The 54,934-nt window shown below is 66.8% G+C and carries 54 protein-coding genes and 1 tRNA gene (1 of these 55 running past the window's edge); 36 read left to right on the forward strand and 19 right to left on the reverse strand.

Annotated features, from left to right (window positions below):
- The 5 genes from pstS to HTS88_RS11225 form a co-directional block, all read left to right on the forward strand.
- Positions 1–943 carry the 3' portion of a phosphate ABC transporter substrate-binding protein PstS gene (pstS, locus tag HTS88_RS11205; protein ID WP_174178339.1) on the forward strand. 179 nt of this gene lie to the left of the window's left edge, so only the last 943 of its 1,122 coding nucleotides appear in the window; its start codon lies off the left edge, out of view; the stop codon is at positions 941–943.
- Between the two features lie 105 nt (positions 944–1,048).
- Positions 1,049–1,978, forward strand: coding sequence for a phosphate ABC transporter permease subunit PstC (gene pstC / locus HTS88_RS11210; RefSeq protein ID WP_174178341.1), 930 nt, complete (start codon positions 1,049–1,051; stop codon positions 1,976–1,978).
- Positions 1,979–3,091 (forward strand): phosphate ABC transporter permease PstA, encoded by a 1,113-nt coding sequence (gene pstA, locus HTS88_RS11215; RefSeq protein WP_174178343.1) that lies wholly within the window; start codon positions 1,979–1,981, stop codon positions 3,089–3,091.
- An 81-nt stretch (positions 3,092–3,172) separates the two neighbouring features.
- Positions 3,173–3,952 (forward strand): phosphate ABC transporter ATP-binding protein PstB, encoded by a 780-nt coding sequence (gene pstB, locus HTS88_RS11220; RefSeq protein ID WP_066273199.1) that lies wholly within the window; start codon positions 3,173–3,175, stop codon positions 3,950–3,952.
- A gap of 171 nt (positions 3,953–4,123) precedes the next feature.
- The gene (locus tag HTS88_RS11225; RefSeq protein WP_246256220.1) at positions 4,124–4,540 is read left to right on the forward strand and encodes a hypothetical protein; all 417 of its coding nucleotides are present in this window, start codon (positions 4,124–4,126) and stop codon (positions 4,538–4,540) included.
- A 19-nt stretch (positions 4,541–4,559) separates the two neighbouring features.
- Here the strand turns inward: HTS88_RS11225 and HTS88_RS11230 are convergent, their stop codons facing one another.
- From HTS88_RS11230 to HTS88_RS11245, 4 genes are all read right to left on the reverse strand, one after another.
- Positions 4,560–4,967 (reverse strand): hypothetical protein, encoded by a 408-nt coding sequence (locus HTS88_RS11230; protein ID WP_174178347.1) that lies wholly within the window; start codon positions 4,965–4,967, stop codon positions 4,560–4,562.
- Positions 4,968–5,208: 241 nt separating this feature from the next.
- Complete coding sequence (locus tag HTS88_RS11235; protein WP_174178349.1) at positions 5,209–6,222, reverse strand: inorganic phosphate transporter; 1,014 nt, start codon at positions 6,220–6,222, stop codon at positions 5,209–5,211.
- Position 6,223: 1 nt separating this feature from the next.
- Positions 6,224–6,841 carry a DUF47 domain-containing protein gene (locus HTS88_RS11240; RefSeq protein WP_174178351.1) on the reverse strand — a complete coding sequence of 206 codons (618 nt, stop codon included), beginning with the start codon at positions 6,839–6,841 and terminating at the stop codon, positions 6,224–6,226.
- A gap of 355 nt (positions 6,842–7,196) precedes the next feature.
- Positions 7,197–7,856 (reverse strand): hypothetical protein, encoded by a 660-nt coding sequence (locus HTS88_RS11245; RefSeq protein ID WP_174178353.1) that lies wholly within the window; start codon positions 7,854–7,856, stop codon positions 7,197–7,199.
- Positions 7,857–8,042: 186 nt separating this feature from the next.
- Between HTS88_RS11245 and HTS88_RS11250 the strand changes: the two genes are divergently transcribed.
- From HTS88_RS11250 to araA, 9 genes are all read left to right on the forward strand, one after another.
- Positions 8,043–8,115, forward strand: a tRNA-Lys gene (locus HTS88_RS11250).
- A 152-nt stretch (positions 8,116–8,267) separates the two neighbouring features.
- Positions 8,268–9,293 (forward strand): LacI family DNA-binding transcriptional regulator, encoded by a 1,026-nt coding sequence (locus HTS88_RS11255; RefSeq protein ID WP_174178355.1) that lies wholly within the window; start codon positions 8,268–8,270, stop codon positions 9,291–9,293.
- A 156-nt stretch (positions 9,294–9,449) separates the two neighbouring features.
- Positions 9,450–10,283 carry a DUF4397 domain-containing protein gene (locus HTS88_RS11260; protein ID WP_174178357.1) on the forward strand — a complete coding sequence of 278 codons (834 nt, stop codon included), beginning with the start codon at positions 9,450–9,452 and terminating at the stop codon, positions 10,281–10,283.
- 114 nt (positions 10,284–10,397) lie between these two features.
- Positions 10,398–11,147: a class F sortase gene (locus HTS88_RS11265; RefSeq protein ID WP_174178359.1), complete on the forward strand. Its 750-nt coding sequence runs from the start codon at positions 10,398–10,400 to the stop codon at positions 11,145–11,147.
- Between the two features lie 50 nt (positions 11,148–11,197).
- On the forward strand, positions 11,198–11,776 hold the full coding sequence (locus HTS88_RS11270; RefSeq protein ID WP_174178360.1) for an RNA polymerase sigma factor: 579 nt from the start codon (positions 11,198–11,200) through the stop codon (positions 11,774–11,776).
- Positions 11,763–12,632 (forward strand): anti-sigma factor, encoded by an 870-nt coding sequence (locus tag HTS88_RS11275; RefSeq protein ID WP_174178362.1) that lies wholly within the window; start codon positions 11,763–11,765, stop codon positions 12,630–12,632. The genes HTS88_RS11270 and HTS88_RS11275 overlap by 14 nt, the downstream gene beginning before the upstream one ends.
- A gap of 282 nt (positions 12,633–12,914) precedes the next feature.
- Positions 12,915–14,672 (forward strand): ribulokinase, encoded by a 1,758-nt coding sequence (araB, locus tag HTS88_RS11280; protein WP_174178364.1) that lies wholly within the window; start codon positions 12,915–12,917, stop codon positions 14,670–14,672.
- Entirely contained in the window at positions 14,669–15,370 is a 702-nt protein-coding gene (locus HTS88_RS11285) for an L-ribulose-5-phosphate 4-epimerase (protein WP_174178366.1), read from the forward strand. The genes araB and HTS88_RS11285 overlap by 4 nt, the downstream gene beginning before the upstream one ends.
- 30 nt (positions 15,371–15,400) lie before the next feature.
- Positions 15,401–16,921, forward strand: a complete 1,521-nt coding sequence (araA, locus tag HTS88_RS11290; protein ID WP_174178367.1) for an L-arabinose isomerase — start codon at positions 15,401–15,403, stop codon at positions 16,919–16,921.
- Between the two features lie 40 nt (positions 16,922–16,961).
- Here araA and HTS88_RS11295 read toward each other — a convergent pair whose 3' ends face one another.
- On the reverse strand, positions 16,962–17,915 hold the full coding sequence (locus HTS88_RS11295) for an ANTAR domain-containing protein (RefSeq protein WP_174178369.1): 954 nt from the start codon (positions 17,913–17,915) through the stop codon (positions 16,962–16,964).
- 285 nt (positions 17,916–18,200) lie between these two features.
- Between HTS88_RS11295 and arfA the strand changes: the two genes are divergently transcribed.
- The 12 genes from arfA to HTS88_RS11355 all read left to right on the forward strand — a co-directional run bounded on the left by arfA (position 18,201) and on the right by HTS88_RS11355 (position 28,464).
- Positions 18,201–19,748, forward strand: coding sequence for an arabinosylfuranosidase ArfA (arfA, locus tag HTS88_RS11300; RefSeq protein WP_174178371.1), 1,548 nt, complete (start codon positions 18,201–18,203; stop codon positions 19,746–19,748).
- Positions 19,749–19,809: 61 nt separating this feature from the next.
- The gene (locus tag HTS88_RS11305; protein ID WP_174178447.1) at positions 19,810–20,385 is read left to right on the forward strand and encodes an HhH-GPD-type base excision DNA repair protein; all 576 of its coding nucleotides are present in this window, start codon (positions 19,810–19,812) and stop codon (positions 20,383–20,385) included.
- A 117-nt stretch (positions 20,386–20,502) separates the two neighbouring features.
- A complete protein-coding gene (locus tag HTS88_RS11310; RefSeq protein ID WP_174178373.1) occupies positions 20,503–21,507 on the forward strand; it encodes a LacI family DNA-binding transcriptional regulator in 1,005 nt (334 codons plus the stop codon).
- Between the two features lie 60 nt (positions 21,508–21,567).
- Positions 21,568–22,119 (forward strand): cysteine hydrolase family protein, encoded by a 552-nt coding sequence (locus HTS88_RS11315; RefSeq protein WP_174178375.1) that lies wholly within the window; start codon positions 21,568–21,570, stop codon positions 22,117–22,119.
- A 137-nt stretch (positions 22,120–22,256) separates the two neighbouring features.
- Positions 22,257–22,559 carry an urease subunit gamma gene (locus HTS88_RS11320; protein ID WP_104185865.1) on the forward strand — a complete coding sequence of 101 codons (303 nt, stop codon included), beginning with the start codon at positions 22,257–22,259 and terminating at the stop codon, positions 22,557–22,559.
- A gap of 11 nt (positions 22,560–22,570) precedes the next feature.
- Entirely contained in the window at positions 22,571–22,909 is a 339-nt protein-coding gene (locus HTS88_RS11325) for an urease subunit beta (RefSeq protein WP_174178385.1), read from the forward strand.
- Positions 22,906–24,699 (forward strand): urease subunit alpha, encoded by a 1,794-nt coding sequence (gene ureC / locus HTS88_RS11330; RefSeq protein WP_174178387.1) that lies wholly within the window; start codon positions 22,906–22,908, stop codon positions 24,697–24,699. The genes HTS88_RS11325 and ureC overlap by 4 nt, the downstream gene beginning before the upstream one ends.
- A gap of 26 nt (positions 24,700–24,725) precedes the next feature.
- Positions 24,726–25,205, forward strand: a complete 480-nt coding sequence (gene ureE / locus HTS88_RS11335; RefSeq protein WP_174178389.1) for an urease accessory protein UreE — start codon at positions 24,726–24,728, stop codon at positions 25,203–25,205.
- On the forward strand, positions 25,186–25,893 hold the full coding sequence (locus HTS88_RS11340; protein WP_174178391.1) for an urease accessory protein UreF: 708 nt from the start codon (positions 25,186–25,188) through the stop codon (positions 25,891–25,893). The genes ureE and HTS88_RS11340 overlap by 20 nt, the downstream gene beginning before the upstream one ends.
- A gap of 11 nt (positions 25,894–25,904) precedes the next feature.
- Positions 25,905–26,522 carry an urease accessory protein UreG gene (gene ureG / locus HTS88_RS11345; RefSeq protein ID WP_174178393.1) on the forward strand — a complete coding sequence of 206 codons (618 nt, stop codon included), beginning with the start codon at positions 25,905–25,907 and terminating at the stop codon, positions 26,520–26,522.
- 101 nt (positions 26,523–26,623) lie between these two features.
- A complete protein-coding gene (locus HTS88_RS11350) occupies positions 26,624–27,409 on the forward strand; it encodes an urease accessory protein UreD (RefSeq protein WP_425515558.1) in 786 nt (261 codons plus the stop codon).
- Entirely contained in the window at positions 27,409–28,464 is a 1,056-nt protein-coding gene (locus HTS88_RS11355) for a HoxN/HupN/NixA family nickel/cobalt transporter (protein WP_174178395.1), read from the forward strand. Before HTS88_RS11350 ends, HTS88_RS11355 begins: the two co-directional genes overlap by 1 nt.
- Positions 28,465–28,525: 61 nt before the next feature.
- Here the strand turns inward: HTS88_RS11355 and HTS88_RS11360 are convergent, their stop codons facing one another.
- The 6 genes from HTS88_RS11360 to HTS88_RS11385 all read right to left on the reverse strand — a co-directional run bounded on the left by HTS88_RS11360 (position 28,526) and on the right by HTS88_RS11385 (position 35,583).
- The gene (locus tag HTS88_RS11360) at positions 28,526–28,978 is read right to left on the reverse strand and encodes a transferase (protein WP_174178397.1); all 453 of its coding nucleotides are present in this window, start codon (positions 28,976–28,978) and stop codon (positions 28,526–28,528) included.
- A 96-nt stretch (positions 28,979–29,074) separates the two neighbouring features.
- Positions 29,075–31,384, reverse strand: a complete 2,310-nt coding sequence (gene treS / locus HTS88_RS11365) for a maltose alpha-D-glucosyltransferase (RefSeq protein WP_174178400.1) — start codon at positions 31,382–31,384, stop codon at positions 29,075–29,077.
- Between the two features lie 125 nt (positions 31,385–31,509).
- Entirely contained in the window at positions 31,510–32,169 is a 660-nt protein-coding gene (locus HTS88_RS11370; protein WP_174178402.1) for a GntR family transcriptional regulator, read from the reverse strand.
- A gap of 131 nt (positions 32,170–32,300) precedes the next feature.
- On the reverse strand, positions 32,301–33,347 hold the full coding sequence (locus HTS88_RS11375) for a transketolase family protein (protein WP_217432513.1): 1,047 nt from the start codon (positions 33,345–33,347) through the stop codon (positions 32,301–32,303).
- Positions 33,344–34,246: a transketolase gene (locus tag HTS88_RS11380; RefSeq protein WP_174178404.1), complete on the reverse strand. Its 903-nt coding sequence runs from the start codon at positions 34,244–34,246 to the stop codon at positions 33,344–33,346. The genes HTS88_RS11375 and HTS88_RS11380 overlap by 4 nt, the downstream gene beginning before the upstream one ends.
- On the reverse strand, positions 34,243–35,583 hold the full coding sequence (locus HTS88_RS11385) for an MFS transporter (RefSeq protein WP_174178405.1): 1,341 nt from the start codon (positions 35,581–35,583) through the stop codon (positions 34,243–34,245). The genes HTS88_RS11380 and HTS88_RS11385 overlap by 4 nt, the downstream gene beginning before the upstream one ends.
- A gap of 200 nt (positions 35,584–35,783) precedes the next feature.
- Between HTS88_RS11385 and HTS88_RS11390 the strand changes: the two genes are divergently transcribed.
- The 6 genes from HTS88_RS11390 (at position 35,784) to HTS88_RS11415 (ending at position 40,573) form a co-directional block, all read left to right on the forward strand.
- Positions 35,784–36,608 carry a sugar phosphate isomerase/epimerase family protein gene (locus HTS88_RS11390; protein WP_174178408.1) on the forward strand — a complete coding sequence of 275 codons (825 nt, stop codon included), beginning with the start codon at positions 35,784–35,786 and terminating at the stop codon, positions 36,606–36,608.
- A 90-nt stretch (positions 36,609–36,698) separates the two neighbouring features.
- Positions 36,699–37,472 carry an SDR family NAD(P)-dependent oxidoreductase gene (locus HTS88_RS11395; RefSeq protein ID WP_174178409.1) on the forward strand — a complete coding sequence of 258 codons (774 nt, stop codon included), beginning with the start codon at positions 36,699–36,701 and terminating at the stop codon, positions 37,470–37,472.
- A gap of 45 nt (positions 37,473–37,517) precedes the next feature.
- Complete coding sequence (locus HTS88_RS11400) at positions 37,518–39,266, forward strand: dihydroxyacetone kinase family protein (RefSeq protein ID WP_174178410.1); 1,749 nt, start codon at positions 37,518–37,520, stop codon at positions 39,264–39,266.
- Complete coding sequence (locus HTS88_RS11405) at positions 39,263–39,754, forward strand: RpiB/LacA/LacB family sugar-phosphate isomerase (RefSeq protein WP_281359048.1); 492 nt, start codon at positions 39,263–39,265, stop codon at positions 39,752–39,754. Before HTS88_RS11400 ends, HTS88_RS11405 begins: the two co-directional genes overlap by 4 nt.
- 46 nt (positions 39,755–39,800) lie before the next feature.
- Entirely contained in the window at positions 39,801–40,079 is a 279-nt protein-coding gene (locus tag HTS88_RS11410; RefSeq protein ID WP_174178414.1) for a hypothetical protein, read from the forward strand.
- 53 nt (positions 40,080–40,132) lie between these two features.
- Positions 40,133–40,573, forward strand: coding sequence for an SRPBCC family protein (locus HTS88_RS11415; protein WP_174178416.1), 441 nt, complete (start codon positions 40,133–40,135; stop codon positions 40,571–40,573).
- A gap of 182 nt (positions 40,574–40,755) precedes the next feature.
- Here the strand turns inward: HTS88_RS11415 and HTS88_RS11420 are convergent, their stop codons facing one another.
- Together HTS88_RS11420 and HTS88_RS11425 are read right to left on the reverse strand one after the other, a co-directional pair.
- On the reverse strand, positions 40,756–41,046 hold the full coding sequence (locus HTS88_RS11420) for a hypothetical protein (protein WP_174178419.1): 291 nt from the start codon (positions 41,044–41,046) through the stop codon (positions 40,756–40,758).
- Between the two features lie 287 nt (positions 41,047–41,333).
- On the reverse strand, positions 41,334–41,633 hold the full coding sequence (locus HTS88_RS11425) for a DUF4193 domain-containing protein (RefSeq protein ID WP_174178421.1): 300 nt from the start codon (positions 41,631–41,633) through the stop codon (positions 41,334–41,336).
- A gap of 130 nt (positions 41,634–41,763) precedes the next feature.
- On the opposite strand from HTS88_RS11425, the gene HTS88_RS11430 reads away from it, so the two are divergent.
- Positions 41,764–42,372: a TetR/AcrR family transcriptional regulator gene (locus HTS88_RS11430; RefSeq protein ID WP_174178422.1), complete on the forward strand. Its 609-nt coding sequence runs from the start codon at positions 41,764–41,766 to the stop codon at positions 42,370–42,372.
- Positions 42,369–43,355, forward strand: a complete 987-nt coding sequence (locus tag HTS88_RS11435; RefSeq protein ID WP_343044941.1) for a DMT family transporter — start codon at positions 42,369–42,371, stop codon at positions 43,353–43,355. Before HTS88_RS11430 ends, HTS88_RS11435 begins: the two co-directional genes overlap by 4 nt.
- Here HTS88_RS11435 and HTS88_RS11440 read toward each other — a convergent pair.
- Both HTS88_RS11440 and HTS88_RS11445 read right to left on the reverse strand, forming a co-directional pair.
- Positions 43,272–43,571, reverse strand: coding sequence for a DUF3040 domain-containing protein (locus HTS88_RS11440; RefSeq protein ID WP_246256204.1), 300 nt, complete (start codon positions 43,569–43,571; stop codon positions 43,272–43,274). The two genes, HTS88_RS11435 and HTS88_RS11440, sit on opposite strands and share 84 nt — an antisense overlap.
- A gap of 157 nt (positions 43,572–43,728) precedes the next feature.
- Positions 43,729–44,775, reverse strand: coding sequence for an aldo/keto reductase (locus HTS88_RS11445; RefSeq protein ID WP_174178425.1), 1,047 nt, complete (start codon positions 44,773–44,775; stop codon positions 43,729–43,731).
- A gap of 364 nt (positions 44,776–45,139) precedes the next feature.
- Here HTS88_RS11445 and malQ point away from each other — a divergent pair, with 364 nt between their 5' ends.
- Positions 45,140–47,338, forward strand: a complete 2,199-nt coding sequence (gene malQ / locus HTS88_RS11450) for a 4-alpha-glucanotransferase (protein WP_246256208.1) — start codon at positions 45,140–45,142, stop codon at positions 47,336–47,338.
- Positions 47,339–47,460: 122 nt separating this feature from the next.
- Here malQ and HTS88_RS11455 read toward each other — a convergent pair whose 3' ends face one another.
- Entirely contained in the window at positions 47,461–50,631 is a 3,171-nt protein-coding gene (locus tag HTS88_RS11455) for an alpha-amylase family glycosyl hydrolase (RefSeq protein WP_174178429.1), read from the reverse strand.
- A gap of 448 nt (positions 50,632–51,079) precedes the next feature.
- Positions 51,080–52,126 carry a lactonase family protein gene (locus HTS88_RS11460; protein WP_174178431.1) on the reverse strand — a complete coding sequence of 349 codons (1,047 nt, stop codon included), beginning with the start codon at positions 52,124–52,126 and terminating at the stop codon, positions 51,080–51,082.
- 102 nt (positions 52,127–52,228) lie between these two features.
- Between HTS88_RS11460 and HTS88_RS11465 the strand changes: the two genes are divergently transcribed.
- The gene (locus HTS88_RS11465; RefSeq protein ID WP_174178433.1) at positions 52,229–53,092 is read left to right on the forward strand and encodes a putative protein N(5)-glutamine methyltransferase; all 864 of its coding nucleotides are present in this window, start codon (positions 52,229–52,231) and stop codon (positions 53,090–53,092) included.
- Between the two features lie 42 nt (positions 53,093–53,134).
- On the opposite strand, the gene HTS88_RS11470 is transcribed toward HTS88_RS11465, so the two are convergent.
- Positions 53,135–53,737 carry a maleylpyruvate isomerase family mycothiol-dependent enzyme gene (locus HTS88_RS11470; RefSeq protein ID WP_174178435.1) on the reverse strand — a complete coding sequence of 201 codons (603 nt, stop codon included), beginning with the start codon at positions 53,735–53,737 and terminating at the stop codon, positions 53,135–53,137.
- Between the two features lie 558 nt (positions 53,738–54,295).
- Entirely contained in the window at positions 54,296–54,712 is a 417-nt protein-coding gene (locus tag HTS88_RS11475; RefSeq protein WP_425515559.1) for an HNH endonuclease signature motif containing protein, read from the reverse strand.
- Between the last annotated feature and the right edge of the window lie 222 nt (positions 54,713–54,934).

Consider the following 54,934-nt stretch of genomic DNA (forward strand, 5'->3'; position numbering starts at 1 on the left):
AGCCATGGATGCGTGGAAGGCAGGCTTTGCCGCCGCAAACCAGGGCGCCACCGTGCAGTACTCCCCGGACGGCTCCGGCGCGGGCCGCAAGGCCATCATCGACGGTTCGGCGCAGTTCGCCGGTTCGGACGCCTACCTCAAGGACGAGGAGTTCGAGAGCTCCAAGGCCGTCTGCGGGCCCGATGGCGCCATCAACATCCCCGTCTATATCTCCCCGATCGCCGTGGCCTTCAACATTCCCGGCGTCACCGAGCTGAAGCTGGACGCCGCCACCGTGGCCAAGATCTTCCGCGGCGAGATCAGCAACTGGAATGACCCCGCCATCGCGGCAATGAACGAGGGCGTCAGCCTCCCGGACCTCAAGGTCACCCCGGTGAACCGCTCTGACGACTCCGGCACCACCACCAACTTCACCGACTACCTGGCATCCGCGGCACCCGAGGTGTGGACGGACAAGTCCTCCGGCGTCTGGCCCGCGAGCCTCCAGGGTGAGAACGCCAAGGGAACCTCCGGTGTGGTCAAGACCGTCACCGACACCCCGGGCGCCGTCACCTACGCGGACGACTCCGCAGTAGGCGGCAAGCTGGGAACCGCCTCGATCAAGGTGGGCGAGGAGTTCGTCAAGATCTCCGCCGAGGCTGCCGCCAAGGCCGTTGAAGCCGGTGAGCCCGTCGAAGGCCGCGCCGAGACCGACGTCGCCATCAAGCTGGACCGCAAGACCACCGCTTCCGGCGCCTACCCCGTGGTGCTGGTCTCCTACCACGTCGTCTGCAGCGCCTACGATTCCCAGGAAACGGTTGACCTGGTCAAAGCCTTCGAGAGCTACGTAGTTTCCGAGGAGGGACAGCAGGCCGCCGCGGATTCCGCGAAGTCCGCCCCGCTGTCCTCCGCTCTTGCGGAGAAGGCAACCACGGCGATCGAGTCCATCAAGGTCAAGTCCTAACCACCGCTCCACTGCCGGGTTCCCCGCCTGCCGAAAGGCAGTGCGGGGAACTTGGCTTTGGATAATGCTTCCTCCCCTCCCAGCAACCAACCGAAGGGCCGTCGAATGACCGCCACCCCCGTGACAAGTACCGGCGCCGGGCGCGCCGGGGACAAAATCTTCTCGGGCGCCGCGCTGGCCGCCGGCTGCCTCATTCTCGCCGTCCTCTTCGGCGTCGCACTCTTCCTGGTGGTCCAGGCCATCCCGGCGCTCACCGCGCCGGCCGCCGAGATCCAGGGCGGCGAAGGTTTCTTCGCCTACATCTGGCCCATCGTCATCGGCACGCTCATCGCCGCGGTCATCGCGCTGGTGATCGCCACGCCCATCGCCATCGGCGTGGCGCTGTTCATCTCGCACTTCGCCCCGCGCGGGCTGGCCGCCGGACTCGGCTACATGGTGGACCTCCTCGCCGCCATCCCGTCCGTGGTCTACGGCGCCTGGGGAGCTGCTTTCCTGGCCAAGGAAATCTCGCCGGCCTACAACTGGCTCGCCGCGAACATGGGCTGGCTGCCCATCTTCCAGGGACCTGCCTCGGCCACGGGCAAGACCATCCTCACCGCAGGCATCGTGCTCTCCGTCATGGTGCTTCCGATCATCACCTCACTGTCCCGGGAAATCTTCCTGCAGACCCCAAAACTGCACGAGGAAGCGGCGCTCGCACTGGGTGCCACCCGCTGGGAAATGATCAAGATGTCCGTCCTGCCCTTCGCACGCCCCGGCATCATCAGCGCCGTCATGCTGGGCCTGGGCCGGGCCCTCGGCGAGACCATGGCCGTGGCCCTGGTGCTCTCCTCCGGCGCCCTCACCGCCAGCCTGATCCAGTCCGGCAACCAGACCATCGCCGCCGAGATCGCGCTCAACTTCCCGGAGGCCAGCGGGCTCAAGGTCAGCACCCTGATCGCCGCAGGCCTGGTCCTGTTCGTCATCACCCTGGCCGTGAACATGATCGCGCGCTGGATCATCACCCGGCACAAAGAATTCTCGGGAGCCAACTAAATGACCTCCACGCTTACCCCCGTGCGCAGCAAGCGCTCGGCACTCACCAAGGGCCAGCTGCCCAAGTACGCCCCCTACGTGGTCCTGGCCGCAGCGCTGGTCGCCGGCGCCGCGATCCTGGCGCTGGTGGGCTTCAATGCATTCGGCTGGGGAATCGTCTCGGCAATCCTCTTCGCCGTCGGACTGGTGTCCTGGAGCGCTGCCGTTGAAGGCTCCCGCAAAGCCAAGGACAAGCTGGCCACCTGCCTGGTGGTGGGCTCCTTCCTGATCGCCCTGCTCCCGCTCATCTCGGTGATCTGGACTGTCCTGGTCAACGGCATCCCGGGCCTCCTGAACCCCGGCTTCCTCACCACGTCGATGAACGGTGTCACCGGCGTCTATGACAACCGGGCAGTGGAGGAAGGTGCGCCGGTGATCGGTGGCATCTACCACGCACTCTTGGGAACCATCCAGATCACCCTGCTGGCCACCGTGATCTCCGTGCCTGTGGGACTGCTGACCGCGATCTACCTGGTGGAATACGGCAACGACGGCCGGCTGGCCCGCGCCATCACGTTCTTCGTGGACGTCATGACCGGCATCCCCTCCATCGTGGCGGGCCTCTTCGCAGCAGCCTTCTTCTTCGCCGTGGTGGGTCCCGGGACCAAAACCGGTGCCGTGGCCGCCGTCGCGCTTTCCGTGCTGATGATCCCCGTGGTGGTGCGTTCCAGCGAGGAAATGCTGAAGATCGTCCCCAACGAACTGCGTGAAGCTGCGTACGCGCTGGGCGTGCGCAAGTGGCGCACCATCCTCAAGGTGGTGATTCCGACGGCGATCTCCGGCATCGCGTCGGGCGTCACCCTGGCGATCGCCCGCGTTATCGGTGAGACCGCGCCCATCCTGGTCACCGCAGGGTTCGCCACCAGCATCAACTCCAACGTGTTCAGTGGCTGGATGGCGTCGCTGCCCACCTTCATCTACACCCAGATCCTGAACCCCACCTCGCCGGCGAACCCCGACCCGTCGTCGCAGCGCGCCTGGGGTGCCGCCCTGGTGCTGATCATCCTGGTGATGGTCCTCAACCTCGCGGCACGGCTGATTGCCAGGATCTTCGCCCCCAAGACCGGCCGCTGACGGCCGGGCCGCCCCAACCCCTTCCGGTCCTGCGGGCCGGATGCCAGACTTCAATTCATACCCAGTCAGTGAAGGAACAACATGTCTAAGCGCATCGACGTCAAGGACCTGAATGTCTACTACGGCGATTTCCTTGCCGTGGAGGACGTCACCATCAACATCGAGGCCAAGTCCGTAACGGCATTCATCGGCCCCTCAGGCTGCGGCAAGTCCACGTTCCTGCGGACACTGAACCGCATGCATGAGGTCCTTCCCGGTGCCCGCGTGGAAGGCGAGGTCCTGCTGGACGGGGACAACCTCTACGGCCCCGGGGTGGACCCCGTCACCGTCCGCTCGCAGATCGGCATGGTGTTCCAGCGCCCCAATCCGTTCCCCACCATGTCCATCCGCGACAACGTGCTGGCGGGCGTGAAGCTGAACAACAAGAAGATCTCCAAGGGCGAGGCCGATGTCCTGGTGGAACGCTCCCTGAAGGGCGCCAACCTGTGGAACGAGGTCAAGGACCGCCTGGAGAAGCCGGGCTCCGGCCTCTCCGGCGGACAGCAGCAGCGGCTCTGCATTGCCCGGGCCATCGCCGTGGAACCGCAGGTGATCCTCATGGACGAGCCGTGCTCCGCGCTGGACCCCATCTCCACGCTGGCCATTGAGGACCTCATCAATGAGCTCAAGGACCAGTACACCGTGGTGATCGTGACCCACAACATGCAGCAGGCAGCCCGCGTGTCGGACCGCACAGCCTTCTTCAACATTGCAGGCACCGGCAAGCCCGGCAAGCTCATTGAGGTGGGGGACACCCAGACCATCTTCAGCAACCCCGTCCAGAAGGCCACTGAGGACTACGTCTCCGGCCGGTTCGGGTAAAGCCGCCACAGCATGGAGGCGGCCCGCGGGGAGGGGCGCGGAACACTGCGGGGCAGAGCCAAGTTAGAAGTCCGAAAAAGCTGCTGGCCAGAATCGGAAGCATTTAGTACGCTGAACTAGATACTTTGGAAACTAGTAAATAGCATGCTTAGGAGTTTTCCCTTGACGCAGATGGCAACCGGCCGCAGAGGCCACCAGCTTAAAGTTTCCAGGCCCGGAACCGCGAGTGCCGTCCAGCAGAACGATCCCCTTGACCATCTGTACACCGGCGCCCCTGTGTCCTTTGAGGATGCGGGCGCTCCGGTTTCTTTCGCCGACTCCGGCACGGCTGCAGCCCCTGTGCCTGCCGCCGCAACCGGCGCTGCGGACGGGGAGGACTACGTTTCCGCGGTATGGCGCACCAGTTCGTACCTGGAAACTGTCCAGTGGGAGCTGGATGTTGCCCACGAGTCGCTCAGGCAGGCCATCAAGCAGGCGGCGAGCCAAGGGGTGGACCAGGGTGCGCTGCTCCAGGCGGCGAATATGACGCCGGAGGAGCTGGCAGCAGCACTGTTGGACAGCCCTCCTGCATTTCCCGCAGCCACGTAGCTGCTGTAGCAATGTGCTGCTACTCCGGGATTTCCAGCTGGAAGCCGCACCGGCAGCGCAGGACACGGGTGGGCAGGCAGACCATGTTAAGGCTGCCGCCGTTGTTGCTGCTCCGGTAGCAAAGCCTTTCGATTTCCAGCCCCGCATCTTCCAGGGGGAATCCGCAGTGGATGTAGTCATCGCCGAACATGATGACCTTGGCCATCCAGCGGACCTGGTGGAGGGCCGCGGCAACATCCCCCGCGTAGGCGAGGTGCTCGCTGAACAATCCGCAGTCGTTGCAGGTGTAGGAGACGGTGACCAGGTCCCCGTTGGCTGCCCCCATTGCCCTGACGGCATGGATGGTCAGCTGGTGCTCCGTACCGCAGGTTTCGCAGCGCAGCTGGCGTGGCTGGGGTGGGGATTGCCGGGGATTTGAAGTAGACACGATGCCTGCTCTTTTCCACAGTGTGCATCCTGGCCGCCGATATGCTGCAGCGGCGTTGTCCGCGGCCGTGCACCCGGCGGCGGATGGTGGTCCCTTACTGCTGTGTGCCGTTTACTGCTGTGTGGCTATGAATTGCTTGGGACCCACTTTCGAATCTACGTCACCGGAATGCGGCTGTACAGGGAAGGGCGGGCAACCGTAGTGAACCCGTAACCGTAACCAACGTCCCGACCCGGTTCACCTAGCGTGCGAACGGGGTCATCGCCAGCGCCAGCACAAACGCCAGTGCAGCCGTGGCCAGCGGGGTCAGCAGCCAGAGCCCCACGATCCGGATCACCAGTTTCCGGTTCGTGACGGAGAAATGCTGGTTCTCGCCCGCGCCCAGGACTGCCGCCGTCACCGTGTGCGTGGTGGACAGCGGCCAGTGCAGCCCGATGGCGCCCACGAAGAGCATCACCGCGCTGAAGATCTGGGCCACAGAACCCCGCAGGGGATCGATCCGGGTGATCTTGTACGCGATGGTGTGCGAGATCCGCCAGCCCCCGAACAGCGTCCCGGCAGCCATCATGACGGCGGACAGCAGAACCACCCACAAGGGTATGGTGCCGGGATCGGAATATCCTGCCGCCAGCAGGGCCAGGAGCAGCACCGCGCTCACCCGCTGCCCGTCCTGCAGGCCATGCCCAAAAGCCACCGCCCCGGCAGCGATGGCCTGGCTCCTGCGGAAGCGGTGGTTGACCACGTTGGGCTGCGTGTAGCGTGCCGCCCACGTGGCCGGATACACCAGCATGAAGGCGCCGCTGTAGGCAACGAGCGGGGACAGAACCAGCGGCAGCACCACCTGGAACAGCAGGGACTGGTCCACCCCTCCCACGCCGGAACCGCCCACCGCCAGGCTGGCCAGGCCCGCGCCGGCCAGGCCGCCCACCAGGGCGTGCGTGGAGGAAGCCGGAATGCCCCGCCACCACAACAGGATTCCCCAGGCGCAGGCGCTCGCCAGGCCGGCCACCAGGATGCTCAGGCCACCGTTGCCCGGTGGAAGACTGATCCAGGCCTGGCTGACGGCCACGGCCAGGCCGGCGCTCAGCAGGGCGCCCACAAAGTTGAAGAAGGCCGCCAGCAGCACCGCCACGCTGGGGGTGAGTGCCCGGGTCCGCACCGCAAGCGCCACGGACGTGGAGGCATCACGGAAGCCGTTAAGGAAGGTAAACGCCGCGGCCAGCAGGACCACGAAACCGAAGATGACCGGGGTCACCTCAGGATTCCTTGACGATGATGCTGCCCACCTGGGTGGCGATCCGCCGCATGTCCTTGGTGACTTCCACCAGCTGGTTGGCGATGTCCCGGTTGCGGGAATACTGCGCCCATTTCATGTCCGCAATCATGTCCGCCACCCACACCCGGTGCGTCCTCTCGGCGCGCTGGGCAAGGCGGAGGATTTCGATCCAGTAGTCCTCGAGGTCGTCCAAGTTGTTGAGCCGGCGCATGGCGTCCACTGTCAGCTCGGCCTGCCGGCTGATGATCTCCAGCTGGTCGGCCGCACGTTTGGGCAGCCGCTCCAGTTTGTACAGGGCCACCAGCTCGGCGGCCGCGTCCATTTTTTCCATCGCCTCGTTGAGGTAGCGGGAGAGCGCATACATGTCCTCGCGGGGGAGGGGGTTCACGAAGCTTGTGCGCATGTGCGTCAGGAGGGCGAAGTGCAGTTCAGCCGACTTCGCCTCGTGGTTGTGCATGTCCTCCACGAGCTTGCCGTGCTCGGCGGCGGGGACGCCCAGGATTTCCGCAAGGGTGGCACTGGCCAGCACGATCTGCTGGGCCAGCTGCGAAAGGAGGTTCAGCCCGGCGGGCTCCTGGGGAAAAAGGCGCAGCTTCACGTGTTTACCGGTCTCCGGGAAAAGTACAGGGCGGGGGGTTGCTGCCGTGTGACTTGACCCCGGCGGGCAACTGAGCCCCACTCTACCGGCCTGTGGCTGGGCACCTGAAGAACAGCGCGGCGAAGCCCCTGAGAAATGGGCCGGGAGCCGGGCCGGGAGGTGCGGGAGGGAAACCGTCCGGCAGCAGGCATGAAAATGGTGCCGAACCGGATACGCCTCTCGGCGGTAGGCCGCTCTAGGCGGCTAATTGTTGAAGCCCGGGGGTTTCGCGGCTCGGCACCGGTTTCAGTTTTCTACTTTGGCTGGCGCAAGTCAATCTTGACAGATGGGGCCAGGGCGGGGCAGCGGGGCTGATTCAGTCGAGTTCTCCCAGTCGCCACGCGTTCGCGGCGTGCTCCAGGTCCTCGGCGGTCTTCACCAGCTGGTGCGAGTTCCGCGTGAGTTTGCTGGCGTGCGCTTCGTTGCCATGCTCGGCACCGTCGGCGATGGTTGCCTGGCCGAGCGCCACTACCCGGCAGAACGCTGCGGAACGTTCCAGCGCAACGTCGAATTCGCCGTCGAAGGCTCCGGAAAGGATGGCGTCCGCCATGCTCCGCATCTCATCTGCGCCCGGCGGCTCGGCCGCCCCTGCCACCACGTTGGACACCTGGGCGGTGTCCTTGCCGGCCCGGAAGTACACCGAGATGCGTTCCGGGTCCTGGACCGTGGCAGCGCGCAGGGCGTACAGGCGCCACAGGGCGCCGGGCAGTGAACGTGCGGGACTCTCCGCCCACATCTCCGCGATGGCCTCGAGCCCCTGCTCGTCGGCGAGCTTCACCAGGCGTTCGGTGACCACGGGATCGTCGCTGTCACGGCCGTGGCGGACCAGCGCCTGGGCAGCGAGGTGGGCGGCCTCCGAGATGCGCGCGGGATCCGCGCCTCCGGCGAAGGGCTCGAAGTCGACGGGAGCGAAGGGCTTGGGCTTGTGGTGCCGGTTCGCGCCGCCGTACTGGCTGGATCCTGCTTGCTCACTCATGCCCCCACGCTACTCCTGTGCCGAGGCGGAAATCGAGCATCCGCCGCTCCCGCCGCCGCTGGATTCCGCGGCGGGCGGCTGGCCGGGAGCCCCGTGCGAACCCGCCGGAACCATGGGTTAGAGTATTAACGTCCAGAAATGGATTGGGCCGGGTGGCCCGCACATACGCTGCGAACCATCCGGCAGGGGCCTTTAGCTCAGTTGGTAGAGCATCGGACTTTTAATCCGTGGGTCGTGGGTTCGAGCCCCACAGGGCCCACTCTTTGAGAGAAGAGTGGTACGTCCCCGGCATCCTGGCAACAGGACGCCGGGGACGTTTTCTTTTCCCGGACCGGATCCGCGGGCAAGCCCAGAACTCCCGTATCCAGGCCAAACAGGGTATCCGGGCCAACCGGCGGGCAGAATGGGCACATGGCAAAAAGCAGCAAGGGGCGGATGCCGCGCCTGGAAGATGTGGCGGACCGGGCAGGCGTCTCCCACCAGACCGTCTCCCGCGTGATCAACAACCACCCCAATGTCAGCGAAGCGACGCGCGCCAAGGTTGAGGCGGCCATCGCCGAACTGGGGTACCGGCGCAACACCGCTGCCCGGAGCCTGGTGACCCGGCGCTCGCAGACCATCGGTGTCCTGGCCAGCGAACTGTCACAGTACGGCCCGGCCCATACCCTCCTGGGTGTGGAGCAGGCGGCGCGGAACGCCGGCTACTTTGTCAGCATCGCCGCCCTGCGCGAGGTCAGCCGGGATGCCATTGCCGACGCCGTGAGCCACTTCATGGACCAGGCCGTGGACGGGATCGCGGTGCTGGTTCCGCACTCGGACACCCTGCTTGCCCTGGATGAAATGCGGCTGCCCGTGCCCGTGGTGGCCGTGGGGTCCCTCGGCAACAGCAATGTCAGCGGGGCCATGGTGGACCAGCGCCGCGGCGCCCAGCTCGCCGTCGAACACCTTATTGGGCAGGGACACCGCCGGATCGGGCACCTGGCAGGACCCCCGGACTGGATCGACGGTTCGGAACGCGCGGAGGGCTGGCGCGAGGCGCTCCTGGACGCCGGGCTCGGGGACGACCTCCTGCTGCAGGGCGACTGGAGCGCCGGCAGCGGGTATGCCGCCGGCCGGAAGCTCGCCGCCGACCGCCGTGCCACGGCACTCTTCGTGGGGAACGACCAGATGGCCCTGGGCATGCTGCGCGCGTTCGCCGAAGCGGGGGTCAGGGTGCCCGACGACGTCTCCGTGGTGGGCTTCGATGACCAGCCGGAATCGGGGTACTTCACCCCGCCGCTCACCACGGTGCGGCAGGACTTCGAGGAGCTGGGCCGCCGCTGCATGGACATCATGCTCAAGGAGATCGAAGCCGGCGCCGCGGTCAGTTCCACCGTGGTCACGCCGGAACTGGTCCTCCGCGCCAGCACCGCCCCGCCTGTGGAGGCCGCCCCGTAACCGCGGTCATGACGGGTGCCGGTGTCCGCCCCGGTGCCCGGCGCAAAAAATTTTAAAAAGAATTTCCATGCACGTGCATCCAACTCCGATGCTGCGCCGGTAGTAGAGGTGTAAGCAAAAGATGCCCGCGAGGCGGGCCGATCAATGGAGATAGACATGCGCAACAGGATTTTCACAGCAGGCGCCGGTGCAGCGGCAATCGCAGCAGCCATCGCTCTCGCCGGCCCGGCCCAGGCTGCGGAGGGGGACGCCCAGCTGTCCGTCCTCCACGGTGTCCCCGGCCTGACCGTCGACGTCTGGGTCAACGGTGACCGGACCCTCGATGACTTCACCCCCGGCAGCCTGGCCGGCCCGCTTGCACTGCCGGCAGGAGCCTACGAACTCGCCATTACCGCCTCGGATGCCGCTGATGCTTCCGCGGCCGTCATCGGCCCCGTAAGTGTCACGCTGGCCGCCAACGGCAACTACACCGCCGTCGCCAACCTCGATGCAGCCGGCAACCCCACAGCCAACCTCTTCACCAACGACGTCTCCCAGATCGAGGCCGGCAAGGGCAAGCTGACCGTCCGGCACACCGCTGCCGCTCCCGCCGTCGACATCCTGGCAGGCGGTTCCCCCGTCATCACCAACCTTGCCAACCCGAACGAGCAGACGCTGACGCTGGACCCCGGCACCGTTCCGGCAGCAGTTGCCGCCACCGGAACCACCGCCCCGGTCATCGGCCCGGCCGACGTCACGATCGCCGAAGGCACGCACACCATCGTGTACGCCTGGGGCAGCCTCGCGGACTCGAACCTGCAGCTTGCCGTGCAGACCATTGAGGGCCTGCACTCCGCTCCGGGTTCAGTGCCGGGTGCCCTTGACGGCTCCACCGTTGCAGCTCCGGCAGACTCCACTGCCCTGATGGTCGGTTTCGGCGCCGCAGCCCTGGCACTGATCCTCGGCGGCGTGGGCGCAGCCCGCACCGTCGCCGCCCGCCGGGCAGAGTAGCACCACTGGCGGCCGCCCGGTGAATGCCGGGCGGCCGCCGCTTTTCGCATCCGCTGCGCAGGCTCCTTCCCGGGCCTGCCGAGAGAAAGGCCGGGCACGATGAAAGCCGGACACATGGAAACAGGCACGACGACGGCAGGGGAGTCCCGCCGTCGGTCCTCCGTTTTCCAGGGCGCGGGAGTCCTGCTCGCCGGGGCCCTGATGCTTTCCTCGTGCGCGGCAGACTCTTCCCTGCCGGCGTCATCCCCGGCCCCGAGTGCCAGCCAGGCACCTGCTGCGCAGCCCGCCCAGCCCGAAAGTCCTGCCCCCGAAAGCCCTGCTCCCGAAAGTCCTGCGCCGGCAGCTGCGGCGGCGACCACCAGCCCGGCGGCTGTCCCCGATATTCCCGTGCGTGCCGCCACCCCGGCGGCGGTGGTGGCGGCGCCGGTCCCGATCTCCCTGGCTGTTGCCGGCACCCCCATCGACATGCCGGTGGTGCCGGTAGGGGTCTCTGACGGTGGAGCGATGGAAATCCCGGACGCGTTCGACCGGGCCGGCTGGTACCGCTTCGGCCCCGCGCCGGGAGCCGCGGCCGGCACGTCCGTGATCGCCGGGCATATCGATACGAAGTCTGACAATGCGCCCTTTTCCGCGCTGAAGTCCGTAGCGGCCGGAACGCTGGTGCAGGTGGGCCGGGAGGGCGCGCCGGCCCTGAACTACCGCGTGGTGAGCGTTGAGCTGATGGCCAAGGACCGGTTCGATGGCAGCTCCGTGTTCCGGCGGTCCGGGCCCCACGAACTCAAAGTCATCACATGCGGCGGCGAGTGGCTGGACGAACGAATGGACTACAGCGACAATGTGATTGTCACCGCGGTCTTGGAGTGAGCGGTGATCCTGCCATGATTGTCGCCACCGACGCCGCGAAGGAGCCCCGTTTGGTATCTCCCGACCAGGCTCCGCCGGGGTGGGAAGACGGCCTGACGCCGTCCTTCCTGGCAGGCGATGAACGTGCCCTGGCGGCCGCTTACCGGGAGTTTGCCCCGCTGGTCCACACCCTGGCGCTGCGTTCCCTGCCGGACCGTTCCGCGGCCGACGACGTGACGCAGGAGGTGTTCATCCGGGTGTGGCGCTCCCGGAGCACGTTCAATCCCCAGGTGGCCCGGCTGCCGGCGTGGATTGTCGGGATCACCCGGAACGTCATCTCGGACACCCTGTCGGCCTCGGCACGGGAAGCCAGGAAAGCCGTGGCAGTGGCCGGCGCCGGTTTGGCCGACGAAGCCGGTACCGGCCATGAGGACGCCGAGCTCCTGGCTGACAGGCTCCTCCTGGACGGGGAGCTGGACCGTCTCGGCGAGCCCCAGGGTTCCATCATGAAGCTTGCCTTCTACGATGACCTGACGCACGAACAGATTTCAAGAAAACTCGGCCTGCCCCTTGGTACGGTCAAAAGCCATATCCGCCGCAGCCTGTCCCACCTGAGAAACAGATTGGAGGTAAACCATGCCGCATCCTGATCCGGAAGAGTTGAGCCTCCTTGCGCTGTACCAGGACTGGGAGGACCGCAGCACCAGGGACCACCTGCAGGTTTGCCCCGAATGCGCAGCGGACTTCGCGGCACTGCGCCGCACTGTCGAGGCCGTCAAAACACCGCCCGAAACCGGCCGCCTTGAGGTGCCTGGCCCGCAGGTCTGGGAAGGGATCCACCGGGAGCTTGGTCTCTCGGAGTCCGTGCACGGGGACCCCTTGGCCGGCGTCAGGGAACATTACGCCACTTCGCGGCCCGGATGGGCGCAGGAGGAAGCAGCTGCAGCGGAAGGCGCGGATGATGCCCCGGCCTCCGGCCACGGTGTCCGGCAGGCGGAACCCGCCGCGGAACGTGAAAGCCTCGCCGAGCCGGTGTCGCTCCAGGACAGGGCAGCGTCCCGTCCTGCCAAGCGCCGGTCCGCGGCGTGGTGGCAGCGTCCGGGGCCATGGATGGCTGCCGCTGCGGCGGCGGTCCTGGTGACCGCCGGCGCCGTCTGGTCCCTGAACCAGGCGCCCCGGCCGCTGGCGGAAGCGGACCTGGCACCGCTGGCCCAGTTTTCCGCCGCCGGTTCGGCGCGGGTGGTGGAGTCCGCGGACGGGTCCCGGGCGCTGGAAGTCCGGCTCAGCAAGGATGAGGCCCAGGGCTACCAGGAGGTCTGGCTGATCGCGCCCGACCTCTCGCGCCTGGTGAGCCTGGGGGTCATGAACTCCGAATCCGGAACCTTCCAGTTGCCGGCCGGGCTGGAAATCTCGGAGTATCCGATTGTCGACGTCTCCGACGAGCCCGTCGACGGCAACCCCGCCCACTCAAGCGTCAGCATTGCCAGGGGCACGCTCGCCACCTGACCTGCTTCTCCGCCGCACCGTGGCAACCACCTTGGGCCACTGCGTGGTCACGCCTGCGGCTGCCAGTGCCGCCGCAACGTGAAAGTGCAGCATCGGATGCAATGAGTGGGCGGCGCCTCAGTCGGTTTCGCCCGTTCAGCCTCCGGGGAACCTGCCCGAATCATGGCGGCCATCATCAGCAAGGCTCCGCGGGGGCGTACGGAGCTGTTGACTTCCCTCTTGTTAGCGCTCACAATTGGGCGCAGGCCGCGAAGTGGCGGCAAGCTATGGAGGAAGTTTCTTATGGACGCAGTGGACGCTCCGGATTCGTTTGTCATCGGTGTGGATTATGGAACGCTGTCAGGCCGTGCCGTGGTGGTGCGGGTCCGCGACGGCAAGGAGCTCGGCAGCGGTGTGTACGACTACCCGCACGCCGTGGTGACTGATGTCCTGCCGGAAGATGTGGCAGGCAGGGGCGCCGACGGTCAAGCCGTCCGCCTGCCCGGGGAGTGGGCCCTGCAGGTGCCGAACGACTACCGCGACGTCCTGCGCCACGCGGTTCCCGCCGCCCTGGCGGAGGCCGGCATCGACCCGGCCGCCGTCGTCGGAATTGCCACGGACTTCACCGCCTGCACCATGGTGCCTGTCACGTCCGACGGCACCCCTCTGAGCGAGCTGGACCGCTTCCGGAACCGCCCCCACGCGTACGTCAAGCTCTGGCGCCACCACGCGGCGCAACCGCAGGCCGACCGGATCAACCGGCTGGCAGCCGAACGCGGCGAAGACTGGCTGCCGCGGTACGGAGGGCTCATCTCCTCCGAATGGGAGTTTGCCAAGGGCCTGCAGCTGCTTGAGGAAGACCCCGAAACCTACGCCGAGATGGACCACTGGGTTGAGGCTGCCGACTGGATTGTCTGGCAGCTGTGCGGCCGGTACGTCCGCAACGCCTGCACGGCCGGGTACAAAGGCATCTACCAGGACGGCCGCTACCCCTCCCTGGACTTCCTGGCCGCACTGAACCCGCAGTTCCAGGACTTCGTCAGCACCAAGCTCGAGCACACCATCGGCCGGCTGGGTGACGCTGCCGGGTACCTCACTGCCGAGGCGGCCGCCTGGACCGGACTGCCGGAAGGCATCGCCGTAGCCGTGGGAAACGTTGACGCCCATGTCACGGCGCCGGCGGCGAAGGCGGTGGATCCCGGGCAGCTGGTGGCCATCATGGGGACCTCCACCTGCCACGTCATGAACGGCGCCGAGCTGCGCGAAGTGCCGGGCATGTGCGGGGTGGTGGACGGCGGGATCGTGGACGGGCTCTGGGGGTATGAAGCCGGGCAGTCCGGCGTCGGCGACATCTTCGGCTGGTTCACCAAGTACGGCGTGCCCCCCGAATACCACCGCGCCGCCGGGGAAGCCGGCCTGGGCATCCATGAATACCTCACCGAACTGGCATCCCGCCAGGCTATCGGCCAGCACGGGCTCATCGCCCTGGACTGGCACTCGGGCAACCGTTCCGTGCTGGTGGACCATGAGCTGTCCGGGATCGTGGTGGGCCAGACCCTCGCCACCAAGCCCGAGGACACCTACCGGGCACTGCTCGAGGCCACCGCGTTCGGCACCCGCACGATCGTGGACGCTTTCCGCGAGGCTGGCGTCCCGGTCAAGGAATTCATCGTGGCCGGCGGCCTGCTAAAGAACCCGCTCCTGATGCAGATCTACGCGGACGCCACGGGCCTGCAGCTGTCCACCATCGGCTCTGCCCAGGGCCCGGCCCTCGGCTCGGCCATCCACGCTGCCGTCGCCGCCGGAAAGTACGCGGACATCCGGGAGGCCGCTGCCGCCATGGGTTCCGAACCCGGCGAGGTGTACACTCCCATCCCGGAAAACGTGGCCGCCTACGGGGAACTCTTCCAGGAGTACAAGACGCTTCACGACTACTTCGGCCGCGGCAGCAACGATGTCATGCACCGGCTCAAGGCCATCCAGCGCAGGGCTGCCGGAGCAGTTCTTCCCGGCACCACGGCAGGGTCCACGGTCCGCGCCACGGCGGAGGTCTCCGCGTGAGCCCCGGGCCAGGAACCGTGGAAACCATCGCCCGCGTCCGGGAGGAAGTGTGCGCCCTGCACGCGGAGCTGACACGCTACGAACTGGTGGTGTGGACCGCCGGCAACGTCTCGGCCAGGGTTCCCGGCCAGGACCTTATGGTCATCAAGCCCTCCGGCGTCTCCTACCAGGACCTGACTCCGGAACAGATGGTGGTCACCGACCTTTATGGTGTCCCGGTAGCGGGAAACAGCGACGGCGCGTGGGGCAACCCGGGGCTGTCGCCGTCGTCGGACACCGCCGCCCATGCCTACGTCTACCGGCACATGCCGGAGGTGAACGGCGTGGTGCACACGCACTCCACCTACGCCACCGCCTGGGCCGCCCGCGGCGAAGCCATCCCGTGCGTGCTCACCATGATGAGTGACGAATTCGGCGGCAGCATCCCGGTGGGTCCGTTCGCGCTGATCGGTGACGACTCGATAGGCCACGGCATCGTGGAGACGCTTAAGAACTCCAATTCGCCGGCCGTGCTGATGCAGAACCACGGGCCGTTCACCATCGGCAAGGACGCAAAGTCCGCGGTAAAGGCAGCCGTGATGTGCGAGGAAGTGGCCCGGACCGTCCATATCTCAAGGCAGCTCGGCGAGCCCGTCCCCATCGACCAGGCGCACATCGACTCGCTCTACGCCCGCTACCAGAACGTCTACGGCCAGTAGGCCGTCACAAACTTTTCCAGGAGAAAACCCATGAGCACCGCAGCAAACACTTCCCTTGACGGCTACGAGGTCTGGTTCCTCACCGGCAGCCAGCACCTTTACGGCGAGGACGTCCTCAAGCAGGTGGCCGCCCAGTCCCAGGAGATCGCCAACCAGCTCAACGCTTCAACGGACGTCCCGGTCAGGATCGTCTGGAAGCCGGTCCTGACCGATTCGGACGCCATCCGCCGCACCGCGCTGGAGGCCAACTCGGACGATTCCGTCATCGGCGTCACCGCCTGGATGCACACCTTCTCCCCGGCCAAAATGTGGATCTCCGGGCTGGACCTGCTCCGCAAGCCACTGCTGCACCTGCACACGCAGGCGAACGTGGAGCTGCCCTGGGCGGACATCGACTTCGACTTCATGAACCTGAACCAGGCCGCCCACGGCGACCGCGAGTTCGGCTACATCCAGTCCCGCCTGGGCATCGCCCGCAAGACCGTGGTGGGGCACGTCTCCAACCCTGATGTGGCCCGCCAGGTGGGTTCCTGGCAGCGCGCCGCCGCGGGCTGGGCCGCCATCCGGACCCTGAAGCTGACCCGCTTCGGGGACAACATGCGCAACGTCGCCGTCACCGAAGGCGACAAGACCGAGGCGGAGCTGCGCTTCGGCGTCGCGGTTAATACCTGGTCCGTCAACGAGCTCGCCGACGCCGTGCACGGCGCGGCGGAGTCCGACGTCGACACGCTTGTTGCCGAGTACCAGGACCTTTACGACGTGGTTCCGGAGCTCCGCGCAGGCGCCGCCAGGCACGGGTCCCTCCGCTACGGCGCCCGGATCGAACTGGGGCTGCGCAGCTTCCTGGAAGCCAACGGCTCCGCCGCGTTCACCACCTCCTTCGAGGACCTGGGCGCGCTCCGCCAGCTCCCCGGCCTGGCTGTCCAGCGCCTGATGGCGGCCGGTTACGGCTTTGGCGCGGAGGGCGACTGGAAGACCGCCATCCTGGTCCGCGCCGCGAAGGTGATGGGTGCCGGACTGCCCGGCGGCGCATCCCTGATGGAGGACTACACCTACCACCTGGAACCGGGCGCCGAGAAGATCCTCGGCGCGCACATGCTGGAGGTCTGCCCCTCGCTGACGGCCGCGAAGCCCCGTCTGGAGATCCACCCGCTGGGCATCGGCGGCAAGGAGGACCCCGTCCGCCTGGTGTTCGACGCCGATGCCTCCGCGGGCGTCGTCGTGGCCCTTTCGGATATGCGGGACCGCTTCCGCCTGGTGGCGAACGCCGTCGACGTGGTCCCCCTGGAGCAGCCGCTGCCCAGCCTTCCCGTCGCCCGCGCGCTCTGGGAGCCCAAGCCCGACTTCGCCACCTCCGCCGCCGCCTGGCTCACCGCGGGGGCCGCGCACCACACCGTCCTGTCCACGCAGGTGGGCATGGACGTGTTCGAGGACTTCGCGGAAATCGCCAAAACCGAACTGCTGACCATCGACGAGGGCACCACCATCCGGCAGTTCAAGAAGGACCTGAACTGGAACGCCGCCTACTACAAGCTGGCGGGCGGGATCTAGGCAAAAACTCCAGGGATGGGGTGTTGGCCGACGTGCGGGCTCAGCGTCCGAAGTGTGCGCGGGGCGGCCCTTCGGGCAGCTTGTCGAGGATGTCCTCGGCCACCCTGCGCACCTTGATGTTGCGGTGACTTGAGGCCTTGGCGAGGATGGAAAACGCCTCGTGGTAGGAGCACCTGTTCTGGGCCATGATCACTCCGCAGGCGACGTTGATGGAGGTCCGGCTGTCCAGGGCTGAGCGCAGGTCCGTGGCGGTGGTCCTGGCTGAATGCAGGTTGACGGCCACTTCCAGGCTCTTTGCCGCGAGCCCGGCGAAGCCGCGGGCCTCCGCGATGACCTGCAGCGGGAAGGCCTTGGCATCCTGGGCGAAAAATGCAAGGGCGGCAGGCGTGTCAGCCGGGCCGGACCCGTCGCCGTCGGAATCAGCAGCGACCCGAAGCCTGATTCCCATGGCGCTGCCGAAGCCTGACAGCTGGAGCTGCGTGGAATACCGCGGCCAGCGGAAATCCCCGTTGCGCTGGAGCACGGCTACCGGATGATGGCCGGCCAGCACCTCGTGCAGGGGGCCCTCCTCGGCCTGCTGCTCCCACTCCAGGAGCCCCACAACGTCCTCCGAGGTACCGGTGACAGCGGAGCTCCTCTTCGGCTGGTGCACCACCACGCCGCATTCGATCTGCAGGCCTGTGGCCCGGACAATGGTCCGGACGGCTGCGGCGGCAAGGACATCAAGGGATTCGCGCAGGCTGTGCGTCCCGCTCACCAGGTCGAGGAGGAGGCCGTCCTGGATTCCGCTGTCCGGATGCCCGGCCTCGCCCCCCAAAGCGGGTGCTGCCGGTCCGGGCGTGGGCGGACCATGGTCCGCGCCCTTCCGCACACGTAGAGGGCCGGCGACGGCTGGGGGAGAGGCCTTGGTCTCAAAGGCCTCCTCGTCGCCGGCCCCGTTTAGTACCCGTGCCCTGCGGGCCGGGAAAGCCGAACTTATGTTTTGTGCGTGCATTGCAGTCTCACACCCCCTCGTGAGACAAGTACTACGAGTCAGACGACGTCTTGTCTCTGAGAAGAACTTAGTTCGGCGATTCATCCCGGTGAATGCGTAAGGAGTACCCGACTTTCAGATTAGGTACTACTTGGATTTCCGGCCGGCATCCCTCTGCCCCTGTTGCCGCAGGTGGGGTGCGGACAGCGCCGCGCGGTTCCAGGGCCTGCCTCCACCGCGAGTTTGCGTCCGGATGCTTGACTCCTGCCGCGGCAGCCCCAAGAATGTTTCTATAACGTTGTAAAAATGAGAAACGAGGATGTTTTCGTGACCGCTGCAGAACCAGCCACCGCCAGGATCACCATTGACCCCGCCTTTACCGTGGGGCCGGTCCGGCGCCGCACTTTCGGTGCCTTCGTGGAGCACCTTGGCCGCTGCGTGTACACCGGAATCTTCGAGCCGGAGCACCCCAAGGCGGACGAGGACGGCTTCCGCACCGACGTGCTGGAACTGACCCGCGAACTCGGAGTGTCCACAGTCCGCTATCCCGGCGGCAACTTCGTCTCCGGCTACCGCTGGGAGGACGGTGTTGGCCCCGCTGACAAACGTCCGGCCCGGCTGGACCTCGCCTGGCACTCCACAGACCCCAACCTGGTGGGTGTGGACGAATTCGCCAAGTGGTCAGCCAAGGCCGGCGTCGAACCCATGATGGCCGTGAACCTGGGCACCCGCGGCACGCAGGAAGCGCTTGACCTGCTGGAGTACTGCAACATCGACGGCGGCACGGCCCTTTCGGACCAGCGCCGGGCCAACGGTGCGGAGAACGGGTACGGCATCAAGATGTGGTGCCTGGGCAACGAAATGGACGGCCCGTGGCAGATCGGCCACAAGAACGCCCTCGAATACGGGCGGCTGGCAGCCGACACCGCCCGCGGCATGAGGATGATCGAACCCGGCCTGGAGCTCGTGGCGTGCGGCAGCTCAGGCCCCACCATGGACACTTTCGGTGAGTGGGAACGTGTTGTCCTTTCGGAAACCTACGACCTTGTGGACCTGATCTCGGCCCACCAGTACTTCGAGGACTTTGGCGACCTGCAGGAGCACCTTTCCGCGGGGTACCGGATGGAAGCCTTCATCCATGACATCGTGAGCCACATTGACCACGTGAAGTCGGTGAAGAAGTCCACCCGACAGGTCAACATCTCCTTTGATGAGTGGAACGTGTGGCACATGAGCCGCGACGAGTCCCGCGCACCCACGGGGAAGGACTGGCCGGTTGCCCCGGTCCTGCTCGAGGACACCTACACCGTAGCGGACGCCGTCGTCGTCGGTGACCTGCTGATCACCCTGCTCAAGAACACGGACCGCGTCCACTCAGCCAGCCTCGCCCAGCTGGTGAACGTCATCGCGCCCATCATGACCGAGCCCGGCGGCCGCGCCTGGAAGCAGACCACCTTCCACCCGTTCGCGCTCACGTCCCGCCACGCTTCCGGGACGGTGCTTCAGCTCGCCGTCGAATCCCCGCTGGCCAGCGGCGGCAAGACTGCAGGCTTCGCCGCCGTGTCCGCCGTCGCAACGTACGACGCTGACACGGGCGAAGCCGTGGTCTTCGCCGTCAACCGCTCTGCCACGGATGCGCTCAGCCTCGACGCCGTGGTGTCCGGCCTGGGCAACGTCCGGGTCCTCGAGGCCGTCACGTACGCCAACAAGGATCCGTACTGGCAGGCAACCGCCGATGACTCCACGTCCGTCCTGCCCGCGGAAAACGTCACGGTAAAGGCCGGCGGCGGCAGGCTCACCGCGGACCTGCCGGCCGTGTCCTGGTCCATGATCCGGCTGGCCGTCAACCAGTAGCCCCTGTCCGCGGGGAGGGGAGGGCATGACGACGGCGGCCCTCCTCTGGGAGGATGGCGGCATGGAACTCCACATCACGGGCGATCCCGCCGCGGACAAGTTGTTGAGCGAGGACGCCTTCGCGCTGCTGACAGGCATGCTGCTGGACCAGCAGGTGACCATGGAATCGGCCTTCGCCGGTCCGGAGAAAATCAGGGCCAGGATCGGATCCGTGGAGCCCGGAGCCATTGCCTCCCAGGACCCGGACGCCTTCGTGGAGATGTTCAAGGAACGGCCGGCCGTCCACCGCTTCCCCGGCTCGATGGCGGCCAGGGTTCAGGCGCTCGCAGAAACCGTGCAGAACGAGTGGGACGGCGACGCCACCGCCCTTTGGACCAGGGGCAACCCGGACGGTGCCGAGGTGCTGCGCCGGCTGAAGGCCCTGCCCGGCTTCGGCGAGCAGAAAGCCAAAATCTTCCTGGCCCTGCTCGGCAAGCAGTGCGGACTGCAGGCGCCGGGGTGGCGTGAAGCCGCCGGCCATTACGGCGAGGAGGGCTCCTATCTCTCCGTGGCCGACATCGTGGACCCGGAATCCCTCGCCAAGGTGCGGGCCAGCAAGCAGGCAGCCAAGGCGGCCGCGAAAGCGGCGAAGGCCTGACCCACGCTTCCTGGGTCAGTTCCGCCGCGGCCGTGCGTGACCGGCGGTTGCGGCAAGGCCGCCAACGTCTGCAACGATGTATGGCAGGAACTGGCGGAACCACATAAAGGAGCCACGATGGCGGTCACAATGAATGACGTTGCGAGGGCGGCGGGGGTGTCGCTTAAGACTGTCTCCAACGTGCTCAATGACTACGAGTTCATCCGCCCTGCCACCAAAAAACGGGTCCAGGATGCCATCGCGGAACTGGGCTACGAGGCCAACCTGACCGCCAGGAGCCTTCGCTCGGGGAAAACCAGGATGCTGGGCCTGGTGCTGTCCGACCTCTCAGCGCCGTACTACGCCGAGCTTGCCTCCAGGCTGATGAAGGCTGCCTCCCGCCGTGGCTATCGCGTCCTGGTGGAACAGTCGGACGCGGTTGGCGGGGTGGAATTGAACGCCTTGCAGGGCCCGTTCCGGCAGCTCACCGACGGCCTCCTCTTCACCCCGCTGGTCATTGACGCGGACGCCATCGCCGACCGCCTGGGCAGGAAGCCCCTGGTCCTGCTGGGTGAACACATCCTGGACCCCCGATTAGACCTGGTCACCATGAAAAACGGCGAGGCCGCCGCCGCCCTGACCGCCCACCTGTTGGCGGGAGGCCGCCGCCGGATTGCCGTGATCGGGGCGCATCCGGAGGAGTCCGTGGGCAGTGCCGGCCTGCGGCTCAACGGTTACCGCAAGGCCCTCGAGGAAGCAGGTGTCCCTTTCAACCCGGAACTGGTCGCCCCCTGCGAGTGGCGCCGGGACAACGGCGCCGCCGCCGTAGCCGGGCTGATGGACAGGAGTGTGGAGTTCGACGCCGTGTTCGGCCTTAACGACGTCCTGGCGCTGGGTGCCATGCACGAGCTGCTGATCCGCGGGGTCCGGGTGCCCCAGGATGTGGCGGTGGCGGGGTTCGACGACATCGACGAGGCCCGGTTCGCATCGCCTTCGCTGACCACAGTCTCCCCGGGCATGGAAGAGATCGCGGAGCGCTCCATCGGCCTGCTGATCGACCGGATCGAGGGGCGCGAGGCGGCGGAGCAGGCAGCGCACATCGAAGCCGGGTTCCAGCTGAAGGTCCGCGAGTCCGCACCCTAGGTTTCGCCCGCCCGGCCCTGGGGTACTTTTCCGGCAGAACAACGAGGAAAAGGCGGCCATATGATTGCCCTTCTTGTCATTGACATGCAGAACGCATTTTTCGAGGCGCCCGAACTTGCGGCCAGGCAGGAGCAGTTGGTGGCGTCCTGCAACCGGCTGATGGAGGGGTTCGAAGCGAGCGGGCACAAGGTCCTGCTGGTGGGGACGGAACACGAACGGGACAAATCCACCTGGTCCCTGAACATGCTGGACGATGACCAAGGCTTTATTTTCCGCGGCAGCCAGCAGGCCCAGGCCGTGCCTGGACTGGGCACCGACGGCCTGCCGCAGCTGACCAAAACGCGGGACAGTGCTTTTGTGGGAACCAACCTGCTGGCCAGGTTGCGCAACTGGGGCGCTGAGGAGGTCGTGCTCGCCGGCGTATCTACGCACAACTGCATCGCCCAGACCGGCGCGGATGCGTTCGCGCACAACATCCGCGTCACGTACGCCAAGGATGCAATGGCCTCCGAGGACAGCCAGGACGCCGCGGACATGCTGCGCATCCTCTCCACGAGCTACCGCCAGCCCGTCCAGTCCAGTGACGAGATCCTGGCCCGGCTCAGCCGCTGACACTGCCGCGTTGAACCGCCCGGACCGGCGCCCGGTGATTGGAGAGCCGGCCATAACAAACCTGAAACGTGGCGGAAATGTCCGCAACCTACTGTGGATCCCACGCCGCCGCAAGCGGCCAGCTGAAGGGACCCAACATGCATCTGATGCCGCGTGAGCAGGAAAAACTCTTGATCGTGGTGGCCGCCGACCTCGCGCGGCGCCGCCAGGCCCGCGGCCTCAAGCTCAACTACCCCGAGGCTGTGGCCATCATCAGCTACGAACTGATCGAGGGTGCCCGCGACGGCCGCAGCGTTGCCGACCTCATGAGCTACGGCACCACCCTGCTGACGCGCGGGGACGTCATGGAAGGGGTGCCCGAGATGATCCACGACGTGCAGATCGAGGCGACCTTCCCCGACGGCACCAAGCTCGTCACCGTCCACGATCCCATCCGCTGAGAGGGCAGGCCATGATTCCAGGAGAGTACGTCCTCCGGTCCGAGCCGGTGACGGCCAACGCCGGGCGGAGGGCGATCGAGGTCGCCGTGACCAACACCGGCGACCGGCCCGTCCAGGTGGGTTCCCACTTCCACTTCGCGGAAGCCAACGCCGCACTGGCCTTCGACCGGGATGCCGCCTACGGCCGGCGCCTGGACATTCCTGCCGGAACGGCAGCACGGTTTGAGCCGGGGGACGCCCGGAGCGTGCGGCTGATCGAACTGGGCGGGCGCCGCGAGGTGTTTGGGCTCAGCAACGCTGTCAACGGAAAGCTCGACGGCGGCACCCGCCCGGAAGGGGACGTCCAGTGAGTTTCGAGATCCCCCGCCGGCAATACGCGGACCTGTACGGCCCGACCACGGGTGACAAAATCCGCCTGGCGGACACCGACCTGTTCCTGGAGATCGAGACGGACCTCACCGTCTACGGCGAGGAAGTTGTCTTCGGCGGCGGCAAAGTGATCCGCGACGGCATGGGCCAGAACGGCCAGGTGACCCGGGACGGCGACGGTTCCGGCGATCTTGGTTCCGGCGATCTTGGTTCCGGCGGCGGTGTGCCGGACACCGTCATTACCAACGCCGTGATCCTGGACTGCACGGGCATCTACAAAGCAGACATCGCCATCAGGGACGGACACATCTCCAGGATCGGCAAGGCCGGCAACCCGCAGATCACCGACGGTGTGGACATCGTGATCGGAGCGAGCACCGAAATCATTGCCGGCGAGCGCAAGATCCTCACGGCCGGGGGAGTGGACACCCATATCCATTTCATCTCCCCGGACCAGATCCCCACGGCGCTGACCAGCGGCATCACCACCATGATCGGTGGCGGCACTGGCCCGGCGGAAGGCACCAAAGCCACCACCGTGACGCCCGGAAAATGGCACATCCAGCGCATGCTGCAGGCCGCCGAGGGGTTCCCCATGAACATCGGGCTCTTCGGCAAGGGCCACGCCTCCGCCGTCGAACCCCTCGCCGAGCAGATCCGTGCCGGGGCCATCGGGCTGAAGGTGCATGAGGACTGGGGCTCCACCACCTCCTCCATCGACACCTCCCTCACCGTGGCCGACGAATACGACGTGCAGGTGGCCATCCACACGGACACCCTCAACGAGTGCGGTTTCGTGGAGGACACCATCCGCGCCATCAACGGCCGCGTCATCCACACGTTCCACACCGAGGGCGCCGGCGGCGGGCACGCGCCGGACATCATCAAAATCGCCGGCATGCCCAACGTCCTGCCGGCGTCCACCAACCCCACGCTTCCCTACACGCGCAACACCATTGAGGAGCACCTGGACATGCTCATGGTGTGCCACCACCTCAATCCGGACATCCCCGAGGACGTTGCGTTCGCCGATTCCCGGATCCGCGCCGAGACCATCGCCGCCGAGGACGTCCTGCAGGACCTGGGGATTTTCTCCATCACCTCCTCCGACTCCCAGGCGATGGGCCGGGTGGGCGAGGTGATCACCCGCACGTGGCAGGTGGCGGACAAGATGAAGAAGCAGCGCGGGGTGCTGGCAGATCCCGCGGATACGGCAGATGACGACGGCGGGGCGCACGGCAGTGCGGGCAGCGACAACTTCCGCCTCAAGCGCTACGTGGCCAAATACACCATTAATCCGGCCATCGCGCAGGGCATCGCGGACTCCGTAGGTTCCGTGGAGGTGGGCAAGTTCGCCGACCTGGTCCTGTGGGATCCTGCCTTCTTCGGCGTGAAACCGGAACTGGTGCTCAAAGGCGGGCAGATCGCGTACGCGCTGATGGGGGACGCCAACGCCTCCATCCCCACTCCGCAGCCGCGCACCATGCGGCCCATGTTCGCCGCGTTCGGGAAGGCCGTGCAGCAGTCCTCCATCACCTTCCTGTCGAAGGCCGCGATCGACGCCGGGGTCCCCGCCGAGCTGGGGCTGGAAAAGGTGATCCGGCCCGTTTCCGGCATCCGTTCCCTCACCAAGGCGGACCTGAAGTACAACGACGCCACCCCGGACATCCAGGTGGACCCCGAAACGTACCAGGTGACCGTGGACGGCGAAGACGTCACGTGCGAACCATCCGACGTGCTGCCCATGGCCCAGCGCTACTTCCTCTTCTGAATTCTTCCAAGCCCCCGGAGAACCCCGTGATCATCGAAAAAGTCCTCGGCAACCTGCACGAACTCCCCGACCCGGACACCTATGCCACCCTGCACCAGGAGAAAGTGGTGCTTCCGAGCGCCCAGCTGGTCAAGCGGATCCAACGCGCCACCACGGACCACGGCAAGGAAATCGGCATCCGGCTCCCTTCTGGCTCCGGCGACCTGCGCGACGGCGACATCCTGCACGTCGAGGACGCCAACATGATCGTGGTGTCCGTGCTGCCCACCGACGTCCTGGTGATCGCACCGCGGACCATCCACGAGATGGGCGTCGTGGCACACTCCCTCGGCAACCGGCACCTCCAGGCCCAGTTCTTCGACGGTGCTTCGGAGTACGGGGCCGAGGTCATGGTGTGCGCCTACGACCACACCGTCGAGGACTACCTCCGAAGCGTCGGTGCGCCGTATACCCGCCAGGAACGCGTCATGCCTGTTCCTTTCCGCCATGCTGAACATTCGCACTAGTACCAGCGCCACTGCCAGTGTCGGCAGCTACCAGCTGGCGCTGCAGCAGCTTGTCGACTCCGCGCTTCCTACGGGGGCGTTTGTGCACTCTCTTGGTTTTGAGACTTATGTCGACGCCGGTGTGGTCCGTGATGAGGCTTCTTTTGGAGTGTGGTTGTCCGCGTTCATCTCCCAGTCGCTTTCCTATTCGGACGGGCTGGCCATCCGGTTCCTGTATGAGGGGTGGGATGCTGGGGAACTGGATGAGCTGTTGTCGGCTTCGCTGCTGCCTCGGCAGGTCCGGGAGGCCAGCGTCAAGATGGGCCTGCGGCTGCTCGAGATCGGGGCGGAGGTCTTCCCGTCGCCGGACCTGGATCTGTACCGGGACCTGGTGGCCACCGGCCGGGCCGCGGGGCACCAGCCGCTGGCGTTCGCCGTCGTCGCGCGCTCCCTGGGGGTGCCGCTGCCGGAAGCCCTCACCGCCTACCTTTTCGCCGCCGTCACCTCGTTGACGCAGAACGCCGTCCGGGCCATCCCGCTGGGCCAGAACGCCGGCCAGCGGCTGCTTCGCCAGGCGGCCGACGGCGTTGCTGCCGCCGTCGAACGGATACCGCACCTGACGCCGGACGACTTCGGGGCCGTCACCCCCGGGCTGGAAATTTCACAAATGCGGCACGAACGCCAACGTGCCCGGATGTTCATGAGCTAGCAGGAGGAACCATGGCTGAACCCATCAAAATCGGCATCGGCGGACCCGTCGGGGCGGGCAAGACGCAGCTCGTGGAGCGCCTCACCCGGCACATGAGCGGGGAAGTCTCCATGGCCGCCATCACCAACGACATCTACACCATCGAGGACGCCAAGATCCTGGCCGCCAACGGCATCCTCCCCGTGGACCGGATCATTGGCGTCGAAACCGGCGGCTGCCCGCACACCGCCATCCGCGAAGACACCTCCATGAACACCGCCGCCATCGAGGAACTCAAGACCCGGCACCCCGACCTGCAGGTCATCTTCGTCGAATCCGGCGGCGACAACCTCTCGGCCACTTTCAGCCCGGAACTCGTCGACTTCTCCATTTACATCATCGACGTGGCCCAGGGCGAGAAGATTCCCCGCAAAGCCGGCCAGGGCATGATCAAGTCCGACCTCTTCATCATCAATAAAACCGACCTCGCCCCCCACGTTGGGGCGGACCTCGCCGTCATGGAACGGGATTCCAAAGAGTTCCGCGGGGCCAAGCCGTTCTGCTTCACCAACCTCAAAACCGACGAAGGGCTCGACGCCGTCATCGAATGGGTGAGGCGCGACGTCCTGATGCTTGACCTGGCGCAATGAGCACGACGGCGGCCCCTGCACCTGAGGCGGTCATCCCATCTGGGCCTGCGTCACCGATGGGCCGTCTCGAGCTTCGAGTCGCTGTGCGTGGTCAGCGATCCGTGGCAGCGCATCAGTACCACCAGGGAGCGCTGCGAGTACTGCGGCCGCATTACCTGGATGACTCCGGGCAGGTTTGTTATGTGGTGGTAAATCCCGGCGGGGCGTACCTGGGGGCGGATCTGTTCGTGCTGGACATCGAAGTGCAGGACGGGGCTGACCTGCTCCTTACCACCCAGTCCGCCACGAAGGTCTACCGGACGCCCGGGTCCTACGCCGAGCAGCGGATGGCTGTCCGGCTGGGGGAGGGGGCACGGCTGGAGCTCATGCCGGACCAGCTCATCGCCTACCGGGAGGCCAGCTACCGGCAGCACACGCACATCACGGTTCGGCCGTCGTCGTCCCTGGTCATGGCTGAGGTGGTGACGCCGGGATGGTCGCCGGACGGCGCCGCCTTCCGTTACGAGGAGGTCCGGCTGCGCACCAGCATCCGGGTGGAAGGCCCGGACGGAATCCGGCTCCTGGCCCTGGACAACCTCCTGGTCCGCCCGCCGGCCGGGGATGTCACGGGCCTGGGGTTCATGGAGGGCTTCAGCCATGTGGGCTCGCTGCTGGTGGTTGATCCCCGGGTGGACCAGGCGCTCGCCGATGACCTGCACGCCCTGGCCCAGGACCACGATCCCCGCACCGGCATTTCCCTCACCCGCACGGCCTCGGGAACCACCGGGCTGGTACTGCGCGCCCTGTCCAACAGCACGGGGGAACTGAACAACCTGCTTGCTGCCTGCACGTCCCTCCTCCGGAAACGGCGGCACGGGCAGGAACCGCTGAACCTGAGGAAGCACTGATGACCGCCATCACGAACATCACCACGCTGTACCGGGACAGGGAGGCCCTGCCGCTGCGGACCCGCCTGCTGTTCACTTTCGGTGCGGTGGCCGCACTGCACGCGGCCGCCGTCATGCTCCTGCTGGCCGGCAACGCCGCCGGATCCGGTGCGAAGCCGCTCATCTGGGGGCTCGTCCTCACGGCCTACCTGGCGGGCGTCAAGCACAGCTTCGACTGGGACCACCTCGCCGCGATCGACAACTCCACACGCAAGTTCGTGGCACAGCGCCAGGACCCGGTGAGCGTGGGCTTCGCCTTCAGCCTCGGGCACAGTTCGGTGGTGACGCTGGCGGGGATCCTGGTGGTTGCCGGCGCCGGCATGGCAGGCCAGTTCATGCAGGACGGAACCACGGGCAACCTGGTGCTCGGGCTGATCGGCAGCGGCGTCTCCGGGCTGTTCCTGCTGGCCATGGGCCTGTTCAACGGTTCGGCCTTCGCGCGTTCGGCGCGGGCCTACCGCCGGGCCCGGACCGGGGCGACGGTTGACCCAGGCGACCTTGAGCCCCGGGGACTGGTGGCCCTGCTGCTGGCCCGGCCGCTGTCCAGGGTGCGGCGGCCGCGGAATATCTACGTGATCGGGTTCCTGTTCGGGCTGGGGTTCGATACTGCCACCACCATCGGGCTGCTGATGATGACGACGGCGGCCTCGCTGGCGGGGGTGCCGCCGTTCGCGCTCCTGGCGCTGCCGCTGGCGTTCACGGCCGCGATGACCCTTTGCGATTCGCTGAACGGGGTGGCCATGATGCGGATGTACCGTTCTGCCCTGGACGACCCCCAGCGGCGGCTGGGCTTCAACGCCGTGGTCACCGGCATCTCAGCGGTGTCCGCCCTGTTTATCGCGGTGATCACGCTGGGCGGTTTCGCCAACGCCGCCTTCGCACTGGAAGATCCCCTGACGGTGTGGCTGGAATCCCTCGACCTGGGCGACGCAGGCCTGCTGCTGGTGGCGCTGCTGCTGGCCGTGTGGGGAGCGGCGGCAGTTAAGGGACGCTTGGCGGGCAGCCCCAGGCACTGAGCGGCCGCTGCCCATAACAGGGCGGAGCGGCTCAGGGTGGGGCGGCTCAGTGCTGGGCGGCTCAGGCGGCCACCCTGCCGCTGCCCTGCCGGTGCTGCCTGCCTTTCCCCTGGGCCCGGCGCGCCACCCGCGAACCTGCGGGGACCTGCCCGCCGTCCGGAACCGCGGAGTCTGCGTGGACCTGGACCCCGTGCTCGATCAGGACCCCGGAGCCGATCCGCGAGTGGCTGCCGATGTTCACCCGGTTCCCGATCACCGTTCCGCGGCCGATGCGTACGCCGTCGCCAATAACGGCGCGCTCGCCGATTACGGCGTCGCGGTCAATCCAGCTGCCGTGGCCGATCCGGCACCCGGGACCCACCTTGGCACCCTGCTCCACATACGTCATGCGGCCGACGCGGGTATTTTCGGGGACCGAGGCTCCGGGGGCAACGAGTCCGCCGCCGTTGGCATGCCGGACGTACCGGGTGACCTTTCCGGCGTCGTCTTCCACTGAAACAAACTTCGCGTTCATTCAATCCCTCGTTAACGGCGCGGCACTCCAGCCGCACATTCAGTTAACGGTTCACAACTCAAAGGGATTCCCGAACGGCGCCGGGCGCCCCCTTCGCTACGGCGAGGCCTCCCCGTGCCCTGCGCTTTCCTCTTCGCCAGGGCCGGGGTCCTCCTCTGTCAGCAGCAGGGCAGTCCCCTGGTAGGCAGGCAGTTCGAGGAAGAAGCTGTGCAGGTCATCAACCTGGCCAACCGCTGCCCCGCTGAACAGGTCGTGCACGGCGGACCCGGGGACCAGGTGGCTGGACTGGATGCTGCCGGCAATGTCCTGGTCGGAGAAATTCAGCACCGTCACCTCCAGCGCTCCGCTGCCCAGCTGGATGACCATCACCAGCAGGCCGCGGTGTGAAACGCCGGGCACATCCAGCAGCGACCCCGTGGCGATGCCGTGTTCTTCGCGGACAGCCAGGATCTGCTGGAGCCGCCTGGCGTAGGAGCCGGGATCCTGCAGCTGGTCGGGGAGCGGGCCGTAGAGGCTGCGGGCCCGCGGCATGCCGGAGGAGGAGTGTTCCGCATCCGGGCTGGTGCCCATGATGTCGTGCGCCCCGCGGTTGATCCAGCGGGTGTCACCCTGGGCCGTGAGTTCCTCCACGCTCTTGCGGTCCAGCGCGGTGATGCCGGCAAGGTCCCAGCCGGACAGGGCAAAGACGCCGGGCTGCAGGGCGTTGTACATGGACAGGAGGATGTGCACATCCAGGATCTGCGCCTCCTGCTCCGGGGTGATGGCGTCAGGATCCTGGACCCCCAGGGCGGCCATGATGAAGCTGACCGTTGTGCAGGCGATCCCGTTGGTGGTGAACACCGCGTTGTAGGGGGCGTTCTCCCCGGTCAGGCGCTCCCGCATGGTCTGCTGGACCTGCTCCGCGAGCTGCGCCCCCGTGAGCTCCTGGCCTGCGAGCTCGAACATCTCGTCCCGGTGTCCGGCAGCGAAGTGCATCAGCTCGTAGGTCAGTTCGTCATGGTTTTGCAGCGCGTGGACCAGCGACGCCTGGTCTACACCGATCTCCATGGACAGGCGGAGCGTCAGGCGCAGCAGCTCGGTATCGGCGGTGACCAGCGCGTAGTGGTACGCCGGCCGCGTGATGAAGTCGTAGGAAAGGTCCGGGCCTGCTTCCGAGGTGGCCTTGATGTCGTCGATGGTCAGGTTCAGTTCCTGGAAGGAGAACCCGCCCACCTTGCGGATCATGGACCCGATGAGCTGGTTGGCGGCCTCGGACAGCGGGTGCCCCTCGGACCAGCCCGGCTGCTCTTCGGCGCTTTTCTCCACGCCCAGGAACCCGTTCGCATCGAGCCTGAGCGCACCGGTGCCAAGGTCAACCAGGGAATGCAGCGCGTCACCGACCACCAGGCGCATCCCGGCGAACGTTGGGTCCAGCCAGTTGATGGAGGGCTGGCCAGCCTTGAAGTAGTGGAGGTAGACCCAGCGGCGGGTCTTCCCTGTGGTGTCAACGATCGCCCGGGTGGCGCTCCAGTTCGTTTCCTTGACGCCGGGCTCGTAGAAGATGACCCGCTGCAGCCGGCCGATGATGTAGCCTGCCTTCTGCAGCGCCTGTTCCGAGTCGGGACTCAGGTTCACCGAGTCCTGCCCCTCCGGCACGTCCGGCAGCAGGTGCCAGTCCTCCTCCGGGATGTCCACCATGTGGTAAATCCCCGGGTAGTCCCGGAAGTTCATTTCGGCGAGGCGGAAGTCGGCGCCCTTGCCGGTGTGCCCGGGAACAATGTCATCGATGATCGTGCCGCCGTGGTCCGTGGCCACCTGGCACATGGAGCGGAACTCGTCCTCCGTGCCAAACACCGGGTCGATCGCCATGCTGATCCGGTCGAAGTGCCCGTCAACGCTGGGCGTCTGGGACCAGCCGCTGATGCCGCCCGCCAGCTTGACCGGGCCCGTGTGGATGGCCCGGATCCCGATTTCGCTGAAGGCTTCCCACATGGCCGGATCGCCCAGGGCGGAGAGGAAGGACTGGCTGGACCTGGTGATGAAGGACAGGGGGTACGCGGTGAACCACACCGGTGCGCGCTCCACGGCGGCCCGGGGGTTGGGATGCGCGTAGGAGTTCTGCCACATGCTGGCCTGCCCGGACAGCTGCCGGGCCAGTGCGTTCGCATCTCCCAGCATCGCCTGGTTCCGCAGCCATTCGACGTAGGCCGCGTTCCGCCCATCGAATTCGAAGGACGGCCTGGTGGCGTAGTACTGGCGGCGGCGCGCGGTCGGCCTCAGCGCTTTGGGCCGGGCAGGATAGAGATGTTCGTCGAAATTGACGTCCGGTTCCACCAAGGGCTCAGCTGCCGCCGAACCTGCTTCCTGGTCATCACCTGCAACGGTCTCCGGTTCAAAGACACCGTCGCTGGCCATAGGTTCCCGCATGAGTCCTCTTTCTACAAGTTGTTTCCGCGGTCCCAAGGCGTGCTGCCTGGCCGCCCTGTCCATAATCCCTGTACCCGGGGGTGCCGGGACTATTCGGGGCGAACTACGAAACTACCAAGAAACGGCTAGGCCACGAGGTTTGCGGCCGCCGTGTCCATGTGGGCCCTGATGGTTTTCCGCGCCAGCGAGGCATCGCCGGTCTCAATGGCGGCCACGATGTCGTGGTGCCGGTCCACGCTCATGTTCTTGACGCCTTTTTCGAGTCCGGCAAACATGATGGACATCCTGATGGACCCTTCCAGGGATTCCCAGGTGTGCAGGAGGGTTTCGTTGCCCGTGAGCCGGCAAAGGGTGCGGTGGAACTCCAGGTCCGATTCGACCCGCTGCTGCAGGCTCTCCTTTTCCGCGGCCTTCATCGTGTCAATGGCTGCGCGGAGGGAGGTGATGGCGTGCTGGCGGTCCGGCAGTTCGCAGAGCGTCCGGGCGGCCAGGGACTCAAGGGCGGCGCGGACGGCGTAGATATCGCGGATTTCCTTCTCGTCCAGGTGGCGGACGGAGAGCCTGCCGCGGGGACCGGCGGACAGCAGGCCCTCCTGTTCCAGTTGGCGGAGCGCCTCACGGAGTGTTCCCCGGCTGATCCGGAGCATCTCCGAAAGTTCGGTTTCCACCAGGTGGCGGCCGGGTTCCAGCTCTCCGCTGGTGATCGCTGTGCGCAGTGCCGAGAGGGCCTGCTCGCGCAGGCTCTTCTTTTCCAGTCCCAGCAGCGGTGCTGTCGCTCCGGCCATGGCGTCCGTCCTCAATGTTGGAAGTCGACTGTCTACAGTCGGTAATAGTTTCGATAGTACGGCAGAAAGCACGGCACCGGCCGGGACCGGTGCCGTGCTTTCCGTGGTTCCTGCTCCGTGGTTCGCACCAGCTAGCCGAGTTCGGCCAGGACCTTTGCCACGATGCGGTCCACGGCCAGGCCGTAGCGGTCATGCAGCGTCGGCAGGGCGCCGGCGTCGAGGAACTGGTCCGGGAGGGCCACGGGTACCACGCGCTTGCCCACGCCGGCCGTGACGACGGCGGAGGCGACCGTTTCGAACAGGCCGCCCACCACGGAGTGGTTTTCCAGGGTGACGGCAAGCCGGTCGGTGTTGATCTCGGCAAGGACGGTGGCGGCGTCGAACGGCTTGATGGTGGGGGTGTGGACGACGGCGACGTCCACGTTGTGTGCCGCGAGCGCCTTTGCTGCCTGCAGCGCGCGCATGGTCATCAGCCCGGAGGAGATGAAGACGACGTCGTTGCCGCCGCGCAGCACCTTGGCCTTGCCGAGTTCGAAGGTGTAGCCGTATTCGTCCAGGACGGTGGGGACGTTGCCCCGGAGCAGGCGCAGGTAGGTGGGCCCGTCGCTGGCGGCGAGCTGCGGAACGGCCTGTTCAATGTCGATCGAGTCGCACGGGTCCACGATGGTGAGGTTGGGCATGCCGCGGAAGATCGCCATGTCCTCGGTGGCCTGGTGGCTGGGGCCGTATCCGGTGGTCAGGCCGGGGAGGCCACCCACGATGTTGACGTTCAGGTTCGGCTCGGCAGCGTCGAGGCAGAGGAAGTCGTAGGCGCGGCGGGCGGCGAACACGGAGTAGGTGGACGCGAACGGTACCAGGCCGGTTTCGGCCAGCCCGGCCGCGGCGCCGAACAGCAGCTGCTCGGCCATGCCCATCTGGAAGAAGCGCTCCGGGAAGGCCTTGGCGAAGATGTGCATGTCCGTGTACTTGCCCAGGTCCGCAGTCAGGCCGACGATCCTGTCGTTCTCCTGCGCAGCCTTCACCAGTGCGTGCCCGAACGGGGCAGACGCGGTCTTCTGTCCGGGGTCGGCGAAGGAGGCGATCATCGCCGAGGTCTTCAGTTTCGGCTTGGCCGGTGTTGCAGCGGCTGCTGCGGTGACTGTAGGTGCCGCAGCGGCGGCCGAGGTGGTGGTGCTCATGCTGAAGCCTTTCCTTCGTATCCGGCGGTGAGCTGCTCGCGGCAGACCTGCCATTCGTGTTCGTCGATGCGCATGAAGTGCGCCTTTTCGCGCTCCTCCAGCAGCGGCACTCCGCGGCCCACCTTGGTATCGCACAGGATTACCGAAGGACGTCCGACGGCGGCCGCCTGGGCGGCTGCGTTGTCGAACGCTGCCAGCAGCGCGCCGACGTCGTTTCCGTCCACCCGCTGCGTGTACCAGCCGAAGGATTCCCATTTCTCGGTCACCGGCTCGGTGCGGAGCACCGTGTCCGTCTTGCCGTCGGCCTGCAGGGCGTTGATGTCCACCATCGCGGTGAGGTTGCCCAGCTGGTGGTGGTGCGCACCCATGGCGGCCTCCCAGGTGGAGCCCTCGTCCAGTTCGCCGTCGGACAGGAAGTTGAAGACGCGGGCGCTGGAGCCCTGGTGGCGCAGGCCCAGGGCCATGCCCACGGCAATGGTGAGCCCGTGCCCCAGCGACCCTCCGGAGATTTCCATGCCCGGCGTGTAGGTGGACATGCCGGACATCGGCAGCCGGGAATCGTCCGATCCGTAGGTTTCCAGCTCCTGCACGGGGAGGATGCCGGCCTCGGCGAGGGCCGCGTAGTGGCCGATCGCGTAGTGGCCGGTGGAGAGCAGGAACCTGTCCCGTGCTTCCCAGTGCGGGTCCTCCGCCCGGAAGCGGAGCTGGTCGCCGTAGACCGTGGCGAGCATGTCCGCAGCCCCGAGGGCCTGGCCAACATAGCCCTGCCCCTGGACCTCGCCCATGTTCAGGGCATGGTGCCGGATGCGGTAGGCCGCAGCGCTGACGTGCGCCAACCGGTCCTGGACGATTCCTGCGGGCATTGCTGACTCCGTGTTCGATTCGTGGGTGATGGTCATGAGACGGTCACTGACTGCGGGGTGCTTTTGGCGGCTTCATCTGCCAGCTGGCGCTCGCGCTTGCCCCACGTTTCCCGGGTGACGAGGGCGGCCCAGAGACCGATGGCTGCGTAGAAGCTGAAGAGGAGCGCGGGGCCCATCCAGCCAAGGGCTACGAACAGCAGGGTGGTGACGAAGGGGGTGAAGCCGGAGACCATGGCGGAGATCTGGTACGCCAGGGAGGCGCCGGAGGAGCGGGTCTTGGCCTGGAACAGTTCCGGGAACCACGGGCCCTGGGCGCCGGCCAGCGAGTTCTGGCAGACCGCGTAGGAGATCACGATGGTGGCGATGACGAAGATGAACATTCCCGTGTTGACCAGCAGGAACATGGGGATGCCAAACAGGGCGGCGAAGGCGCAGGACCAGATGTACAGGGGACGGCGGCCAATACGGTCCGTGAGCCGGGCCCATGCCATCGTGGCGAAAATGCCGACCGCCGAGGCGATGCAGAGGGCCACCAGGGTTTCGGTCTTGTCCGCCAGCTGCTGGGTGTGCAGGTAGGAAATCATGTACGTGACGGAGACGGCGTAGCCGGCGGTCTCGGCGATGCGCAGGCCGATACCCCGGACAATGCTGCGCCAGTCGGTCCTGATGACCTCGACGATGGGGGACTTGACGATCGAGCCGCTCTCCTTGACCTCGTCGAAGACGGGGGACTCCGGAACCTTGGAACGGATGATCAGGCCGACGGCGACGAGCACGATGCTCGCGAGGAACGGGACGCGCCAGGCCAGTTCGCCGCCGAGGTTCACGCTGACCAGGAAGACGAGGTTGGCCAGCAGGAGGCCCACAGGGAAGCCTGCCTGCACGATGCCGGTGTACCTGCCCTTGGACTTCCACGGCGCATGCTCGTAGCTCATGAGGATGGCGCCGCCCCACTCTGCGCCGAAGGCCAGGCCCTGGACGATGCGGACAAACACCAGCAGGGCCGGCGCCAGGAGGCCCACCTGCTCGTAGGTGGGAAGCAGGCCGATGAGGAACGTGGCCACGCCCATGAGGATCAGGGAAGCAACCAGGACGGGCTTGCGGCCCACCTTGTCACCCAGGTGGCCGCCGATGATGCCGCCGATGGGGCGGGCTGCGAAGCCGACGCCCAGGGTGGCGAACGCCGCAAGCGTTCCGGTCACGGGGTCGCCCGTGGGGAAGAAGGCGGTACCGAAGTACAGGGCCGCAGCGGTGCCGAACCCGATGAAGTCGTAGGTCTCAATCACGGCGCCGACTCCGGAGCCGACGGCTACCCGCTTTGCATCCTTGGTGCCATGCACATGGCCGCGCATTTTTAGAGCTTCGTTGCTCATGGTGTTTCCCTTTCGAAAAGCGGCTCAACTGGATCTGCCGCTGTCGACTGTTAACAAATGATACGCCAAGTGTGACCCGGATCATGATCACTGTCAACAGTCGACTTTTAAAGTTGACTGTTGACAGTCGACGCATCTACTGTGGTCCTCATCACTACCGCCGGCCGCTCCACCAGCCGGCAAGAACCGAAGGATCAACGATGTTCCATTCCAGGCTCGGGTGCTCATCCATCAGCTTCCGCCACCAGGAGCTTGATGCTGCACTGCGCACCATCACGGACCTGGGTTTCGAGGAAATAGACCTCGGCGCCCTGCCCGGTGTCTGCAACCACGTCCCTTATGAACTGGACGCGGCAGCCGTCGCGGCCGTATCAGCCGAAGTTGCCGGGTCCGGGCTGCGGGTCCGCTCCGTCAACGGGGACATCGGCGACCTCAACGCAGTGCTCGACGCCGGACAGCAGGCTGACCGTGCGCGGCACCTGGATGCCCTTCTCACCCTCACGGCCAACACCGGCGCGAAGGCGCTGGTCCTTCCATGCGGCGCCCTGGGCCACGACCCCGTCCGGAGCGTGGACGAAGACCTGGACACGATCGCCGCCCGGCTCATCCACGCCGGGCAGCGCGCCGCGGAGTTCGGCGTCGAACTCTGGACCGAATCCCTGCACTTCCTGCGGTTCTGCTGCAACCTGGAGCGCGCGGAACTGCTGGCACAGCGGCTGGCAGGTTCCGGCGTCGGAATTGTCATGGACTTCAGCCACATCGTGGCTGCCGGCGAGGACGTCCACGCCTACCTCCGACGGCACCAGGGCCGGATCCGCCACGTCCACCTGCGGGACGCCGTGCCGGGGAACATCAACCTCAGCATCGGCAACGGCCAGGCGGACTTCGCCGGTGGCCTGAAGCAGCTCGCCGCGGACGGCTACACCGGGCACTTCTCGCTCGAACTCGAAACCCGGGACGTCACCCACGATGAACGCCCCGCAGCGGCAGCCAAGGCCGCCAGCTTCATCACCGACCTCATCTGACCATCGATTGCTGAGTACTTGCCGTTTTGAACGTCCAGAACGACAACTACGGAGCAATCGATCCATCCAAAGAAACCCAAGGAGCACATCATGACCACCATCCAGCGCACCGCCGTCCTCACCGGGGCAACCTCGGACCGGGGCATCGGCATCACCACAGCCCGCCGCTACGCCAGCCAGGGCTGGGCGGTGGTGATCCTGGACCTCGACGGCGAGAAGTCCGCCAAGGTCGCGGCGGAAATCGGCAACGACTTCAACGTCCCCGCCTTCGGCCACGAGGTCGACGTCGCCAATGAAGCATCCGTCACGGCAGCCCAGGCTGCTGTCGCCGCCGAGGTCGCCTCGGGCAACCTGCCGCCGGTGGGAGCACTGGCCAACATCGCCGGCATCACCTCGCCGGTTCCCTTCCTGGAAACCACCCTGGAGCTCTGGCACAAGGTCATGGACGTCAACGCCACCGGCACCTACCTGGTGACCAAGGCATTCCTGCCGGCCATGATCGATAACGGCTGGGGCCGGATCGTGAACATGTCATCGGTCTCCGCCCAGCGCGGCGGCGGCGTGTTCGGCAAGGTCCCCTACTCCGCCGCCAAAGCCGCCATCCTGGGCTTCACCAAGGCGCTGGCCCGCGAGCTCGGCACCACCGGCGTGACCGTCAACGCCATCACCCCCGGGGCAGTGGACACCAACATCCGCGTGGGCAGCACCGAGGAGCAGGAGGCCGCCATCAACGCCGGCATTCCGCTGGGCAGGAACGCTACCACCGAGGAAGTAGCCGCGGTGATCACGTTCCTTTCCTCCGAGGATTCGGCCTACCTCACCGGCACCACCATCGACATCAACGGCGGCAGCCACATCCACTGACAGTCCGGTCCGGCCCGCTAAGGACCACACGGCAGAGAGCTCAACATGACGAAAATCTTCAATGACCCCTCGGACTTCGCCGAGGAGGCCCTCGCAGGGTTCTGCGACATCCACTCCGGCCTGGTGCGCCAGGTGACCGGCGGTGCCGTGCGGCGCTTCCGGCCGGTGCAGCCCAAGGTGGCTGTCCTTGCCGGCGGCGGGTCCGGGCATTACCCGGCTTTCGCGGGCCTCATCGGAACAGGATTCGCCGACGGCGCCGTGGTGGGCAACATCTTCACGTCCCCTTCGGCGCAGCAGGCGTACGCCGTGGCCAAGGCAGCGGAGTCCGGAGCCGGCGTCGTCTTCACCTACGGAAACTACGCCGGAGACGTCATGAACTTCGGCATGGCCAGCGAACGCCTGGCGGCGGAGGGCATCGCCGTGGACAAGGTCCTGGTGACCGACGACATCGCCAGCGCCCCGCCGTCGGAATCGGAGAAGCGCCGCGGCATCGCCGGTGACTTCACCGTTTTCAAGGTCATGGGCGCCGCCGCCGAGGCCGGCGCGGACCTCGCCGAGGTGGTCCGCCTCGGCCGGAAGGCCAACGACCGCACCCGCACCATCGGCAGCGCGTTCTCCGGCTGCACCTTCCCCGGCGCGGAAACGCCGCTGTTCTCCCTGCCCGAGGGCCAGATGGGGCTAGGGCTGGGCATCCACGGAGAGCCCGGACTGTTCGACACGGACCTGCCGCCGGCCAAGGCGCTGGGGGAAGAACTCGTGGGACGCCTGCTGGCGGAAACCCCGCCCGGAGCAGGCAACCGGATTGCGGTCATCCTCAACGGTCTGGGATCCACCAAGCATGAGGAACTGTTCGTGCTCTGGGGAACCGTGGCCCCGCTGCTCCGGGAAGCCGGGTACACCCTGGTGATGCCGGAAGTTGGAGAACTCGTCACCAGCCTGGACATGGCTGGGGTTTCGCTCACGGTGACCTGGCTGGACGGGGAGCTGGAACCGCTGTGGCTTGCCCCGGCGGACACGCCCGCCTACCGCCGCGGCAACGCCGTCCGGGAAGGCGGGCCCGTGGCGGACGGGGGAACGTCCGACGTCGAGGCGACGTCCGCCCCGTTCGTCGCCACCGGCCCCTCCCGGGATTACGCCACCGCCTGCCTTGCTGCGCTGGAGGCCACGCAGGCCCTCCTGGACGAGGCCGAGGAACGGCTCGGCAGGATGGACGCAATCGCCGGTGACGGCGACCACGGACGCGGCATGGTGCGCGGGATTGACGCTGCCACGGCCGCTGCTTCCGCCGCTCTGGGGCAGGGGGCCGGAGCCGGCGATGTGCTCGCATCCGCCGGTGATGCCTGGGCCGATAAGGCAGGCGGGACGTCCGGCGTCCTGTGGGGAGCCGGACTTCGGGCTTTCGGCGAAGCTGTGGGCAACAGCGCGGCACCGGAGCCCGGACAGCTCGCGGCGGCGGTCAGGGCCTTCGCGGACCGGATTGTGCAGCTGGGCAAAGCCGAGACAGGCGACAAGACCATGGTGGACGCATTGCTGCCGTTCGCATCATCCTTCGCCGGCCTGGTGGCGGCAGGCGCGGAACCGGCGCGGGCGTGGGAGGACGCCGCACGCGCCGCGACGGCGGCAGCTGAGGCGACGGCCGGCCTGCTGCCCCTCAAGGGCCGGGCGCGCCCGCTGGCCGAAAAGAGCCTGGGCACACCGGACCCCGGAGCAACCTCGCTGGCCATGATCTTCACCATCATGGGTCCGCACCTCACCGCCGCCGCGTCCCGGGAAACCGTTGGAGTGCGGCAATGAACGCTGAAGGAAAGACCATGGGACTGAGACTGGTTGTAGGCGCTGACGAAGCGGGGGTGGACTACAAGGACAAGGTCCTTGAGGACCTCCGCCAGGATCCCCGGGTGAGCGAAGTGATCGATATTGGAGTCAACCGTTCCGACGCGCCGGATGACTTCACCAGGCCGTACCCGTACGTGGGAATCGCGGCGGGCGAGATGATCAGGGACGGAGCCGCGGACCGGGCCATCCTCTTCTGCGGCACCGGAATCGGTGTGGCCATCGCGGCGAACAAGGTGGAAGGCATCAGGGCCACTGCGGCGCACGATTCCTTCTCCGTGGAACGCTCGGTCCTGTCCAACGACTGCCAGGTGCTGACCATGGGCCAGCGCGTGGTGGGCATCGAACTCGCGCGCCGGCTCGCCAGGGAATGGATCGGCTACACCTTCGACCCGGCGTCCGCCTCCGCGGGCAAGGTCAAGGTCCTCACGGACTTCGAAGCCTGTTAGGTCCTGGTCTTCTGGTACGTCTTGCCACGCTGCAGGAAGGATCACGATGGAGAGTTACCGGTTGAGCGACTGGTGCCGCCTGATCGGCATCCCGGTGGAGGTCCGCAAGGACTTTGAGCTGGTCCGGTCAGGCGCGGTGGACGATGCCATGGAAGATTCTTCAGCCCTATGGATCGCCGCGGATGCTTCCGGCGGCAGGGCGCTTTTCGCGGCTGCGGAAGGCTACGAGGTGTGGATCCGGCCCCGGGAGCTGGAGGGAAGGCTGTGCTACAAGATGGCCGCTGCCCTGCGGCCACTTCCTGCCGGTGCCGCAGGCCGGGCCTAGCCGCTGGGGGCCGGGGGCTGTGTTTGCAGGCGGCCTGTTCCTACACTGGGGTGATGATCACAGTCGCTGGAAGCGTGGAAACCACATTGTCCGCCGAGAAGGCCTTTGCCTTTTTGAGCCAGTTCGAGAACACCCCCAAGTGGGATCCCAACACTCCTGTCATGGATAAAGTCACGCCGGGGCCGGTGGCCGTGGGGCACAAATACAACGCCGAAGCCGAGTTCCGGGGCAAGCGGCAAAGCCTGGTCTACGAGGTCATCGAGCTGAAGGACAACCACATCAAGCTGCGCGGCGAGAACAAAACCGTCATCTCCTTCGATTCCATCGACGTCACCCCCAACGGGGCCGGCTCGGTGGTGAAGTACACGGCCGAGTTCAGCATCAAGGGACCCGCCAAGATCATCCAGCCGCTCCTGAAGCCGGCCTTCATGTCGCTCCGGGATCCGGCACTGAACGGGATCCGGGACACGCTTAACTCGCTGGCCGCAGCCTGACGGCTTCGAAGAACTCCCGGAGCTCCCGGCGGGGGTCCGCCTCCAGCCGGGGCTCCTCGTCCAGGATCATCGTGGCCCGCAACGCACCGTACTCCGGCGGACTGTTCCTGAGCGTGGGTGGGCGTCTGTCATGGTTGACACCATAAGCCTTCCCCGGAGGTGGTCCGGAATGCTCCCGGCGCCTACATGGATAGGCCGGGTCCCCGTGGGCCGGTGTGTGCCTGGACCAGGGGAGAGCCGCTCAACGGTGCCCGGGCCGGCAGGCCTGCTTCGACGCAATGCTCGTTGACCGCCTGCGCCAGTGCGTCACGGTCCGTGACGGGAAGCCCCGCCAGCCCGGCGCTGTAGTCCCTGATGGCCTGTTCCGAGGCGTCGCCGCCCAAGGCCAGGTGCGCCAGCCACAGCCGGTCCAGGTCCAGGCCATGTTCCAGTATCACCGCGCCAATCAGGGCCTGCTGGTCCACCTCGTCCATCGTCCGTCCGTCCCCTCGGGAGAGTAGTTCTCCCAAGGGTTTCGGAGCGCGCCCGCTGTTGGATGGGGTGGGTAGTGGTGTTTGTCAGGCAGGCTGGGCGGCAGGCTCCCGGACTGGCTGGGCGGCAAGCTCCCGCGCCCGTCCGGCAAGCCAGCGTGCGCTCTCTTTGGGGGATCCGCTCCTGGGTGCGCGAGCTCTGCCGTTCAGCGCCACCCGCTGCGCGCCTTGGCTGCCCAGCGGCAGTTCCTTGAGGCATCGCTGCGAAGCCTGGTGGCTTTGTATCGACCCTAGGACTCACACTCCTTGCAGTACTTCCTGCCGTCCTTTTCCCTGGCGAGCTGGCTGCGATGGTGCACCAGGAAGCAGGACATGCAGGTGAACTCGTCGGCCTGGACCGGCACCACCTGGATCAGCAGCTCCTCGTTGGACAGGTCCGCCCCGGGCAGTTCGAAGCTGTCCGCGAGCTCGGTCTCGTCGACGTCGGCAATGGCCTCCCTTCGGCCCGACTTCTCGGTTTTCAGCTCCTCGAAGCCGCTGTTTGGCTCTTCCTCGGGCGTCACCCGGGGAGCGTCATAGTCAACTGACATTGGTGCGTTCTCCTGTCGGCTGGATGCAGTTCATCCTGAACAGAGCAACAACAGAACGGGGGCTTCGGATATTCCCCACCAATTTGTAGGTAGACTGACCTACCTACTCTGTGTCTATGAAGGAGGCCTTTTGTCCGCCAGGAATAACGTTGCGCACACACCTGCGCCGCCGAAGCGTCCGGCCCGCGCGCTGCTGCTTGACGCTGCGGCGCGGCTCTTCTATGCGCAGGGCGTGGCCGCCACCGGCATCGACACCATCACCACCGAAGCCGGTGTGGCCAAGAAGAGCCTCTACAACAATTTTGCTTCCAAGGCCGAGCTGGTGGCGGCGTACCTTGAGGCCCGGCATGCGGAATGGCTGGGGCTGTACAGCAGGCGGCTGGAGGAGGCCAGGGATCCGCGCGAGCGGGTGCTGGCCGTTGTTGACGCCTATGCGGACCATGCCAACGCCGCCTACCCCAACGGGTTTCGTGGATGCGGACTGCTTAATGCGGCAGCGGAACTGCCGGCAGGTGCGCCGGGGCGGCTGGCGGTCCGGAAGCACAAGGAAGAGGTTGAGGCGCTCCTGTCACGGCACGTGGCCGAGCTGCTCCCGGCGGGCGATGGCCGCGCCGCAGGACTGGCTCGGCAGCTGGCCTTCCTCCTGGAGGGTGCCATGGCCCGGGCCGGGCTTGAGGGCAATGACGCGTGCCTGAAAGAATGCCGGACCATCGCTGCCCGGCTGCTGGCGGACGTGTGAAACCGGCGGCCGGTTCGGCCAACGCGCCGCTCTGGGGCGCTTTGTGCGTGGTGGCGGCTTCCGTGCTGTGGGGCACCACAGGCACTGCTGCCACGTTTGCGCCGTCCGTGAGCCCGCTGGCCGTCGGCGCGGTGGCCATGGGAATCGGGGGCCTGCTGCAGGCGCTGTACGCCACCAACGCAATGACCGGGCAGTGGCCGGGCCTGCTGGACCGCTGGCGTTTGGTGGCCCTGGGCGCGGCGGCGGTGGCCGTCTATCCGCTGGCCTTCTACAGCTCCATGCGGCTTTCAGGCGTGGCGGTGGGAACGGTGGTGTCCATCGGTTCCGCGCCGGTGGCAGCCGCGCTCATCGAGCGCTTCGCCGACGGCAAACACCTCACCCGCCGGTGGATGGCGGGAGCCCTGCTCGGCGTCTCGGGCGCTGCCCTGCTGTCCTTCGCCGGGCACGCGCCGGCCGGTTCCCCGGGCGGTTCCTGGACATCCCTGGCCGGGATTGCCCTGGGGCTACTGGCTGGCGCCACCTATGCCTTGTATTCCTGGGCAGCCCACCGCCTGATCGGAGGCGGGCTGTCATCGCGGGCGGCCATGGGGGCAGTCTTTGGTCTCGGCGGACTGCTGTTGATGCCCGTGCTGGCAGTCACCGGCCGGCCCCTTGTTGAGTCATGGGTCAATTTCTCGGTGGGCGCCTACATGGCCCTGGTGCCGATGTTCGCCGGGTACGTCCTCTTTGGATGGGGCCTGGCCAGGATCCGGGCCAGCACCGCCACCGGGATTTCCCTGCTTGAAACGGTGGTGGCCGCTGGTCTGGCGGTCCTGGTGGTGGGGGAGCGGTTGCCGCCGCATGGCTGGCTTGGCGCCGCCGTCGTCCTTTTCAGCCTCTTTGTCCTGACGCCGGGGCGGTCAGCCCGCGGGCCGCTCCGGTCCCCTTCTTCGCCCGGGAAAAAACTTGCCCAGCAGCAGGCCGGTGCCCAGCCCCACGAGTGAAAGCCCCAGGGCCAGGAGGGCAACAATGCGGCCGCTGGCGCCGGCGATGAGCAGCGCCAGCCCGGTCAGGCCCGCGAGGGCACCGAAAAATAGGTCCGCCCTGAACCGGGGCGCGGGGTAGCCGGAGAGCAGCTCCATGGCCAGGTGGGGGTCGTCGGCGATCAGCCCCAGCTCCAGCTCCTTGAGCAGCCGCCGTTCCTCTTCGGACATTGGCATGGGATGCCCCTGGTTTCCGGGTAAAAGGGATATCGGTATTGACGCTAGGACTCCTGTGCCGTGGCGTCAAGAGCTCCGGTGACGGCACTCGAAGCATCGATTCTGGACGTCGTCCTGGCCCTGCCGTGGCACCCCGGTGAGGTCCGCGGAGGGGTGGTTACCGCCGTCGGAGTTCCGCGAACTCAAGCGAGGGGACGATGGCGCCCGCGTCCCGCTCCACGAAGTTGGTACCTGGTGGCACCACGTCATCAATGGCGTCGAGGACGGACTCGCTGAGCCGGACCTGCGAGGCCTGCACGTAGGCCCGCAGGTGCTCCTCGCTGCGGGGGCCGATAATCACGCTGCTGATGGCCGGGTGCGTCAGGGCGAAGCCGACGGCAAGGTCCACCAGCGACAGTTCCAGCTTGTCGGCCAGCCGCGCCAGGGCATCGGCGGCCAGGAGCTTCCGCTCGCTGGCGGGACCGGTCATGTCGTAGCGGCCCGGGAGCGAGTGGACCCGGGTGGGCGCCTTCCCCGGTTCAGGGGAGAAGCTGCCGGACAACCAGCCTCCGGCCAGGGGACCGTACGCCAGGACCCCCAGCCCGTATTGCTGGGCGATGGGCAGCACGTCGCGTTCGGTGCCGCGTACCAGCATGGAGTACGGCACCTGGTTGCCCAGCGGCGGAATCAGGTGGTTGGTGGTGGCCAGCCACTGCGCCTCCACCAGTTGCGCTGGTGTGAAGACGGAGGTGCCGTAGTAGAGGATCTTGCCCTGCCGGATCAGGTCGTTGAGCGTGGTGATGGTTTCCAGCACGTCGGTGTTGTAGTCCGGCCGGTGCGCCTGGTACAGATCAATCCGGTCCGTCTGCAGCCGCCGGAGGCTGCCCTCCACAGCCTGGGTGATCCAGCGGCGCGAGTTCCCGGAGTGGGCCGGGTTGGGGCTCATCTGGCCGTGGAACTTGGTGGCCAGGAAAATGTCGTCGCGGCGCCCGCGAAGTGCGCGGCCCACCACCTGTTCGGATTCACCCTGGGAGTAGACGTCCGCGGTGTCGACGGCGGTGATCCCGGCATCCAGCGCCGCATGGATGATGCGGATGCTTTCCTCAGCCCCGGTCGGGGCGCCGTGCGGGCCGCCGTTGCCTTCGCCGAAGTTCATGGTTCCCAATGTGAGTGGGCTGACGGGGGTACCCGACCGCCCAAACACCCGCAGTTCACTGAGGCTCATCCCGGTCTCCTTCCGCCGCGCTGCCACGCGTCCCCTCGACCGTCACGAGGCTACACAGCTTCCCGGAAGCAGGGCAGACGTACGCCATAGTCCTTAGCTTTTCGTCGCACGGGGTAACGCGGCTGCCCGGGATGACGAATTGTGGCGGCCGCGTGCAACCTTGGGAGTGTGGACTTGCCCGCGCCTGTAATCCCGGGCCTGGTTTCGTCTGTGCGCCGCCCTGCAATAATCTGAACCAATCGGTTGTGCGCGGGGGTGCAGGCGCCCGGTGCAACAGGCAGCACTGTAAGTTCGGGCGGCATCACACCAGACGAGGCGGACACGCATGACGGCTTCAGACCAGCAGCACCCACAGCAACCAGGGATGCCAACAGACCCTCCCGGGCTTTCGCCCGCGGCGGGCGGGGCTGCTGCCGGCCTGGCCGTGGACCCCCATTTGCTCCAGAAACTGGCAGATGCGCACGGCGTGGGCACCTCCTTCCAGGGCTGGGACGGCCTGCCGCACACGGTGGCAGAAGAGACGCTGGTCAAGGTCCTGGCTGCCTTGGGGGTACGGGCGGACACGAACCAGGCCATCGAGGCCGCGCTGGCGGAAGCTGAACTGGCCCCCTGGCGGCGGATGCTGCCGCCCGCCGTCGTCATCCAGCAGGGTGAACCCGCGCTGGTCCCGGTCCATGTGCGCGATGGCGTTGCAGTTAAGCTGGGCATCGCCCTTGAAGGCGGGGCCGGCTCTGTTGACGCCGTCCAGGAGGACGTCCGGGAACAGCCCCGGGATGTCGACGGGGTGGCCACCCGCCGTATGACCTTCGCCCTCCCGCAGGACCTGCCCCTCGGCTGGCATACCCTGAACGCCCAGGCCGGTGACGTGACCGCGGAGGCCACCCTGGTGGTGACGCCGCGCCAGCTCACCACCGCGCAGCCGCTCGAACAGCGCCGCGGCTGGGGGCTGGCCACACAGCTGTATTCCGTCCGGTCCAGGCGCTCCTGGGGGATCGGTGACTTCGCCGACCTCGCCGACCTCGCCGCCATCAGCGGCGAACGCGGGGCCGACTATGTGCTGGTCAACCCGCTGCATGCGGCCGAACCCGTGCCGCCGGTGCAGCCGTCGCCGTACTCGCCGTCCACACGCCGGTTCTTCAACCCGCTCTACATCCGCATCGAAGCTGTTCCCGAAGTGGCATACCTGAAGCCGCGCCGGCGCGCCGCGGTGGAGAAGCTCCGTGAGGAAGTGTCCGGGCTGAACAAGGACGGCGCGCGGCTGGACCGGAACGCCGTCTACGCGGCTAAGCTGCAGGCCCTGGAAATGCTCTACCACGCACGCCGCTCCCCGGCCAGGCAGGCCGCCTTCGATGAGTTCTGCCGGATCTCCGGCCAGGGACTGGACGATTTCGCGCTGTGGTCCGCCATCCGGGAGGACCTCGCGCCGGATGACCCGTTGTGGACCGATCCCGCCTGCGCGCTGGGCACCCCGGAGGCCGAGGCGCTGCGGGAAAAGCTGGGAGACAGGATCGGGTTCCACCGGTGGCTGCAGTGGATCTGCGATGAGCAGCTCGAAGAGGCCCAGAGGGCTGCGCTGCGTTCCGGCATGAGGCTTGGGGTGGTGCACGACCTCGCAGTGGGCGTGGACCACAGCAGCGCCGATGCCTGGACCCTGCGCGGCGTGCTGGCTCCCGCGACCAGCGTGGGCGCGCCCCCTGACATGTACAACCAGCAGGGCCAGGACTGGGGACAGCCGCCATGGCATCCGGCGCGCCTGGCCGAGGCCGGCTACATCCCGTTCCGGAACATGCTGGCCACGGTCCTGCGGCATGCGGGCGGGATCCGGGTGGACCACATCCTGGGCCTGTTCCGGCTGTGGTGGATTCCGGTGGGAAATGCCCCGGGTGACGGCGCGTACGTGCGCTACGACCATGCGGCGCTGATTGGCATCCTCGCCCTGGAGGCGCAGCGTGCCGGGGCCGTGGTCATTGGCGAGGACCTTGGCACCTTCGAGCCGTGGGTGCGCGACTATCTGGCTGCCCGCGGCATCCTTGGTACGTCCATCCTGTGGTTCGAGTACGACGGCGACTCCCCCCTTGCGCCCGAAAAGTACCGGACGCAGGCCCTCGCCAGCGTCAACACCCACGACCTTCCGCCCACGGCCGGCTACCTCGCCGGTGACCACGTGGCGCTGCGCAGCGGCTTGGGTTTGCTGGAGCGCTCCGAGGCGGAGGAGCGTGCCGAGCACAACGCGTCCCTGGAGAAGATGCTCGCCCTGGTCCGGGAACGTGGCTACCTGCCCGGGGCAACCGCGGGCGGGCAGGCGGAGACGGAAGAGCAGACCATCGAGGCGCTGCACCTCCTGCTCACCCAGACGCCGTCGGTCCTGCTGGGTGTTGCCCTTGTGGACGCGGTGGGGGAGCGGCGGGTCCAGAACCAGCCCGGCACCACCGAAGCGCTGTATCCGAACTGGCAGGTTCCGCTCGGCGGGCCGGATGGCAAGCCGGTGTTCCTTGACGATCTTCCCGCCAACCCGCGCTTTAACACGCTGCTGGCAGCGGTTGAAGGGGCCCTGCACAGCTAACTGACCGCCAGCAGCCTGTGCCGCCAACACCTTGTTGCCGCACACAAAAAACGCGGGGCCACGTTGCGCCCGTCCGATGCTCCGGAACGGGTGCGACGCGACCCCGCGTTTTTGTGGTTCCGCTAGCCGGCCGTGATCACGTGGGTGAAATGGTCGTAGCGGAAGGTGGCCGGGCCGCCGCCGTGCTCGAACACGATGTTGGCACCGGGCGACGCGCCGCCCGCGCCGTAGCTGACATTCCATGACCGGTCCAGGGCGGCCTTGAATTCATAGGTGCCGGCGGGCAGGGCCGGAGCGGACAGCTTCCACACGAGGTCAGCCGGATCGAGCTGAAGCTGTGCCTGGTCGCAGGCAGGCTCCCAGTCTGCGCCGCAGCCAAGCTCACTGTTCATGCTCCCGGCAGCCGCGACGGCACCCGGCTGCTGGGAGGCATAGACGGCGCTGAGCAGGTGGGTGCTGTTGTCGTAGCGGAACGTCACGGGGCCGCCGGGATGGTCCAGCGTGATGTTTTGCCCGTTGAGGGCGCCGCCTGCACCGTAGTTCTCGTCCCAGCCGCCGTTCAGCGCTGCCTTGTATTCGTACTGTCCCTTGGGAAGGTCCACCGTAAGGCGCCAGATCTTGTCCGCGGGGTCGAGTGCCATCATTGCCTGGGAACAGGCCGGGTCCCAAGGTTCAGCGCAACCCATTGCCTGGTTCAGGGAACCGGCCACCGTCACGGAATCGGGCTGCGGTGCTTCGCCCACCGTCACGGTCCGGGTTTCGCTAACCACGCTGAAGCCGGGCCCGCTCAAGGAGGCCCGGTAGCCCACCTTGGTGCCGTCATCGAGCCCGGAGACGTCGTCCTTTGCCGAGTACACGGGCGAGGAATCATCCGTGGACACCTCGGTCCAGGCGCCGTCCGCGACGCTTCGTTCGAAGGTAACTGTGTGGCTTGCCTTCTCGGGGTCCACGGTGGCACTCAGCTCCACCTGGCCCTCGGCGCTGCTGCCCTCTGCGGGCTTGTCCAGCGTCACGATGGGAGCCGGCACGCTCGCCGTGCGTGGCTGCGAGGTGGCGGTGTGCCCGCCGTTGTCCAAAACAGTGGCGCGGTAGTCGACGGGTGTCCCGGAGTCCAGCCCCGCCACGTCATGGAACACCTGGTACGGGGCGGTGTCGTCAGTGCCGATGGGCACCCACTCGCCGCCTGCTGTCCTGGCCTCAAAGGTGACCTCGTAGAACGAAGAACCGCCGACGTCGGCCGTCACCTTGAGGCGCCCGTTGTCACCGGGAGCCGCTGCCGGGTCCTGGAGGGCGACGGCGGGCGCGGCCTTGGAGTGCGGGATCCGCCCGGACGACTGGTACACCACGGCGGAGAGCGGCGGGACCGTAACCGTCAGCGTGCCGGCCTCGGACGTCTTGGTTTCAGCCGCAGCGTCTCCGTAGATGCGGGTGTAGTTGCGCTTGCCAACATAAGTGGGAACCTCAGCGGTCTGCGCCTGTTCGCTGTTGTTCAGGGCCACCACGTACTCGCGCTGGTCTCCTGCGTCCGTGCGGGAGAAGGCGTAGATCCCCTGGCCTTCGGAGGCGTACCGGTGCTGGTGTGCGCCGTCGCGCAGGGCCGGGTGCTCGCTGGTGAGGGCGGCCAGCTCGCTGATCTTGCGGTACAGCGGGTGCCCGGTGTTGAAGTTGTCGGTGGCGTGCGTGGCATCCGTGCCCAGAAGGTTGTCGTCGAGGTACTCCGGCACCTGGCTGGCGAACAGCGTCTGGCGGGCGTCCTGGTCCCCGCCGGGGCCGGTGAAGCCCTGCTCGTCACCGTAGTAGATGACCGGGTTGCCGCGGGAGAAGTACATCAGCTCGTGGGCTAGCTGGTCGCGTGCCACCTGTTCGGCGTCGGACGATCCGGGGTTGTCAGCGGCGATGAAGCTGCCGATGCGGCCCATGTCATGGTTCCCGAGGAACGTTGGCAACTGGTAGACGTTCGAGTCCGCGTCCGTGTACCAGTCATCTCCGGCGAAGAACGCCTCCAGCGTGCGGGCGTCCTGGCTCTTGGAGGCGAAGCTGCGGGCGGCGTCCTGGAAGGGGAAGTCCAGGACGGCCTGCATCCGGTTCCGGGTTGTGTACTGGGAGGTGAAGCTCTTGGTGGTGTCGAAGACTTCGCCGAACATGAAGAACTCGTCCTTGCCCTGGGCTTTGGCGTAGCTGAGGACGTCCGGGCCGAACTCCTGCCAGAACTCGTTGTTGACGTGCTTCATGGTGTCGATGCGGAAACCGTCAACGCCAAAGTCGCCGATCCAGGTCTTGTAGATGTCCTTCATGCCGTCCACCACGGTGGGGTGCTCGGTGAACAGGTCGTCCAGGCCGAAGAAGTCGCCGTAGTAGGCGTCCTCGCCCACGAAGGTTGTGTCGCCCCGGTTGTGGTACAGCGTGGGGTCGTTCAGCCAGGCGGGAACCTTCAGGTCCTCCTCGCCGCCCTCCAGGACCGGGATGTAGGGGAAGGAAGTTTCCGGGTCGAGCTCAGGGAAGCTTTCCGAGCCGGCGTAGTCGCGGTCGTCGAACACCTCGCCGTCCGCGGTCTTGTACGGAACGTCGTCCTTGGAGGCGTAACCCTTGCGGGCGCCTCCTTCATAGCCGATGACATCCGCCGTGTGGTTGGTGATGATGTCGAAGTAAACCTTCATGCCGCGGGCGTGGGCCTCGTCGATGAGGGCCTTCAGTTCATCGTTGGTGCCGAGGTGCGGATCGATCTGCGTGAAGTCGGTGATCCAGTACCCGTGGTACCCGGCCGACTTGTCCTCGGGCTGGACCGCCTTGTTCTTGAAGCTGGGGGTGAGCCAGATGGAGGTGGTGCCGAGGCCCTGGATGTAGTCGATCTTCTCCAGCAGGCCGGCCAGGTCTCCGCCGTTGTAGAAACCCTTCCTGGTGGGGTCGAAGCCGGACACCATGGGGTCGCCGCCCAGCCCGCCGTCGTCGTTCGCGGCGCTGCCGTTGCTGAAGCGGTCGGCCATGACGAAGTAGAAGTTCTCGTCCGTGACGGGAGCGCGGAGCGAGTGGAAGGCCGACGCCGGGCCCGGGTCTTTCGGGCCGGGTGCGGCTTGGGCGGGGAGGACTGCCGCTGAAACTGCGACGGCGGCCGCCAGCAGCCCCGCGGCTGAACGGAAGGCGGTTGCTTTGGCGGTTGTTTTGGTCGTGATGCGGGCGGTGGTGCCGGCCCGGTCGGTGCGGTCGGCCCGCTCGGCCTGGGACGGTGGGACGGGTGGAGAAGCGGCTGATCTGCGGGCGCGCGAGGGCCCGCCGGAATGGGTGCGGAATAACAAGGGGTGAGACCTTCCTGGGAGCGTCGCTGCTGTTCAGGCTTGCCGGGGTAACAGGCGGCAATGATGAGTGCGGTTCACGGGAAAGCCAGCCTTTCCGTGAGGCACATCACAACTGTAAGCGCTTGCACCGAATAACTCCAGTGATTGTGCGATGGCGTAGGTGGCCGCCTGGCGTATGTCCCGCTCAACGGCCCGCCTCAGAGGCGGGCCGGGAGGGCTCAAGCGGCAGGGCCTAAACGGCAGCGCTGCCCCGGGCTGTCGCCTTTCAGTGCTCACCTGTAATTGGCAGCGGCCCTCCGTCCAGTGGCTGCCCGGCAGTGCTCATTCGGCAGCCCTGCGCCGCATACTCGACTGGCCGTGCATGTGTAGCGGACCTGCTCCGGACGCCGCCCGGCAGTGCCTATCCGGCAGTCTTCACCAGCCCTTCCCAGTGCCCAGCCGGGGGCGACTAGATTGAAGGCACCAGGGCGGTTGGCGAGGGGGTACGCAGGTTGTGAACAACGTCTCCCGGGCAGCCCGTGACGGCGTCCAGGGCAAAGGTGGCCACGTTGTCGGACCGCTCGTGGGCCACGTGGAGCCAGTTCCCCCGCACCAGGTGGTGACGAGGCCAGTTCCCCCCGCTGGGCGAGTCCTTGACGGGAATCAGTTCCGTCCCGCCGGCACCAACCTTGAGGACGCTGATGATATTGGAGCCGCGAACGCCCACGTACGCATAGGAACCTTGGAAGCCGAGGCAGATTTCCGCGCCGGAGTCGTCCGGCAGGCTGCGGCCCGAGGTTGCCGGACCGCGGAAGACCAGCTCGAATACCCCCGCTTCCGGCCTCACGACGAATACTTCAACGGAGTACTCGGACACCACGAACACGTTTCCGTTCTGGTGCTGCACCAGGTGCCGGGGGCCACTGCCGAAGGGGAGGACAACTTCGTGGTCAGCCACCAGCCCGGTGCCCGGCACGTAGTTCCACACCCGAAGGGTGTCGTGGCCCAGATCCGTCGTCATGATGCGTCCGTCCGCCAGCATCAGGCTTGCGTGGGCGCGGCTCTGTCGGGGCTCACCTGTACCCAGGCCCGCGTGTGGATCCACCGACGGTGCAGCAGGGAGACGGCCGGTCATTCCGCCGTCGGCATCCAGTTCGAAGAGCAGGACCTGCCCGTCGCCCCAGCAGGTTACGGTGACGAAGCGGCCCTGCCGGTCCACAGCGACATGGCACGTTGCTTCTCCGGCGGGTTGCGGATCGCCGAGGGGCTCCAGCCCGTAGTCGCCTGAGCGGCGGAAAGCCCGAACCATTTTGCGCTGTTCGGCCACTGCGTAGACCACGGGCAGGGTGGGGTGAACGGCAACGAACGACGGCGAGTCCGTTTTCGCCGCAGTCCCCAGCCGTTCAAGGCTTCCGTCGGGCTTAGCGGCCAGGGCGCCGATGCCGTCAGCATGGCCTCCTCCGTCGGGCGTGTAGGTGCCGGTCCAAATAACGGGCTGCTGCGCAGGCAAAGTCATGGGTCCATCCTGCCAACAAACGGATGCTTTGCGGTGCACCTGCCCACTAGCATGGGCCTGCAGTCACGCTGTTGGCTGCAGGCCCTCGGGAAGGGATGATGAATGCCAGTTGACGATGCAACGGCCGCGCCCCATGCCCTTGCTCCCATTGTGTCCGCCCTGCGGGCAGCCGGCTGCGTTTTCGCGGAAGACGAAGCGCAGCTGCTGGTAGCCGAGGCGCCGGACTCCGAAGCCCTCGCCGAATGGGTGGACCGCCGCATGTCCGGCATGCCACTGGAACACATTCTTGGGTGGGCGGACTTCTGCGGGGAACGGATCGCCGTGGACCCGGGAGTTTTTGTGCCACGGCGCAGGACTGAACTGCTGGTTCACCAGGCGGTAAGCCTGCTGCAGCGCGACCGGCCGTTGTCACCGCCCCCTGTTGTTGTCGACCTTTGCTGCGGGTCGGGCGCGGTGGGTACGGCTATTGCCCGGCTGTACCCGGAGGCGGAACTGCACTCAGCCGATATTGATCCTGCCGCAGTGAACTGTGCCCGCCGCAATGTGGACGCCGTGGGTGGCCGCGTATATCAGGGTGACCTGTTCGCAGCCCTGCCGCCGGGACTTCAGGGACGGGTGCGGATCCTCGCCGTCAACGCGCCTTATGTCCCCACAGAGGCGATAAAGACAATGCCGCCCGAAGCGCGCCTCCATGAGTCACGGGCAGCGCTCGACGGCGGCGACGACGGTTTGGACTTCCACCGTCGCGTGGCAGCAGAGGCCAGCGAATGGCTTTTGCCTGACGGGCACCTGCTGATCGAGACCAGTGGACTGCAGTCCGGGCGGACAGCCGGGATTGTGGCTGGGGCAGGGTTCACTGTCCGCGCCGTCCACTCTGATGAGCTGGACGGAACTGTGGTGGTTGGTGCGCCTCTTTGTGGCAAACGCCCCCGAGGGTTTCCAGGGCGCCGGACGCCGTCTTGCTGATCAATCCGTGTCCTCAGTCGGTGGCAGGCCGAGTTGCGCCGCTTAGGTCCGCGACCGGAGGATGGGCAAGCCGGGGCCGGCAAGCTCGTCCAGGTAAGGCTTGCGGCCGGCCATGCCCATTACCAGGGCGAGGGTTGAACCGGTGACCATCGGGCCGGTGCCCGCGGCGAACGAGCCATCATCAGCGCGTAACTGCAGGCCGGCCGCAAGTGTGCCGCTTTTCACGGTGAAGTCGCGTCCAGCATAAAAATCGGCTACGACGGTCAACGCCTCAACGCTCGGCCGCCGGGGAAGTCCCAGCGGTTGGCGGATGTCTTGGGCATGCACCACAACTTCGCCGAGGTAGGCCGCAAGGTGGCCTGAGGGCGCTTTGGTACTGCCGAGTATGGCGCGGAAGCGCTCTAGCGTCTCGGCCGGCGTCCTGCCGCGATGCTCGGCCAGCCTGCGCTGATTATGGACGTCGGGCCGGAAACGCGCACCGAGTATGCTGCGGAGCCACTGCCACTGGTTCAAACTCGCGGCGGCCGTGAGGTGGGCGAGAACTTGCTCGACATCCCACTGCGAACACAGAGTGGGGTGCTGCCACTGCTCTGCGGTGAGGCTCTCCAGGTCTTCTGCCAGGGCGGTCCGCTCAGCTTGGACCATGTGCCATAAGTGTTCGCTTTTCAATGACGTCCCCCTACATTCTCGCGGCCAGTGCTCACCGGCGACGCTCACGCGAGGCCGACGTGCCAGCGGCTGCCCGGATCAGACGGGAGGCACCGCTGCCGTCGAGTCTCTCATGGGTAACCCGGCGCACGGAGACTGTGAGCAGCAAATCGAGAGGGTCGGCCTCGACCTCGTCTCCCTTCGCCAGGTTGCTCGGGTACTTCGGTCGATCAGCAGGAAGCCCGCGGCACGGTCGCGTCCTCCGCCGAAAGAAACAGGGTGCGCAGTTGGTAGGAGAGCGCCCGGACGATGGCGTGCCATGGATAGTTCCCAGACGTGCCCACTGTTCACCGGGCAAATCCGACAGATCAGCGGCAGGTTGGCGCCTCTCGGAGTGGACAACTTGCCAGACGGTAGCTGCTGACGTGCGCATGAGGGTTCTTTCATCCGTGGGTGTGAACTGCAGATTATCTGGAGGAACACCGAGACAGACACTATCGGGAAACATGAATCGTTGCCCCCGGTTTATCGAACAGGTCAGGGTTATGAGTCCTCTCACACCCGCTGTGTTCGCGGTGGCGGGGGTGGTCTGAAGTAGTGGTTCTGTTGTGGTTTTTGTTGGGGGTCGATGTGTGGCGGTGGCGTGAACCAGGGTGTGCCGTGGCGGGACGTGATAATCCATTGTTCTTTGTGTACGAGGTGGTGGTGCGCTGAACAGAGAAGTGCGCCGTTGCTGGTAGTTGTGGGTCCGCCGTTGGACCAGTAGGTGATGTGGTGTGCTTCGCACCACGGTGCGGGAATGGTGCAGTTGGGGAAGGTGCAGCCTTGATCGCGGGCAATGAGGGCGAGGCGTTGGACCGGGGTGAAGAGGCGGGTCTTGCGTCCCAGGTCCAGGATCTCGCCCTCGGTGCCCAGGACTGCGGGGATGATGTCGGCGTCGCAGGCGAGCTTGCGCAGGGTCGAAGCGGACACTGGACCGGTGAAGACAAAGTTCCCGGCCCCGGAATGGGAGCCTGTCCCGTTCACGGTGCTGGTATCCCCGACTGAGACTGCACCGGCGCTTGCTTCAGTGCCAGTGCCAGCGCCCGTGCCTGTGGCTGCTCCAGAGTTAGCGCCAGTGGTTGCGCCGTCGCCGGTGCTTGTGTCAGTGCCTGTGGGTGCGCCGCCCGTTCCTCCGCTCCAAGGGCCTGTTTC

Origin of the sequence: Pseudarthrobacter oxydans (assembly GCF_013314975.1) — a bacterium.
GTDB classification, from domain to species: domain Bacteria; phylum Actinomycetota; class Actinomycetes; order Actinomycetales; family Micrococcaceae; genus Arthrobacter; species Arthrobacter oxydans.

Coding starts and splice junctions, on each gene's coding strand:
- HTS88_RS11445 (WP_174178425.1), bottom strand. CDS start 44,775: ATGAGCCTCAGTGAACTGCGGGTGTTTGGGCGGTCGGGTACCCCCGTC.
- HTS88_RS11470 (WP_174178435.1), bottom strand. CDS start 53,737: ATGGTCCAAGCTGAGCGGACCGCCCTGGCAGAAGACCTGGAGAGCCTC.
- HTS88_RS11325 (WP_174178385.1), top strand. CDS start 22,571: ATGATTCCAGGAGAGTACGTCCTCCGGTCCGAGCCGGTGACGGCCAAC.
- HTS88_RS11320 (WP_104185865.1), top strand. CDS start 22,257: ATGCATCTGATGCCGCGTGAGCAGGAAAAACTCTTGATCGTGGTGGCC.
- pstA (WP_174178343.1), top strand. CDS start 1,979: ATGACCTCCACGCTTACCCCCGTGCGCAGCAAGCGCTCGGCACTCACC.
- HTS88_RS11390 (WP_174178408.1), top strand. CDS start 35,784: ATGTTCCATTCCAGGCTCGGGTGCTCATCCATCAGCTTCCGCCACCAG.
- HTS88_RS11420 (WP_174178419.1), bottom strand. CDS start 41,046: ATGGACGAGGTGGACCAGCAGGCCCTGATTGGCGCGGTGATACTGGAA.
- HTS88_RS11405 (WP_281359048.1), top strand. CDS start 39,263: ATGAACGCTGAAGGAAAGACCATGGGACTGAGACTGGTTGTAGGCGCT.
- HTS88_RS11395 (WP_174178409.1), top strand. CDS start 36,699: ATGACCACCATCCAGCGCACCGCCGTCCTCACCGGGGCAACCTCGGAC.
- HTS88_RS11380 (WP_174178404.1), bottom strand. CDS start 34,246: ATGACCATCACCCACGAATCGAACACGGAGTCAGCAATGCCCGCAGGA.
- HTS88_RS11375 (WP_217432513.1), bottom strand. CDS start 33,347: ATGAGCACCACCACCTCGGCCGCCGCTGCGGCACCTACAGTCACCGCA.
- HTS88_RS11400 (WP_174178410.1), top strand. CDS start 37,518: ATGACGAAAATCTTCAATGACCCCTCGGACTTCGCCGAGGAGGCCCTC.
- HTS88_RS11295 (WP_174178369.1), bottom strand. CDS start 17,915: ATGCACGCACAAAACATAAGTTCGGCTTTCCCGGCCCGCAGGGCACGG.
- pstC (WP_174178341.1), top strand. CDS start 1,049: ATGACCGCCACCCCCGTGACAAGTACCGGCGCCGGGCGCGCCGGGGAC.
- araB (WP_174178364.1), top strand. CDS start 12,915: ATGGACGCAGTGGACGCTCCGGATTCGTTTGTCATCGGTGTGGATTAT.
- HTS88_RS11255 (WP_174178355.1), top strand. CDS start 8,268: ATGGCAAAAAGCAGCAAGGGGCGGATGCCGCGCCTGGAAGATGTGGCG.
- HTS88_RS11265 (WP_174178359.1), top strand. CDS start 10,398: ATGGAAACAGGCACGACGACGGCAGGGGAGTCCCGCCGTCGGTCCTCC.
- HTS88_RS11370 (WP_174178402.1), bottom strand. CDS start 32,169: ATGGCCGGAGCGACAGCACCGCTGCTGGGACTGGAAAAGAAGAGCCTG.
- HTS88_RS11415 (WP_174178416.1), top strand. CDS start 40,133: ATGATCACAGTCGCTGGAAGCGTGGAAACCACATTGTCCGCCGAGAAG.
- treS (WP_174178400.1), bottom strand. CDS start 31,384: ATGCGGGAACCTATGGCCAGCGACGGTGTCTTTGAACCGGAGACCGTT.
- HTS88_RS11225 (WP_246256220.1), top strand. CDS start 4,124: ATGGCAACCGGCCGCAGAGGCCACCAGCTTAAAGTTTCCAGGCCCGGA.
- HTS88_RS11245 (WP_174178353.1), bottom strand. CDS start 7,856: ATGAGTGAGCAAGCAGGATCCAGCCAGTACGGCGGCGCGAACCGGCAC.
- araA (WP_174178367.1), top strand. CDS start 15,401: ATGAGCACCGCAGCAAACACTTCCCTTGACGGCTACGAGGTCTGGTTC.
- HTS88_RS11260 (WP_174178357.1), top strand. CDS start 9,450: ATGCGCAACAGGATTTTCACAGCAGGCGCCGGTGCAGCGGCAATCGCA.
- pstB (WP_066273199.1), top strand. CDS start 3,173: ATGTCTAAGCGCATCGACGTCAAGGACCTGAATGTCTACTACGGCGAT.
- ureG (WP_174178393.1), top strand. CDS start 25,905: ATGGCTGAACCCATCAAAATCGGCATCGGCGGACCCGTCGGGGCGGGC.
- HTS88_RS11310 (WP_174178373.1), top strand. CDS start 20,503: ATGGCGGTCACAATGAATGACGTTGCGAGGGCGGCGGGGGTGTCGCTT.
- malQ (WP_246256208.1), top strand. CDS start 45,140: ATGCCAACAGACCCTCCCGGGCTTTCGCCCGCGGCGGGCGGGGCTGCT.
- HTS88_RS11275 (WP_174178362.1), top strand. CDS start 11,763: ATGCCGCATCCTGATCCGGAAGAGTTGAGCCTCCTTGCGCTGTACCAG.
- HTS88_RS11315 (WP_174178375.1), top strand. CDS start 21,568: ATGATTGCCCTTCTTGTCATTGACATGCAGAACGCATTTTTCGAGGCG.
- HTS88_RS11425 (WP_174178421.1), bottom strand. CDS start 41,633: ATGTCAGTTGACTATGACGCTCCCCGGGTGACGCCCGAGGAAGAGCCA.
- arfA (WP_174178371.1), top strand. CDS start 18,201: ATGAGAAACGAGGATGTTTTCGTGACCGCTGCAGAACCAGCCACCGCC.
- HTS88_RS11410 (WP_174178414.1), top strand. CDS start 39,801: ATGGAGAGTTACCGGTTGAGCGACTGGTGCCGCCTGATCGGCATCCCG.
- HTS88_RS11305 (WP_174178447.1), top strand. CDS start 19,810: ATGGAACTCCACATCACGGGCGATCCCGCCGCGGACAAGTTGTTGAGC.
- HTS88_RS11385 (WP_174178405.1), bottom strand. CDS start 35,583: ATGAGCAACGAAGCTCTAAAAATGCGCGGCCATGTGCATGGCACCAAG.
- HTS88_RS11440 (WP_246256204.1), bottom strand. CDS start 43,571: ATGCCAATGTCCGAAGAGGAACGGCGGCTGCTCAAGGAGCTGGAGCTG.
- HTS88_RS11360 (WP_174178397.1), bottom strand. CDS start 28,978: ATGAACGCGAAGTTTGTTTCAGTGGAAGACGACGCCGGAAAGGTCACC.
- HTS88_RS11460 (WP_174178431.1), bottom strand. CDS start 52,126: ATGACTTTGCCTGCGCAGCAGCCCGTTATTTGGACCGGCACCTACACG.
- HTS88_RS11355 (WP_174178395.1), top strand. CDS start 27,409: ATGACCGCCATCACGAACATCACCACGCTGTACCGGGACAGGGAGGCC.
- HTS88_RS11465 (WP_174178433.1), top strand. CDS start 52,229: ATGCCAGTTGACGATGCAACGGCCGCGCCCCATGCCCTTGCTCCCATT.
- HTS88_RS11340 (WP_174178391.1), top strand. CDS start 25,186: ATGCTGAACATTCGCACTAGTACCAGCGCCACTGCCAGTGTCGGCAGC.